Here is a 55,321-nt window from a genome sequence, read left to right as displayed (position 1 = left end):
AATCAGGCCTTGTGCCATCGCGGAGCGACAGATGACCCGGCAGTACCATCTTGAGACAGGAGTTCAGCGATCCAACGCCGCAGAGACCAAAAAGCGCGCCATCGAGGAACGCAAGCGCCTCGCCACGATCGACGCGCTTCAGCGGACCCGGCGACAAGCGGAAGCAGTAGTGAGGGATTTGAACAACGTCGCGAGCCTGCTTGATCAGAGCATCGAGGCCGAACTGCAGAGCAGTCCCACGCGCGACCCCGGCCACTTTGCATTTCCAATGACCGCACGTGCCCTGATGGCGCGGCGCGACAATTTGCGAGCAACCATTGCCGCGCTTTGCGACGAGTTCGCCAAGCATGATCGGTCCGAATGGGCCCCGGCATAAGCCTTGGCACGCAGTGAAAGCTGATCGCTGTTCGCGATCGACCCGCCATTGTCGGTTGGCCTTGGATCCGGCCCGCCGTGCGACCATCAAAAGCCCGGCGGTCATTGGCGGCCGCCGGGCGATACGGAAATACAATTTGACGCTGAAAGTCGATATTGCATCGGGAAAAAGCGGCAATGTCTGTTCAAAAGTGAACAGACTGAAAGGATTGTAGGAGGCGTAATCATTTCCTTGCGGCCGGTTGTTTCCTTGTACGCCTCGGTTCCTAAGTACCAAGCTAACAGAGGACCGCTCGGAAGACCGTATGCTGAATCGTTGCGTTCCTTAAACGGGGGCTGACAATGCGACGGAAACTCCGCGTCGTGAAAGAGAAGCCAAAAGCGCTAGGGACACCGCGAAGTCTGTCGGAGCGAATGACAGAGATTAACAGCCTCAGGCAGCAACTGCGCTTGGCCGAGGCTGCTCAACGACCGAAGACGTCGCGATCGGTAAGGTTGACCGGTTAGGTTAAATTGCGAGTTCGATTGCAGCGCTCCAGGCGCAATGCCTACGATCAGCCACCGGACATTCCCCAAGTGTCCGGCCCCACGCCAGCAAAGTCGTCAGGCGATCATACTCCGCCTGACGGCTTTGTCTTTGAGGATGAGCGGCGCGTTGCCGATAGCGAACGTGAATTACGTGGTCGCCATCATGAAAGGGGGCCGGGTTACTGTTCCTCATCGTCTGGATCATGCAGCAGCTCATGCTCTGCCTTTTTTCATCCAGCTCGCTGTACTCGCCGTCGAGTTCCAGACCGATGCGTGAAACAAACGGCTGTGTTCCCAGTTGTCACCAACAGGGATGCTACCATGCAAGCTCTTCCCTGATCTCATTTGGAACCGGTCGCGCGGCAGATTCCTCGCTGCAATCGGTCACCGGGAGGGACAAACAATGATCGAACTCTCAGCAGGGGTCCTCGCCCTGATCAGTGTGGGGATCTTCGCCGCCCACGCGCTGGACGCCTACCGCACCCACAACTAGCTGGCGTCATAACTGACTATATTGGACGAAACGTTGCCTCAAGCGCGGCGGTGATGCTGCATTGAGATTTTCGAACGAAGTCTACCGCTGGTCGATTTCCCTCCAATCGAAGTCCATCGAGGGCGGATCGATAGCTGCGCGCGCAGTCCTGAGGAAACCCTAGCCTGGTAAGCTTGAGGACACTCCAGCCGTGCCATCCCTTTCTGTCCCTTCGCGCGCGAAAGTCGGGAACAAACGGCAAGCTCCGGCCTACGTTCCGAGCTACGACTGGCGCAATAGCGCGAGAGCTTCGGCAACCACCGATACCAGCGACGGCATGGTATAGGGCTTCCGCAACCATCCGAGAGGTGCATAGGGCTCGGCGCGCCCGCGCGTATGCGCATCATCATGCGCGGTTGCAAAGATGCAGCGGATGGCAAAGTCCTGGTACAATTGGCGAGCGGCATCGATGCCATCGCGGGTGCTGGCGAGGCGAATATCCATCACGGCGAGCGTCGGCTGCGCGGCACGGGCCAGGGCGACGGCCTCGTCGGCCGTCGTGGCCGGGCCCACGACCTCATAGCCGGCCGCCCTGAGCGCGATGTCGGTTTGCATGGCGATCAGGAAATCATCCTCGACAACGAGAACGCACGATCGTTCTTGCTTGCTTTCCATCCGTCCGGTCTCTTGCGCAGGCGGCGGCGCCTTCCGGTCCGGCTCGGACGGCAACGCAAAATGCCCTACGCTATCCTCAGACGTCATTCGATCGCGCTCTAGCTTTTCGCAGCGGGGAAATCGAGACATGCCCGCGACGGGTTTTTCGTGACGCAAAACGTTCCACGTAGCTGGCGTGCAAGGCCAAGCACGAGCTGGAGTCCGGACGAGGTCTGGCGCACCTCTTCCAGGTCGAAGCCCTCCCCGTCATCCTCGACACAGAGCGTCAAGTGCCCGTCCCGCTCGGCCAGGCTGACCCGGACGCCATGCCGTGCGTGGTCCTTGATGCCGTGCTTCACCGCATTCGTCAGCAGCTCGTTCAATATCAGCGCGAGCGGCATCGCCACGTCGTTGGAAAGCACGCCGCGGGCGGCGCCACATTCAATGCGTGCCTCCGGCGGCAGCGATTGCCGGATGGTCTCGCAGACCGCCGGCAGAAACTCTTCCGCCGCGAAGCGGCTGGCATCGCTTCGGCCGTACAGCACGCGCTGCGCCGCCGCCATGGCCGCGATGCGGGCGCTGGCTTCATTGAGGACTTTCCGCGCCTCCTCGCTGTGCGCGGTCCTTGCCGCGGAGAACAGCAGCGATTGCAGCATCTGCATGTTGTTCTTGGTGCGATGATTGAGTTCGTCGAGCAGAAGCCGCTGCTGGGTTTCGGCCTGCCGCCGCTCGCTGATATCCACCAGCATATTGATGGCGCCGATGACCTTGCCGGAAGAGTCTCGCAGCGGCGTCGGAAACGGAATGAAGGGCACCCGCGTCCCATCCGGCCTCTCGGCGACCGCCTCGGCGCCACGGACCGCCCGCCCCTCCTTCAACGCCACCGCCATCGGGCACTGGTCGTGCGGCAGCGGCGTGCCGTCCGGATTGAACAGCTTCCACGTGACGCACCATTCATCGCTGCCGAGAACGGGCGTCCGGCCTGAGAATTCGACGGCGGCCTGGTTAAAATAGGTGATCTTGCCTTGCGCGTCGGTCGTGTAGATCGCCGCCGGAATCGCGGCGAGCAATTCCGAAAGACGCTGCTCGCTCTCCTGCAGCTTGCGTTCGGCTTCCTTGCGATCGGTGATGTCGCGCGCGATCTTCGACGCGCCGGTGATTTTCCCGGTGCTGTCGCGCACCGGCGAAACGGTCAGCGAAATATCCAACAGGGTTCCGTCCTTGCGTCGGCGCACGGTTTCATAGTGATGGATGCGCTCGCCGCGCCTGATCCGCGCCAGGATTGCGGGCTCCTCATCTTCGCGTCCAGGCGGAAAAAGAATGGTCACCGGCTTGCCGATGGCCTCGCGCGCGCTATAGCCGAACAGCCGTTCGGCGCCTGAATTCCAGGTTCGGATGATCCCGTCCAGGTCTTTGCTGATGATCGCATCGTCGGAGGATTCCACGATGGAGGCGAGTAGCTGCGCGCGTTCTTCGGCGGCGCATCGCGCCTGTTCGGCTTCCTTGCGGGCACTGATGTCGTGCTGAACGCGGACCGCATAGAGGAAATTCCCCGACGCATCGCGAACGCTTGAGGACGTTACCTCCGCCCAGAAATGCGAACCGTCCTTGCGGGTGAAACGCTTTTCGATGGTGTAGCGATCGATTTCGCCGGCGACCTGTCGCCTGAACTGATCAAGATCCTGCGCGACGTCGAGCGGCGAGGTCTCCTCAAAGATGGAGCGGCCAAGCAGATCGGCCGCGTCGCGTCCCATCAGGTCGCAGGCCTCCTGATTGACGCGCAATATCCGCCCAGTCTGATCGATGTCGACGATGCCCACGCCGACATGATCGTAGGTGACAGCCAGCCTGTCTTCGTGCGCACGCAACAATTCTTCGGCGGGTACTCGCGTGGCGTCCGGGGACGCGGACCGGCCCGGCTGGGAAAGAGTCTTGGCCGTCCGTTGCTGGATATTCATTCCTGTCATCCCGGCCTCAAGGGCCATCGTGCCACGCGCGAAACTCGGCGCCGGCACATGCAGGGATCAGCACGCAACACACCGCTGAGTTTAACCGTGACCAAGTCCGGCGAGAGAAAAATGTTCCTGACGATGGCCGGACCGCTGACGCCCGCCGTCTTGCATGCCTCCATATTTTCCCGGCCTTCGCGGCGTGGATCGCAACTTGACCGCTAACATCCCCGGCAGATGCCGGTGAACGTGCTGACCTCCGCGCGTCCCCGGCGCCGAACCGGCGGCTTGCGTGGATGAGCTTGGCGCGCGCTGATGATCCGCTGCGAAGCGCCGGTATAGGGCGGTGTCGCCACGCGTGCGCGCGGCGCCGGCGTATCGACCGAGCCGTAGGAGGCGACCGGCGGCGGAGGATTGGGCCTCAGCGGCGGGGTTTGCGCGGCATTGCCGATGCCGCTGGGATCGGAGAGTGCGCGGGGGTTGGCTGGCCCGAACGGCACGCCTGATATGGGCGAATTTCCGGCGCCCGCCGAGCCGGCCGGCGGCGTCAATTGTGCGAAAGCTTTCGCGGGAACGAGCAGGCCGAGTGCGACGAAGAAAGCAAGCACCGGATTGCGGGACATCGAAAGTCTCTCCACGAGGCAGTCACCCAACGATCATGTAGGGCCGCGTGTTCCGCGCTTCCAGGAGTGTCTTTTTGTCCTCCGTCACGGAGTAGGCATCGGCGAAAGAATCAGGCCTAATCGTGGCGCGATCCCATTTGAGATTCCAGCGGTATGAACCAGCCTGAGGTCCTCGAATCCGATATCCGCGCCCTGCAGCAATGGCTGCGCGACGCCTGGCGCCAGCTTGGCGATCCCTCGCTCACCACCTTCGGCCGGCGCGAGTTGCGCAACCAGATGAAGCAATGCAGCGCCGACCTGCGGGCGTGCCTGCAAAGAGCCACCGAACAGCCGCCCGAACCGGCCACGCAGCCGCCTTCGTCGCGCACGAGGCCAGAGCTTCGAATCCTGTCCTGGTAATCGTTGATCAGCGTCGTACAATCGATGCAGCAACGTGGCTGGAGCGGCGGCGCCGGTTGCAGCCAATCCGCTTCTGCCCGATCATTCGTGAAAAGGCCCGCCCCTACCCTAGCTCTGTCAAGGCTCGCCATCCTCGCCCACCCTGTTGATAACCCAAAAGCCCGGGATCCAGCGTCGAAACAGCCCGCCATGCTGTGCTATCGGCATACCGGCCTGGCTAACGACGGACGGAACACATGCGGATTACCCTGGTCGGTTCCCGCCATTTCGGCGTGACGACATTGAACACACTGCGCCAACACGGGGTCGATGTCGTCCGCGTCGTTGTCCACGATGGTGAGGATCGCCTCGCCGCAGCCGCGCGAGCCATCGGGATCGAGGTCGTGGTGCAGGCCGATCCAAAGCGCGTGATCGTATCGGAGATCGCCCCCAATACCGACCTGATCGTCACCGCCCACAGCCATGCCCGCGTCACCAGGGAGGCGCTGGCCGCAGCCAAGCTTGGCGGCATCGGCTATCATCCTTCGCTCCTGCCCCGGCACCGCGGCATCGCCGCGGTCGAATGGACCGTCAAGGAAGGCGATCCGATCGCGGGCGGCACCGTCTACCATCTTGCCGACCGGATGGATGCCGGCGCGATCGCCGCGCAGGAATGGGTGTTCGTCAAGAAAGGCGAGACAGCGCGAGAGCTCTGGGAACGTGCGCTGGCTCCGCTCGGTCAGAAATTATTGGCCGATGTCATCTACCACGCCAAGGCCCACGGCAGCCTGCCGGCGACGCCCCAGGACGAGGAATTTGCCACCAAGGCGCCGAGTCTGCCCGACGCCAAGCATTAGCTTACCTAAATACCTCCATGGCGCAGAATTCGTCCAGAATTGCGGTGAAAATGCCAATTTTCGGTTCCGCTGCCGGAACCCCGATTCACCTTGATGTGTTTGAGATCGCGGGAACTTTCCTCAGTGCTGCGGCGCACCCAAGTTTGGACACATTGTGACCAGATAAGGCCAGCCATCACACACATCGCAAGGATTTGATTCATGCGCGCCAATCGCATTCGCAACCTGCTTTTCGTTTCGTTTCTTGCCTCCGCAGCAACGCTGACAGCCGGCTCCGCCTCCGCCCAGAACCCCTACGACGGTCTTTGGCAGGTCACTGTTGTCACAAAAACGGGCAATTGCGATGCGCAGACTACCTCCACCGTGAATGTCACCGACGGCAAGATTTCGGGCGGTCCGGTTTCCGGCAGTGTCGGCAGCGGAGGACTTGTGCGAGTCTCGATCAATGGTGCATATGCGAACGGTCAACTCAGTGGCAACTCCGGATCGGGGAAATGGAATGGGGCTTCAGCGGGTGTCGCATGTAGCGGTCGATGGGAAGCGTCCCGTCAGTAAAGCAAGCCATACTTCAGAATTTTTCGCCAAAGCGCGGCGGCTGACATTCGCAGCCGTCGCTTTTTTTATGACCGCATCCGCAGCCTCCACGAGCCATGCGCAGTCCAGCGCCTTCGCCGGCATGGCCGGCACCTGGTCCGGCGGCGGCACGGTGACGCTCGACGATGGTTCGAGCGAACGGATTCGTTGCCGCGCAACTTACAAAGTAATCGGCCCCAGCATGGAGATGGTCCTCACCTGCGCCAGCGACGCCTATAAGTTCAACCTCTCGGCAGCGGTCGTTGCAGCCGGCAGCGAAGTCAGCGGCACCTGGACCGAGTCCAGCCGCAATATCGGCGGCACCATCCAGGGCCGCGGCGGCGGCGGCAGCTTCCAGGTGGTCGCCCAAGCGGCCGGATTCGCCGCCAACATCTCGCTGAGGACCACCGGCAACAAGCAGCAGATCGCCCTTCGGGCGGACAGCCAGTTCCGCGCCGCGAATATTTCGCTGTCGAAGTAATTCCCGGTCGTCATCCCCGCGAAGGCGGGATCCAGTACGCCGCTTCTCGGCTCAATTACCGGCGTCTCTGGGATACTGGATCGCCCGCTTTCGCTTTCGCGGGCGATGACACTGAGCGCGTTGCTGTCCGCAGCTCAACTCGTCTTCGGCTTCTCGAGCTTTGCCGCGGTTTCCTTGATCGTCTTCGCGATCAGCAAGGCCTGTTCCTTGTTGAACGCAAAATCCTGCACGCCCTTATGCGTGGTCAGCGACAGCACCATGATGTCAGGTTGGTGCTCGGGCCAGCCGGTTGCGAAGGCGGTGACGAAGTCTGCCGTGGTCGATCGAGAAGTGGTCATGGTCGTAAATTTCCCTTGTTGTTGACGGCGCGTTTCTCGCGCGAGCGCCTCAGCCCTTGAAGCGTCAGCCCTTGGGCACGTAGGCGGTGACTTCGATTTCGACTTTCGCCCGCTGATCAACCAGTCCGCTGATGTAGAGCAGCGTCGAGGGCGGGAAATTGCGCCCGAGCGTCTCCTTCCAGGCCGCGCCGATACCTGCGCCTGCGGCTTCGTATTCGCTGCGGCTGGTCAGGTACCAGATCAGACGGACAATGTGCTCAGGCCCGGCGCCGGCTTCGCCGAGCAGCTTGACGATGCGCTTCAGCGCCGTGCCGACCTGGGCGGCCAAGTCGGGGGCATAATCGCCCTTCTCGTCGCCGCCGGTCTGGCCGGCCAGCACGATCCATTTGCCGGGGCCGTCGAATTCGACGCCGTGTGAGAAGCCGCGGGGTTTCGACCATTCGGCCGGTTGCAAGATGCGCATGGGTAATTTCCTCCTCGTTGGTCATTCCGGGCGGTCCGCAGGACCGAACCCGGAATCTCGAGATTCTCCGATGTGCGATAGCACATCGTAGTTCGATGCTTCGCATCGCCCGGAATGACGAGGCTGCTTAGCACCGAACGGCCGAGCAGTCTCAACCGAGAGCGTGCATCGCTGCCCCCGCGCATTTGCGCGTTGCAAATTGTGGCGTGCTCGCCGATACCGGCCTGCCCTCAAACGCTTGCCTCACACATGGACCGTACGCCCTCCAAAACCCTGGCCGCGCTCTGGATGGCCGGCTGGCTCGCCCTGATGCTCATCATCGCGATCGCCGGGCGCGAGGCGACGCGCGAGATGAACGTGTTCCAACTGATGGAAGCGCGCTCGGTTCTCGGCTTCCTGATGCTGTACCCGCTGATCCGCGCCGGCGGTGGATTTCGCACGATGAAGACGAAGCGACTGCCGCAGCACGTGGCGCGCAATCTCATCCACTATGGTGCACAACTCGGCTGGTTCTTTGCGCTCACGCTGATTCCGATCGGACAGGTGGTCGCGATCGAATTCACCATGCCGATCTGGACCGCAATCCTTGCCGCAGCTTTCCTCGGGGAGCGCATCACCCGTTGGAAAATCGCCGCGATCGTGCTCGGAATCGTCGGGGTCTTCGTGATCGTTCGTCCCGCAGCCGGCGAAGCCAATCCGGGCCAGTTGATCGCGCTGGCGGCAGCCGTCGGCTTCGGCATTTCGATTGCGATGGTGAAGTCACTGACCCGGACCGAACAGACGCTCGCGATCCTGTTCTGGATGCTGGTGGTGCAATCGGCGGCCGGCTTCTTGCCCGCGCTGTATACATGGACATGGCCACCCGTCCATATCTGGGGCTGGGTCGTCGTGATCGCGTTTTGCGGCACCTTCTCGCATTACTGCATGGCCCGCGCCATGCTGTATGCCGACGCCACCGTGGTGATCCCGATGGACTTTCTTCGGGTTCCGCTCACCGCCGCTGCCGGCTGGCTGATCTATTCGGAGCGGCTTGACGTGTTCACGGTCCTCGGCGCCGCGCTGATCCTCACCGGCAATCTTTTGAACCTGAAATCGGCTCCGTCACCGCCCAAGCGCGCCCAAGGCTGAATTTTATTTCTCGGGCTGTGATCTAGATCACGCCGCGGCGCGTGTCGTGACGGTAACGGATGGCTCCGGATTTGGCCGTTCGCCCGCTTTTTTGTGGTGCGAAGCGGGCGATTCTTTGTAATGTCCAGCCAGCGTTACAGCCAAATCTTTTGTTGATTCTGCAGGGGGATTTCCTATGCGTTACCAAACCCTCATTTTGTCCGTCATATGCACGGTCTTTGCCGCCGGGACCGCCCAGGCCGACAAGCGTGTCGCTTTCGTCGTCGGCAACGGCACTTACAAGAACGTCGCGCCGCTTCCGAATCCCTCCGTCGACGCCAAGGCAATGGCCGCCGCGCTGCGCAATGTCGGATTCGAGGTGGTCGAGGGTTCCAATCTCACGCGCGACAAGATGACCGAACGGCTGCTCGATTTCGGCAAGAAGGCGCAGGGCGCCGATGTTGCGCTGTTCTTCTATGCCGGCCATGGCATTGCCATCTCGGGCACGAACTATCTGCTGCCGATCGACGCCGACATCAAATCCGAAATGGACGTCAAGCTCGGCGCCGCCATCAATATCGATCTCACCCTTGAGCAGACCATGGGCGACGCCAAGGTCAAGCTCGTGTTCCTCGACGCCTGCCGCGACAATCCGTTCGCCGCCAAGATCAAGTCGAACTCCGCGACCCGCAGCGTCAATGTGCAGACGGGCCTGGCTGAAATGAAGTCCGGCGAAGGCACGCTGATCGCGTTCGCGACCGGCCCCGGCCAGACCGCGCTCGACGGCCAGGAAGGTGGCAACAGCCCGTTCACGCGCGCCCTGCTCGCCAACCTCACCCAGCCCGGAGTCGAGATCCAGCAGGCGATGACCAAGGTCCGCGCCCAGGTCAATGAGGAGACCAACAAGGGACAATTGCCCTGGGGTCACACCAACCTGATCGGCGCGGTCTACCTGAACGGCGCGCCTGCGCCCGGCGCCGTGGCGGCCGCAACGCCGGCGGCGACGGCAGGTGCAAAGCCGGGGTCCGACGTCGAACTGGAATTCTGGCGCTCGATCAAGGATTCCAACAAGCCGGAAGAGTTCAATGCCTATCTGACCAGCTATCCGAACGGTCAGTTCCGCTCGCTGGCCTTGGCGCGGATCGCTTCGCTTGAGAGCGGTGCGAAGGACGCAACCGCAACCCGCAATCTGAGCGCCGGCATTGATCCCGCGACCTTCAAGGAGGAAGCGAACCAGACCACCGAGGACCAGATCGGTCTCGACAAGGGCCAGCGCCGCGACGTGCAGCGTCGTCTGACCGGGCTCGGCTTCGATACCAAGATCACCGGCCAGTTCGATGCGCCGACCCGTGCGGTGATCACGCGCTGGCAAGCCGCGCGCGGCTATCCCAAGAGCGGCTATCTCAACAAGCTGCAGCACAAGGCGCTACTGACGGAGATCGTGGCGGCTGCGCCAACGGCGAGTTCCGACGATGAACGTCCCGCTCCCAAGCGCCGCGCTCCCAGCACCGTTCAGGCCCAGCCGCAGCCGCAGCCGCAGCAGGCGCCGCCGCCGCGCCAATATAGCGCGCCGCCCGGTCCCGATCCGGCTGGTGCCGGCCGTTTCATCGGCGGCGTCGTCGGCGGCATGCTGCGCTGATCGCCAGCAGACCGAATTACAAAAACAGATTTACAAAAAGAAGGCCCGGGAACGATCCCCGGCCTTTCATTTTGCGCTTCGCAAAATCGACTTCGACAATGGCGCGCTGCTTGGGCGTGCTACTTGCCCGCGGCCTTTCGCAAGGCCTCGTTGATGCGATCCTGCCAGCCCGGACCGCCCTCCTGAAACCATTCGAGCACGTCCTGGTCGATGCGCAACGTGACCTGCTCGCGGACGCTGGGCACGGCCACCTTCTTTGGCGGCGCTTCCGCCACCTTCGCAGTGGCGCGCTTGAAGGCCGCCTCGGCTTCGGTGCGCGCATCGTTCAGGGTTCTCGGCCGGCGAGGCTGGTCTGCCATAGCTGGATTCCTTGGCTAGATTCCTTCAAATAGCGCGGTGGAAAGATAACGCTCGGAGAATGACGGCACCACCGCGAGGATGGTCTTGCCGGCGCTCTCGGGGCGCTTGCCGATCGAAAGCGCCGCCGCGATCGCGGCGCCCGATGAAATGCCGCCGGGAATGCCCTCCACGCGCGCCAGCGCGCGCGAGGTCTCGATCGCCGTCGGGCCATTGACCTTGACGATCTCGTCGATCACCGATCGATCCAGGATCTCCGGAACGAAGCCGGCACCGATGCCCTGGATCTTGTGCGGCGTATGCTGACCGCCCGACAGCACCGGGCTTTCCTCCGGTTCGACGGCAACGATCCGCAACGACGGCTTGCGGGGCTTCAGCACTTGTCCGACGCCGGTAATGGTGCCGCCGGTGCCGACGCCCGCGACGAAGATGTCGATGTTGCCGCCGGTGTCGTTCCAGATCTCCTCGGCCGTGGTGCGGCGGTGAATTTCGGGATTGGCAAGATTCTTGAACTGCTGCGGCATCACGGCGTTCGGCGTGGTCCGCACCAGTTCCTCCGCGGTCGCGATCGAGCCCTTCATGCCTTGCGCGGCCGGCGTCAGGATGATCTCGGCGCCGAGAAACGCCAGCATCTTGCGCCGCTCGATCGACATCGATTCCGGCATCACCAGCTTCAGCCGATAGCCGCGCGACGCCGCGACGAACGCGAGCGCAATGCCGGTGTTGCCGGAGGTCGGCTCGATCAGCACGGTGTCGGCGTTGATCACGCCAGCCTTCTCCATCGCAATCACCATCGCCGCGCCGATGCGGTCTTTCACGCTCGCGGCGGGATTGAAATATTCGAGCTTGGCCAAGATGGTTGCGCTAACGCCGTGCGCCTCCGGCAATTTGTGCAAGCGCACGATCGGGGTGTCGCCGATCGCATCGACGATGGAATCGAAAACCCGACCACGCCCCGGACGGTGCACTGCACTCGTGGTTGACGACGCATCCATCTCGACACTCCTATCGGCGATCATGTGCGGGGAACTGGAAGCACTACTTAGGAGGCCGTCGCGCCGATGCGCAAGGCGGAATTGCGGGTGCGAGGAATTCGCTGCATTGCAAAACAAGAACGTCGCAAAATATCGCGAAATCAACGCATTTGTGTTGCGACATCGTCAAAGATTTCTGTTTATACTTTGGTCGCGGCCTGAGCCAGAAGGCTCAGATCGCATGGAGGTCACGATGCCAGCTTTTGCTGAAGTCCGGTCGACCGTAGCAATAGGCCCGGATCCGCGTGGATGCGATCTGCCGACGTGCCCAGTGTGTGCCGACACCATGGTGGCGGCGGAAGCTTCGGCCTACCTCAACGACAACGTGATCAGCTATCTCTGGACCTGCGACACCTGCGGTTACGGGTTCGTGACCAAGCACTCGGTCAAGCGGTTCGCCTGTAACTGAGACCTGCTATCTCGGAGCAATGTCACCGCGCGCCCATCCGGCGCGCGTTTGCTGTTGGAACATTTCGAACGTGCCGCTTGAAATCGCCTCGCGCATGCCCCGCATCAGGTGCTGGTAATAGGCCACGTTGATTTCCGACAGCAGCATCGCGCCGAGCGTTTCGCCTGATCTCACCAGATGATGCAGATAGGCGCGCGAGATGTTGTGCGCCGCGGGCCATTCGCTTTCCTCATCCAGTGGCCGCGGATCGTCGGCATGGCGAGCGTTGCGCAGATTGATCTGGCCGAAACGCGTGAACGCCATGCCATGCCGCCCGTTCCGGGTCGGCAGCACACAATCAAACATGTCGATGCCGCGCGACACCGCTTCCAGCAAATCCTCGGGCGTGCCGACGCCCATCAGGTAGCGCGGACGATCGATCGGCAGCAGCGGCGCGGTTTCCTCGATCATCGCAAGCATCACGGCCTGCGGCTCGCCGACGGCAAGCCCACCGATCGCATAGCCGTGGAAACCGATGTCGACCAGTTCGCGTGCACTCGTTCGGCGCATCTCGGGGATGTCGCCACCCTGCACGATGCCGCATAGCATGTAGCCTGCGGGCGCGGTCTCGAACGCGCGCTTGCTGCGCTCGGCCCAGCGCAGTGACAGCCGCATCGCGCGTTCGATGTCGGAGCGCTCAGCCGGCAGCCGCACGCACTCGTCCATCTGCATGGCGATGTCAGAACCCAAGAGACGCTGTACCTCGATCGAACGCTCCGGCGACAATTCGACCTTGGCGCCGTCGATATGGGAGCGAAAGGTCACGGCTTTTTCGTTGACCTTGCGCAAGTCGGAGAGCGACATCACCTGGAAGCCGCCGGAATCCGTCAGCATCGGTCCGTTCCAGCCCGTGAAGGCCTGCAAGCCTCCGAGCGTGGCGATCCGCTCGGCGCCCGGCCGCAGCATCAGGTGATAAGTATTGCCAAGCACGATGTCAGCGCCGGCATCGCGCACCTCGCGCCAGTGCATGCCCTTCATCGCCCCCGCGGTGCCGACCGGCATGAACGCAGGAGTACGCACCACGCCGTGGGGCGTAGTGAGGCGCCCGGTGCGCGCAGTACCATCGGTAGCGAGCAATTCGAAATGATTGGGAAGACTCATGGTGCTGCTTATTGCGTGCTGAGGACGGGCGATCAACCCGTCCCATACGCATGCCGAGCAGCCCGCCCGCACACGGAACACATTTGAGGCCGCCTCGAGCGACGTTTTCGTCTTGTTAAATAAAACGATACCGTATAGTTTTATACGCGAGGGATGGGGCGGTGGGGCGATGAGGCTACGGCGACCTGCGCGGAGCGTTGGACGATATGGCCAATTTGGCCAGATTCGCGATGACGCCCCTCTAACTGCGCGTTATAGAGCAAATGATGACTATCATGATCGCGCAGGAATCAATGGGCATGGGATTGACTGCGACCAAGGCCAGACCGGCAAGACGAGACGTCCAGAAGTCGCGCGGCGGCCGGCCGACAAAAAGCGCCGCCATCGAGCGCGATCAGCGGCTGATCGAAGTTGCTACCCGTCTGTTTTTAGATCGCGGTTACGATGCGACCTCGCTCGATGCGGTTGCGGAAGCAGCGCGGGTCAGCAAGCCCACCGTCTATGCGCGCTACGGCGACAAGCGCGGGCTGTTTGCCGAGGTGCTGAGGCGCGAGATTGCGCGCTGGCTTGCGCCGCTGGCTGAAGCGGCGGAAATGGAGCTTGCGCGCTCCTCGGACATTTCGGTCGAGCAGCGCCTGATAGAGGTCGGGCGCGAGATGCTGAGTTTCACCTGCGGACCCGATGCCGTCGCCTTCAGCCGCATGATGACGTCACAGGCCATCAACTTTCCCGACATTGCCAAACTCGGCAAGGAAGAGGGCTGGTTGAAGGCCGTTTCCACGACCGCGCGCTTCTTCGACCATCTGGTCGCGCAGGGCGCGATGGACGTCGAGGACACCGGCATCGCGGCCGAGGTCTTTCTCGACGTGGTCGTCGGTCACACCCACCGGATGGCGACGTTCGGAACGCCGCTCGAGATGAAGTCCGCCGAGAAACGCATGCGCGCGGCGATCAGGCTGTTCCTGGCCGGCGCGCTCGGGCCAGCGGACCGCGTTCAGCCCAAGGGCACCAATCGGCGGCGCCCTTCCCGCTGACAATTCCGTGAGAACGGCATTTTCCGTCGGGGACGTCGTTGACCAAAACAAAACGATACGGTATGGTTTTGTTATAAGCGAAGTGCGCGAGTTTCCCGCTTTCACTGGTCCCGGTGGGGCTTGCCGCTTCGATCGCCGCAAATGGGGGTACCCGTTTGCGGCGCTCCGCGGCCGGCCCCGTTTGCCTCCAAAGGGTCGGCCGCGCGTTGTACGAGACGATCCGGCCCGTCCGCCGGCAGAGACGGCCTCAAGGATGGAGACTGCAAACATGCGTACGCCGAGATGTTTCACGCAGTTGCTTGCGGTCGTCCTGCTGGCGATCATCCTCCCTGCCCCGGTCTACGCCACCGCGTCGTCGACCGGCGAGCCGGCCTCGCTCCGCAATGAGGTCGACGACGATGCCGCGTCCGACCAGCAGGCAATCAATCGTGAGCTCGAGCTCTTCCGTGGGTCAGCGGTCTCACTGAGCCAGGCGATGGCGATTGCTGAAGCCCTGCATGCCGGCGCGACAACCGCTGATGTCAGTTTCGACGGCGCGCCGGATTCACCGGTCTACCGGGTAAAGACCCTTCACAACGACCGCGTCTGGCAACACGTCATCGACGCCACGACCGGCAAGATCGTCGGCGGCGAGGCCGCCCTGCCCTTGAAAGAGCTCGATGCCGAGGACCGCAGCAACCTCGCAGCCCTCAAAACGATCCGGCACCGCTTGGCCGACGCCGTTCGTGTGGCCGAGCAGGCGGCGTCCGGCAAGGCCATCAGTGGTGGCCTGGTCCGCCAACGCAGCCGGCTAAATTTCGCGATCGTTGTCATGAGCGGCAGCGACCTGAAGGAGGTGATCCTTGAGCCTCCTGGCGCCGCAAGGCGGCGATGACGGTGTATCTGTTGCAGCCCGGATCGGGCTAAAAGCCGTTGACGACAGCACCAAGCTGCCGCATAAGTCCGCGCCATGACGACTTCGACCAAAGCGACCGCGAAAACCAAAGCACCCTCCGGGGGCTGGGGAGCCGTGCGCGCGTAGTCGAACGACCGCATCATCCAAACCGCAGCCCCGCCTGAAAAGGACCGGGGCTTTTTTATTGCCCGCAAAATGCTCGAACCAGGAGGATAGACCCGTGAGCCACGAACCCGTTGTAGCCATTGCCGGCGTGACCGGCGCGGTCGGCGCCGAATTCATCGCCACCATGGACAGGCGCAACTTTCCCGTCCGCAGGCTCAAGGCGCTGGCCAGCGCCCGCTCCGCCGGCAAGACCATCGAATTCCGCGGCGAGCGGATCGTGATCGAGGAGCTCACGGAAAAGTCGTTCGAAGGCGTCGACATCGCGCTGTTCTCGGCCGGTGGCAGCATCTCACGCAAGTTCACGCCCGCAGCCGTGAAGGCCGGCGCCGTCGTGGTCGACAATTCCTCTGCCTTCCGGATGGACCCGAACGTCCCGTTGGTGATCCCCGAGATCAACGCGGGCCGCATCCGCGACCACAAGGGCATCATCGCCAACCCGAACTGCTCGGCCATCACCGCGCTGGTGCCGCTGTGGCCGATCCACCGCCAGAACCGCATCAAGCGCATGATCGTCTCGACCTATCAGGCGGCGAGCGGCGCGGGTGCGGCCGCCATGGAAGAGCTCGTGGAGTCGACTCGCGCCTATCTCGACGGCCGGCCGTTCACGCCCAAGGTGATCCCGCTCCCCTACGCCTTCAACGTCTTCAGCCACAACACGGCGATCGATCCCGAGACGGGCTACAATGACGAAGAGAACAAGGTCATCAAGGAGACCCGCAAGATCTTCGAGGACGATCAAATCGCGATCGGCGTCACCTGCGTGCGCGTGCCGGTGTTGCGCGCCCATTGCGAGGCGATCACCTTTGAATGCGAAAAGCCGATCACCGAGCATGATGTCCGCGCCATCCTGTCGGAAGCGCCGGGCGTCAGGATCGTCGACGATCGCGCCAACAACTACTTCCCGATGCCGATCGATGCGTCAGGCCAGGACGACGTTCTGGTCGGCCGCATCCGCCAGGATCTCAGCGACGCTAGTGGTCATTCGATCTCGATGTTCGTCTCTGCCGACCAACTGCTGAAGGGCGCTGCGCTGAATGCGATCCAGATCGCGGAGCTATTGCCACAGCGCGCGATGGCGTGAAGGTGACGACTAAGACCCTCATGGTGAGGAGGCGCGTAGCGCCGTCTCGAACCACGAGGCCCGGTCAATGCCATTCATCCTTCGAGACGCCGCTACGCGGCTCCTCAGGTATGAGGTCTGACGGAAGTGAATGGTGGGCACGGCGCTTGCGCGCCTTTGCCCACCCTCTGGCACCTACGCTCCCGTCACGCGCCAGATGACGTTGCCGACATCGTCGGCCACCAGCAGCGAACGATCAGGCCCGAGTGTGACGGCGACCGGCCTTCCGTACGAGACCTTCTCGTCGGGCGCGAGAAAGCCCGTCAGGATATCGCGCGGCGGGCCGGAGGGACGGCCGTTCTCGAACGGCACGAAGACGACGGCGTAGCCGCTCAGCGTGCTGCGATTCCAGGAGCCGTGCTGGCCGATCACCATGCCGTCAGGAAAACCGGGCAGCGTGCCGGCTGGCATCCAGCACAGGCCGAGCGAAGCCGTATGGCCGCCGAGCGCATAGTCCGGCGTAATCGCCTTCGCGACCATGGCCGCATCCTGCGGCACGCGGTCGTCCACCGTCTGCCCCCAGTAGCAGTATGGCCAGCCGTAGAAGCCGCCGTCGCGCACTGAGGTCAGATAGTCCGGCGGCGTCTCGTCGCCGAGGCCGTCGCGTTCGTTGACAACGGTCCAGAGCACGGTTGTGCTCGGCTCCCACGCAAGGCCCACGGGGTTGCGCAAGCCGCTGGCGAAGATGCGGCTGGTGCCGCTGGCGAGATCGAGTTCGTAGATCGCGGCGCGGCCTTCTTCAACGTCCATGCCCATCTCCGCGATGTTGCTGAGCGAGCCGACGCCGGCATAGAGTTTTTTGCCGTCCACGCTCGGCAGCAGGCTCCGCGTCCAATGCCCGCCGGGCTTGAACGTCACGAGTTTCCGCCCCTCGGCAGTGATGCGATCCGCTCCCGCGGCGTAGGGAAAAGCGACCACGCCGTCGGTGTTGCCGACATAGAAGGTGTCGCCGACCAGCGCCATGCCGAACGGCTGGCTCAACCCTTCCATGAAAATCTCGCGCCCCTCCGCGATGCCGTCGCCATCGCGATCGCGCAGCAGCGTGATGCGGTCGGCGCTGACGCCGAGCGCCGCGGCACGCCGCATGGTCGCCTGCATCGCATAGTGGAATACGCTCCGGGGCGGTCCGGCGATCTGCGTCGCCTCCGCGACGAGGACGTCGCCATTGGGCCGCACGTTGATCCAGCGCGGGTGGTCGAGATCTTTCGCAAATGCGTTGACCTTGAGCCCGGGCGCCGCGGTTGGCATCTGCCCGTCGCTCCAACCCTGGGCCGTCGGCATCTTGAGCGTCGGGATGGCGCCCTGCGGTTTCGCCGCCGGAATAGCCGGCGCATGGCCCCAGGCCGGTTTGGGCGCGGCCCCCTGCAGGCGGCGCCACAGCAGCGCAACGGCGCCGACCAGCGCGACCATTCGCGCAAAAATCCCGGAAAAGCTCATGCAAGACCCCTGTTATTCCCACGCACCGATGCGCCGAGACGGTATTTATACGATCTTGGCGGCATCAGCCGAATCAAAGAAACAGATGGTGCGCTTCATTGTCAGAGCGCTTCCTCCCTGAACCTTTGCCCGCCCAATTGGCGGGCCTCTTTTTCAAGCGAAGACGGTCGGCTTGGTCTCAATCCGGCGCACGAAACAGCAGGCAGGCATCCCCGTAGGAATAGAACCGGTAGCCGGCGGCGATCGCATGCGCATAGGCGCGCTTCATGGTCTCCAGCCCCGAGAAAGCCGACACCAGCATGAACAGTGTCGAGCGCGGCAAATGGAAATTGGTCATGAGGATGTCGACCGCGCGAAAGCGGTAGCCCGGCGTGATGAAAATCGAAGTCTCGCCATCGAACGTCTGGATCGTGCCATCTTCCGTCGTGGCGCTCTCGAGTAGCCGTAGCGACGTGGTGCCGACCGCAACGATACGGCCACCGCTGGTGCGCGCGGCATTCAGCGCCGCCGCGGTATCGGGCGAGATCGAACCCCATTCGGCGTGCATCTTGTGCTCGGAAGTTTCCTCCACCTTGACCGGCAGGAAGGTCCCGGCCCCGACATGCAGGGTCAGCCGATGCAGTCCGACGCCGTGGCGGCGCAGCGCCGCTTCGAGCTCAGGCGTGAAATGCAGTCCCGCCGTCGGCGCCGCGACGGCGCCCTCATTCGCGGCAAACATGGTCTGGTAGTCGGCGGCATCGCGATCGTCGGGCGTGCGCTTGGAGGCGATGTAAGGCGGCAGCGGCGGCGTGCCGAGATTGGCGATCGCTTGATCCAGCGCCGGGCCATGAAACGAGAACGACAGCGTGATCTCGCCCTCCTCGCCCTTGGCCTCGACCTCGGCGTCGAGATGGCCAAGCAGGCAAACCTTGCCTTCGTTGCCGAAGCGGACGATGTCGCCGGGTGCGAGCTTCTTCGCGGGCTTCACCAGCGCGCGCCAGCGCGAGCCGTCCAGCCGCTTGATCAGCGTCGCCTCGATCTTCGGCTCGGTCTCCCGGCCGATACGGCGTCCCTTGAGTTGAGCGGAGATTACCTTGGTGTCGTTGACGACGAGCTGATCGCCTGGCTCCAGCCACTGCGGCAGTTCGCCGACGGTACGGTCGCGCAGCACGCCGTCAGGCTGCACCACCAGCATGCGCGCGGCATCGCGCGGGCTGGCGGGCCGGAGCGCAATGCTCGTGGCGGGAAGTTCGAAGTCGAAGAGATCGGTGCGCATGGCGCCGGTGCGCCTCACTTGGCGTCATTCCGGGGCGCATCGAAGATGCGAACCCGGAATCTCGATATTCCGGGTTCACGCTTCGCGTGCCCCGGAATAACAGGGTGAAGTCAAGCTGCGTCGAGCGCCATCCGCGCCTTGACGATCTTGTCCGGGTTCTGCACCGGCTCGCCGCGCTTGATCTTGTCGACATTCTCCATGCCCGAGGTGACCTTGCCCCAGACCGTGTACTGGCCATTGAGGAAGGAGGCATCATCGAAGCAGATGAAGAACTGGCTGTCGCCGGAATCCGGATTGGCGGCGCGGGCCATCGAGACGGTACCGCGCACATGCGGTTCCTTGTTGAACTCCGCCTTCAGCTTGTTGCCGGAACCGCCGGTGCCGGTGCCGTGCGGGCAGCCGGTCTGCGCCATGAAACCCTCGATCACGCGATGGAACACGATGCCGTCGTAAAATCCGTCACGTACCAGCTTCTTGATCTGCGCGACGTGGCCCGGCGCCAGATCGGGGCGCATTTCGATGGTGACGGGACCCTGCGTGGTTTCAAGGATCAAAGTATTTTCTGTATCAGCCATGCTCTTTTCTCTTCTGGTTTGGGTGAACGTTTGCGGGTTCTGAAAGTGACCGCGAAGGGCCGGCCGGCAACCGCACCGCCCAGTCCCTCGGTAAATGGCAACGGCGTACAGCGTTGCAATGTTTCCATGACGGCAATCCGGTACTGGACCCGGTCATTATCGCTGGGGTTTCCGGATTCATAGGTAATCCTGGGTTGCCCGAGAATGGCACCTTCGCGGTTGAAGCTCACGACAACGGTGATGTCCATCGGGTTGGCGCGCGAGTAAGGCGGCGGCTGCCAGCACGAATACAGTTTGGCAAAGACATCCTTGAGGGTATCCAGTTGCTGCGGCTGGGCCGAGGCGTGCGGCGCCGAGGCCAGCCACATCAGAACGGCGGCAAACCAAAGCGATGGCTTGCTGCGCGCGGCCGTCATGACCTCACTTGATGTCGGATGCGACCTGCACCTTCACCATCTTGTCGGGGTCGACGACCGGTTCGCCGCGCTTGATCTTGTCGACGACATGCATGCCCGACACCACTTCGCCGATCACGGTGTACTTGCCGTTCAGCGACGCGCCTTCGGCGAACATGATGAAAAACTGCGAATTCGCCGAGTTGGGATCGCTCGTTCGCGCCATGCCGACGATACCGCGCTTGTACGGCACGTTGGAGAACTCGGCCGGCAGGTTCGGATATTTCGATCCGCCGGTGCCGTTGAAATTCTTGCCGTCGCCGGTCTGCGCCATGAATCCTTCGATCACGCGATGGAACGGCACGTTGTTGTAGTAGCCCTCGCGCGCCAAAAGCTTGATGCGCTCGGCATGCTGGGGCGCGATGTCGGTCCGCAGCTTGATCACGATGCGGCCCTTGGTGGTGTCGATCACGATCGCATTCGCCTTGTCGAGACCAGCGGGCAGTGGCTGCGCGATCGCTGGAGCCACAACAAACAGCGCGGCGAGAACGGCGAGAATTCGGATCATGAAAGCTCCGGTCATGTCATGTGAAAACAGGATGGCGCGCATGAAGCGCGTTAAGCCGCGAACTTGGCCTTCAGCCTCGCGGCAATCTGGGGCGGCACGAAGGCGGAGAAGTCGCCGCCCATGCCGGCGATCTGGCGCACCAGCGTGGCGGTGATCGGGCGGACCGCGGGGGAGGCCGGGACGAATACGGTGTGCACCTCTGGCGCCATCACCTCGTTCATGCCGGCAAGCTGCATTTCGTAGTCCATATCGGTTCCGTCGCGCAGGCCGCGAATCATGATGGTCGCGCCGACCTGCCGCGCCGCGGCTACGGTGAGGTTGTCGTAGGTGGTGCAGTCGAAAGCGCAGCCGGCATCTTTCGCAATCGGCTCACATACCTCCCGAACCATGTCGAGCCGCTCCTCGGTCGAAAACAGCGGCTTTTTGCCCGAATGAACGCCAATGGCGACAATCAGGCGGTCGCACAGCGCCACGGCATGCCGCAGCACGTCCAGGTGGCCGTTGGTGATGGGATCGAATGAACCGGGATAAAGGGCGATACGGGACATAGTCTCCTCCTACCGCGGCCCGGCCGGCCCGGCAAGCCGAACCGGTTCCCGTATCCGCGCCAGCGGCCCCATGGTCGGCCAATGGCCGGTTCCAACTTCGGCGCGTCCCGCAAGATGGATTGTTTCATCCCGCTCGCGCCGACGAAACAAAACCCGGCCGGGAAGAAACCATTTTCCGCGCCCGCGAAGACGGCCGGAAACTTGCGCTCCCTACAAGTTCGCCCAACGAAACGACGGGCCACGAAGGCCCACGACAGGGGACCGTCATGATCAAGGCTTTTTCTGCCATCGCTGCTGCCGCGTTCATTGCCGCCGCGCTGACCGTACTGCCCGGCTTTGCCCCGCAGGTCGAAGCCAGCGTGCCGCAGGCGCTTGCCAAGGGTGACCGCCTGGACATCCGCACCGTCGGCAAGGATTGCTCGCAGCAGGCTTGGCCGAATTTCGAAGCCTCCTGCCTGCGCACCGCCGGCTCCAGGTCCGTGGTGAAGGAAGCTCGCCTGGTTACCGCCGACCGTACCCCGTAACGGCGCAATTTTCGTTCCGACCGCACCTCCAAGGAACGCTCTCGTGGCGAGCAGGGATGCCCCCCTGCTCGCCACCGGCGTTTTCCGGCCCGTGCAGTTCTCGCACTCCCTTGACTGGAGTACGAAGTCTCCACGGCCGCGCTTGACGGATTTGTACATGTCACTCAGATGGCCGGACATACCAACAGGAAGGAAACCAGCGCGTGGCCAGCACGATGTTCGACAACGCCCTTTATCGCGACGTGTTCTCGACGCCGGCGATGCGGGCGGTGTTTTCCGACGACGCGCAGCTCCGGGCCTATGTGCAGGCCGAAGTGGCGCTTGCCACCGCGCAAGGCGAAACCGGCGTGATTCCGTCCGAGGCAGCCGAGACGATCGCGCGCCAGGCGCCTGCGATCGCGCTCGACATCGAACAGTTGAAGTGCGACACCGAGAATGTCGGCTACCCAATCGTAGGCCTGGTCCGCCAGCTATCGGAGCAACTCGGCGAGGCCGGCCGCTATTTGCATTGGGGCGCGACCACCCAGGACATCATGGATACCGCGACCGTGCTGCAACTGCGCGAAGCGGTTGTGCTGATCGATGTCCAGCTCGCCGAGGTCATGACGACGCTCGCCAATCTCGCCCGCCTCCACCGCGATACGGTGATGGCCGGACGAACCCATCTGCAGCAGGCGCTGCCGATCACGTTCGGCCACAAGGCGGCGGTCTGGCTGTCGGCGCTGCAGCGCTCGGCCGAACGGCTCGCGCAGGCCAAACCACGCGCGCTTCAGGCGCAGCTCGGCGGCGCAGCGGGCACGCTGGCCTCACTCGGCGAGCGCGGCCTGGAGGTGCGTGCGGCTTACGCGCGAGCGCTCGATCTGGCTGAACCCGATATCACCTGGCACGTCGCCCGCGATGGGCTGGTGGAGCTGGCCCAGGCGCTGGCGGTGATCTGCGGCGCGCTCGGCAAGATCGGCTACGACGTCATGATCCTGATGGCGACCGAGATCGGCGAGGTGTTCGAGCCGTTCTCCTCGCATCGCGGCGCCTCCTCGACCATGCCACAGAAGCGCAACCCGATCTCCTCGGAAATCCTGCTGGCCAACGCGAAGGCATCCCGCGACGCCGCTTCGCTCATGCTCGACGCGATGGTTCAGGATCTCGAGCGCGCCACCGGCCCCTGGCATTGCGAGTGGCTCGCTTTGCCCCGGGTCTGTCTGCTGACCGCCGGCTCGCTGGCGCAGGCGCAATTCATGCTGTCCGGCCTGATCGTCGATCCCGCAGCGATGCAGCGAAATCTCGATTCCACGCGCGGCCTGATCGTCGCCGAAGCTGTGATGATGGGGCTTGCGCCCGCACTTGGCCGCCAGACCGCGCATGACGAGGTCTATGCTGCCTGCCGCTACGCGTTCGACCATGGCGACGCGCTGCTCGATGCCTTGCTGCGACGCCCGGCCATCGCGTCCGCCCTGCCGCGCGATCGGCTCGCCGCCTTGTGCGAGCCGTCGAACTATCTCGGCACGGCCGGAGCGATGGTGGATCGCGTGCTCGCGCGTCAAAGCAAACGATAGATGGCCGCGACAACCACCCGACGACAAAGCGAGAAGACGCTGCAGTAACGGGCAGCGTTGCGTATGCGACCCGTGTGACGCTATATATATTTCCATGTCCCGCGATTTTCGTCTTGATCGCTCTCCCGTCGACGTTCTCGACTATGAGATCGCCCAGGAGCAGGCCGTTGCCCTCGGACGGATGGGAAGAGCGTTGGAAGCAGCCCTCGCCAGGCTGCGGCAGTTCGATGCCGCCCATCCGCGCTCGGACGCGCCGGCGTCAGCGCGGCAGGCACGGCGCATCCTGGTGAATGAGGCCGGCCACGCGCTTTGGATGTTCGTGGTGCAGCGAGAGGCGTGTGGCTTGCGCGACAGCCGCACTGTCATGCGCGACTATGACGTGCCGGGCGAGGTGCAGCAGTGCATGGGAGCGGTCTCCGCCACATCGATGCTGTCAGCAACATGACTTACCGAGACGGGTAAGAAGCCACTCGGACACCTTTTGCGCGGCTGCAAGGACCGGAACCGGGCTCCACATTCTCGTTTCCGGGCCAGAATGAATCCACCGCCTTGCCGGATTTGAGTCGCATTGTGACCTAGGTCGCGGCCAAAGGTGGCGCCGGGTGGGGCGTAACAACGGGGGTCCCATGTCCGGTCATTTGCGATCTTGCGTCGCCGCCTTTGTCCTTCTCGCAGGTCTCCCGACTTCGCCTGCGTCCTCGACTCCTCTTACTGACTTGTTCAACGTCTCCCCTACCCCGACGATCACCGAGGCGCCGGCTGCCAAGGAAAGCGAAAGGGAATGCTTGCCGCGGCCCGGTACGTCGACGGCGGAGGGGCAGCGCTGGGTCTATCGTTCCGAGGGGCGCCGCAAATGCTGGTTCCAGGCTGCCGAGGGGACCGCGACGGTGAAGCAGGCCCGTCACCGCATCGCGAAGCATCGTGTTGCGGCTGCCGAGGAGAATGAGGCCACCGCGCGGCGCAAGCAGAAGGCGGTCATGGATGCGCGTGCGGAGCTTTTGCGCTCCCAACCCGCGGAAACGTCTCAGCCGACTCGGCCCGTGCCCGAGCCCAAGGTGGTTGATGCGGTTTCCGCCCCAGTTTCGGCGGCGGCGGCCTTCGCGCCGTCGGTCGCCAACCGCGCGACCGATCAGCTCACGCCTGACCAGCCCACCCCGCGGCGGCTCGACGCGGAAACGCTTCTGGCAGCCGCTCCGGTGCAAAGCGACGTGGTTGCCAGCTCCGCGCCTGCGGCCGCGCCGGTCGCCGCTCCTATCGCCGAGGCGGCCGATGACGGGTGGGGCTCGATGGCAACCTGGCTTGGCGTGCTGCTGATGGCGTTGGGCCTCGCCGCTGTCCTGGGCGCGAGCCAGCCCCTTCGGGAGGCCGTGCTGTTGCGCCGCCATTGATGGATACGCTGAGGGTCAAACAGCTCTCAGCGCGACACGTCGGCAAGCCAGTTCAATTCTGCGACTGGGCTATCGGGCCGGCGCTCTCGCGAGGGCTGGAGGCGACCTGTGGCAGGGCAAGGGTGAAGGCATCGACCAGCCGGCGGCGCCAAGGTTGCGTCAGCATCGATAGCTTGCCTTCGAGCAGAGCTGCCCTCTCCCGGGCTCCGACGCTTTCCGTGCTGACCTTCAGCAGTTCGGCCAGGAGCTTGTTGGTGCGTTCGCATTCTCTTTCAAAGTCGCCGCGATGGCCGGCGGCGATCACCTTCATCTCTGCCAGCTCGGCCTGCAAGGTCTCGATTTGCTGCTTCAGGGCGGTGACCACCTGGTGACCGGCCTGCGTTTGCGGCGGACGGGATATCGGAGAGTGGCTGAACTCGCTGAGATCGACCTGGACAAGCGTCTTGCCGTCGTTGGAGCGCGAGCGCGGCCAGCGGTGTCGTTTCACCAGTGCACGCGCGGCCTCCGGGGAAATTTTGAGCCTCTCTCCCAGGTCGGCATACGTCAGCATCTCGACGGGCATGACATTCGCTCCCGTTTGGCCGGACGGTCACCACCCGGACTGAGCAGATGGTATCGAGCTATGGTTAATGTCTGGTTTACCGCGAGCGGAGCCTGACGCAGCGCGCCGGTGTGAATGTCCAGCTCGTAACCCAGGTTTCGCTTCCGCTCCACCTGGGCTACACATGCACGGCGCTAACCGCCGTTCCCGTTTACACCGTTCTCGCCGTCTTCGCCGATATGCTCGACGGACACCACGTGCTCGTCTTCTGCCGTATCGAACACGATGACGCCCTGCGTCGAGCGGCCGGCGATGCGGATGTCCTCGACCGGGCAGCGGATGAGCTGGCCCTTGTCGGTGACCAGCATGATCTGGTCGGCATGCTCCACCGGGAATGACGCCACCAGCTTGCCGTTGCGATTGTTGACGCTCATCGCAACGATGCCTTTGCCGCCGCGGCCGGTCGTACGATATTCGTAGGACGAGGTGCGCTTGCCGTAGCCATTGACGGAAACCGTCAGCACCACCTGCTCCTGCGCCGACATTTCGGCGTAGCGCTCCTGCGAGAGCTGGAGCGAGCCCGACGTCTCCTCGCCCTCCGTATCAACAGGCTCTTCCGCCGCGGTTTCGCCGGCGACCGCGCGGCGCATCTTCAGGTAGGCCGTCCGCTCCTCCGAAGTGGCCTCGACATGGCGCAGGATCGCCAGCGAGATCAGCTTGTCGCCCTCGGCGAGCGCAATGCCGCGCACGCCCATCGAGGTGCGGCCGGTGAAGACGCGCACGTCGGCGACGGGGAAGCGAATGCACTGGCCGCCGGCCGCGGTCAGCAGCACATCGTCGTGTTCGGTGCAGATCTGCACGTCGACGATCTGTTCGCCCTCCCCGAGCTTCATGGCGATGATGCCGGAGCGGCGGACGTCTACGAAGTCGGAAAGCTTATTGCGGCGGACGGTGCCGCCGGTGGTGGCGAACATCACGTCGAAATTGCCCCAGGAGGATTCGTCCTCCGGCAGCGGCATGATGGTGGTGATGCGCTCGCCCTGCTCCAGCGGCAGGATGTTGATCAGCGCCTTGCCGCGCGCGTTGGGCGCCGCCATCGGCAGCCGCCAGACCTTTTCCTTGTAGACCTGGCCGCGCGAGGAGAAGAACAGCACCGGCGTGTGCGTCGAAGCCACGAACAGGCGGCTGACAAAATCCTCATCGCGGGTCTGCATGCCGGAGCGGCCCTTGCCGCCGCGCCGCTGCGCCCGATAGGTCGAGAGCGGCACGCGCTTGACGTAGCCGGCGTGGGAGACCGTGACCACCATGTCCTCGCGCTGGATCAGGTCCTCGTCCTCGACCTCGCCTTCCTGCTCGACGATCACGGTCTTGCGTGGCGTGGCGAATTCGTCCTTCACAGCGCCGAGCTCGCTCTTGACGATGGCCTGCACACGCGCGCGCGAGCGCAGGATATCGAGATAGTCAGCGATCTCGACCGCGAGCCTATCGAGATCTGCGGAAATTTCGTCGCGGCCGAGCGCGGTCAGGCGCTGCAGGCGCAAATCGAGAATCGCCCTGGCCTGCTCGAGCGACAGCCGCGCAGTGCCGTCGGGCGACATCCGATGCCGGGGATCGTCGATCAGCGTGATCATCGCTTCCACATCGCGGGCCGGCCAGTCTCGCGACATCAGCGTGTCGCGCGCGGTGTTGGGATCGGGCGAGGTCCTGATGACGCGAATGATCTCGTCGATATTGGCAACCGCAATCGCGAGGCCGACCAGGATGTGGGCACGATCTCTGGCCTTGCTGAGCAGAAACTTGGTCCGGCGGGTGATGACCTGCTCGCGGAATGCGATGAACAGCGTCAGCAGGTCCTTCAGGTTCATCGTCTGCGGGCGGCCGTTATCCAGCGCCAGCATGTTGGCCGGGAAGTTCGTCTGCAGCGGCGTAAAGCGATAAAGCTGATTCAGCACGACGTCCGCCATCGCCTCGCGCTTCAACTCGATGACGACCCGAAAGCCGTCGCGGTCGGATTCATCGCGCAGGTCGGCGACGCCGTCGATCTTCTTTTCGCGCACCAATTCGGCGATGCGCTCGACCATGGTGGCCTTGTTTATCTGATAGGGAATTTCCGTGATGATGATCGCTTCGCGATCCTTGCGAAGGGTGTCGATCGTGACCTTGCCGCGCATCACGATCGAGCCGCGGCCGAGGTGATAGGCCGAGCGGATGCCCTGGCGGCCGAGGATGATGCCGCCGGTCGGGAAATCCGGCCCCGGAATGATGTTGATGAGATCATCGATGCCGAGGGCGGGATTGTCGATCAGCGCCACGCAGGCGTCGATGACTTCGCCGAGATTATGCGGCGGGATGTTGGTCGCCATGCCGACCGCGATGCCGCCGGCACCGTTCACCAGCAGGTTCGGGAACCTCGCCGGCAGAACCGACGGTTCCTTCTCGGAATTGTCGTAGTTCGGCTGGAAATCGACGGTGTCCTTGTCGATATCGCCAAGAACTTCCAGTGCCGACCGGGTCAGACGGGCTTCGGTATATCGATAGGCCGCGGGCGGATCGCCGTCGACCGAGCCGAAATTGCCCTGGCCGTCGATCAGCGGCACGCGCATGGAGAAATCCTGCGCCATCCGTACCATCGCGTCGTAAATCGACTGGTCGCCGTGCGGATGGTATTTACCGATCACGTCACCGACAACGCGCGCGGATTTGACGTACTTCTTATCTGGCGTGTGCCCCTGCTCGTACATCGAATACAGGATGCGGCGATGCACGGGCTTGAGCCCGTCGCGCGCATCCGGCAGCGCCCGCGCCACGATCACGCTCATGGCGTAATCGAGATAGGAGCGCTTCATCTCGTCGAGGATGGAAACGGGACGGATGTCGGAGGGCTCCGGCGGCTCGCCGGGCTTGTCGTCTTCGTGGTCGGACAAAGGGGAATCCAGTCAGTTCTCAGGTGAGAATCATATAGCGCATCGAGGCCCCGATCACCACCCCGAAGAGCTCAAGGGAAGACGTTTTTCCGCTCGTTTTTTCATAGACTTACAGGATCGGCGAGAGATCCGCGGAGCTGTGGTTTGAGGGCTCGAAACAGCGTCGCCGGAGGCCTCTTTCCGCAACCCGCTACTGGCCAAAAAGCACGGCGTGCATGATCCGCCCCGGGACGAACGTGAACAGCCCGGCGATGACCAATCCGCCGGCAAAAATGCCGATCATCGTCTTGCGATGGCGGTTCACATTGTGCCGGCGTGCCGCGATGACGGCGATCGGCAGCATCACCAGAACCACGACTGATAGGAGATGGATCGGGCTCCAGGGGCCGAGCAGCCGGATCTGGTGGATCCAGAACGAGCTGGCGGCGACGACGAGCATCAGGCCTACCCAGATCCAACCGACCATCCGGTGCGGCAGCGTCCCCTTTGGCGCGCCCAATTGAACGATGCCGAGCACAAACGCGGCCATCGCGGCAAAGGCATGAACCGGTATGGCGGGAGCGGCATCCAGCAGTGGTGCGAGCGACATCTGGAACTCCCGGCGATCGCGGTGTCCGATGCAGCGCTCCTGCACCATGTAACGAGTATTTACATCAATGTTTCCACTGTCAAGTTCTGACGCGTGAAGGCGTTCGGTGCGAAATAAGTCGAAGCATTGACGCTCTACTGGAAATGCGATCCGCCGGCCGACTTCGCGCTCAGAACGGGATATCGTCGTCCATGTCGCTGTTGCGGCTGCCGGCCGCCACCGGCCGCCGCGGCGCGGAGCTGACCGGACCGCTGGAGCCGAAATCGCCTGTTTCGTCGGAACCGAAGCTGCCGCCGCCGCGTCCGTCGAGCATGGTCAGGTTCGAGTTGAAGCCCTGCAGCACGACTTCGGTCGAGTATTTGTCGACGCCGCTCTGGTCGGTCCATTTGCGCGTCTGCAACTGGCCCTCGATGTAAACTTTGGCGCCCTTCTTCAGATACTGCTCAGCGACCTTGCACAGCCCCTCGTTGAAGATCACGACGCGGTGCCACTCGGTCTTTTCCTTGCGCTCGCCGGTGGCCTTGTCGCGCCAGGTTTCCGAGGTGGCGATGCTCAGATTGGCAATCGGCCGCCCATCCTGTGTCCGCCGGATTTCAGGATCCTTGCCGAGATTGCCGACCAGAATCACCTTGTTCACGCTTCCCGCCATCGCCGCTCTCCACTCAATATCGCCGGCAAAAATCCCTGATCCGGCCGCTTCCGCGCCGGTAGGCTTCAATTCTTGACCTGTCGCTTGTCCGCCATTCGTCCGTTTCCGGACATCTGAGCCGACCCTATACGCTCGCAGGCCCCGCTGACTTGGCGATCCCTCGGCAAGTCGGCGGTTATCCACATATAGCAGCGCCCCGGCACATGTTCCAGCTTTGTTCCGGCCGACGCCTCCTGTGTGCCCCAGCCGAAGCTTTGCAACCTCTAAGCGATCCCCGGGAACCCACGGGGAACCCGAAAGTCGAAGGGATGGAACCCGAAAGTTCCCGGCCTGGTTCCAATTATACCAAGCAAATCATCGGCTTGGGCTCATACATTTGGCTCGCCACTGTTGCATTCGGGAGACGCTATTTCCACGCGAGTCGCGATATAGAAATTGAGCAACGGCGCGGCGCTCGCGTCACCCACCAAACGCTTCGGGGACCCACGGGAAGCGGACGAAGTTGGAGATAGTCCATGAGGAAGTTTCTGCTGAGTACAGTTGCTCTCATCGCGTTCGCTGCTCCCGCGGCGGCCGCCGACCTTGCGGCGCGTCCTTACACCAAGGCGCCGCCTGCCCCGGTTGCCGCCGTGTACGACTGGAGCGGCTTCTACATCGGCGCCAACGGCGGCTGGGGTTCGAGCCACAAGTGCTGGGATCTCACCGCCGACGTCATCGGTCCTTTCGTTTCGCCCTTGGCCGAGGGCTGCCATGACGCAACGGGCGCCACCGCCGGCGGTCAACTCGGCTACCGCTGGCAAGCCGGCACCTGGGTGTTTGGTCTGGAAGGGCAAGGCAACTGGGCTGACTTCAAGGGCTCCAATACAAGTCTGGCCTTTTTCACCCCTTTCAGCACCATCCAGAATGAGTCGAAGATCAACGCGTTCGGACTGATCACCGGTCAGGTCGGCTATGCCTGGAACAACGTCCTGCTCTACGTAAAGGGCGGCGCGGCCGTGACCAGCGACAAGTACAGGGGTATCGAAACCGCGACCGGGCTTCTTGTCGACAGCGCCAAGGAAACGCGTTGGGGCGGCGTCGTTGGCGCCGGTCTCGAGTTCGGCTTCGCCCCGAACTGGTCGATTGGATTTGAATACAACCACCTGTTCATGGGTGACCGCGACGTCGACTTTGCTGCATCCGGCAACTTTGCTGGTGCTCCGGCCGGCTCATTCTCGAGGACTAGTCGCATCGACCAGGACGTGGATCTCGCCACTGTCCGCATCAACTACCGCTGGGGCGGCCCGGTCGTCGCGAGGTACTGATCGCTGCGACAGCAAAGCGGAATACGGAAAGGCCGGCCTTGCGCCGGCCTTTTTGTTTGGTTGCAGCACGGCACGACCACCACTCGCAGCGGTTGCATTGTACCTACATTTGCCGCCTATGTGGTTTTTCAGCGACAGCATTTTGCAGGAACTTCGCGCTATATGCCGCGGCAACCTCAAATTGACGGCTGAGGAAGTTTGCGTTGGAGAGCCGCGAAAGGAAAAACAAAGTGAAGAAAATTCTGCTGACCACCACTTGCTTGATCGCGCTTGGGATGGCGCCCGCGATCGCCGCCGATCTTGCTGCAAGGCCCTATACCAAGGCGCCGGCCGCTCCTGTTGCCGTCTATAATTGGACCGGCTTCTACATCGGCGGCTTCGGTGGCTATGCCAGCGAGAATAGCGACGCGACGCCAAAGATGAGCGGCGGCTTCGCCGGGGGCACGATCGGCTACAACTGGCAGACTAACAACTTCGTGTTCGGCCTTGAGGCCGACGGCGGCTGGGCCGACGTCAATGCCTCGGCCACCGGTGTGGTGGCGATTGGCGGCCTCCTTATTCCGGTGACCACCACATCGCGGATCGACGCGCTCGGGACCGTGCGCGGCCGCCTAGGCTTCGCGGTCGACAAGGTCCTGTTCTACGGCACCGGCGGCTATGCCTGGATCGACAACAAGATCAGCGTCGCCACGCTCGGCGTGACGGCGTCTGAGAGCCACTTCCACTCTGGCTGGACCGTCGGCGCGGGTATCGAAGCATTCTTCGCTCCGCAGTGGTCAGTCAAGGGCGAATACCTGTTCCGCAGCCTCGGCAGCGAGAACTATTTCGGTGTTCCCTCTGGAACGCTCGAGCTGCACAGCGTCCAGGTCGGCGTGAACTATCACTTCGGTGGCCCGATCGTCGCCAAGTACTGATCGCCGCTCCGTCATCGAGTCTCGAAGGGCCGGCCTCGCGCCGGCCTTTCTGTTTGGCGAACGTTCTGCTGCGCCCGCTCGCCCTGCTGACGCCTGCTGCCATCGGCAAAACAATCCGTTGATGATTCGCGCGCGGCACTGGAAATTCGCTACCGTTCTTCCTATGTTCCGGCTTTCAATCATCGGCGCCTGATCGGGGTTTCTCGCCTGGCCATGCGCGCCCAACTTGGTGCGCGACCTGCGCGCCTGGAAATGCCGATATGGATGAAGTGCTAAGGGCGAAGCGCCAACAGAACGTCGGCTCCGCATCGCGTGCGATCACCATCCGCGGGGCACGCGAGCACAATCTCAAGAACGTCGATCTTGAGATTCCGCGTGACAAGCTCGTCGTGTTCACCGGCCTCTCCGGCTCCGGCAAATCCTCGCTCGCCTTCGACACAATCTATGCCGAGGGACAGCGCCGCTACGTCGAATCGCTCTCCGCCTATGCGCGCCAATTCCTGGAGATGATGCAGAAGCCGGACGTCGACCAGATCGACGGCCTGTCGCCTGCGATCTCGATCGAGCAGAAGACGACCTCGAAGAATCCGCGCTCCACCGTCGGCACCGTCACCGAGATCTACGACTACATGCGCTTGCTCTGGGCGCGCGTCGGCGTGCCCTATTCGCCCGCCACGGGACTACCGATCGAAAGCCAGGTCGTCTCGCAGATGGTCGACCGCGTGCTGGCGCTGCCCGAGGGCACCCGCCTCTATCTGCTGGCGCCGGTCGTGCGCGGCCGCAAGGGCGAGTACAAGAAAGAGCTCGCCGAATGGCTCAAGAAGGGCTTTCAGCGCGTCAAGATCGACGGCACATTCTACGAATTGTCGGAGGCGCCGACGCTCGACAAGAAATTCCCGCATGACATCGACGTCGTGGTCGACCGCATCGTGGTCCGTCCCGATCTCGGCCAGCGCCTCGCTGAAAGCTTTGAGACCGCGCTGAAGCTCGCCGAGGGGCTCGCCGTCATCGAATACGCCGATCCCCCGGCGGGCGCTGCAGAAGAGAAGAAATCCGACAAGAAGACTGCAAAAATCCACGACAAGAGCGGGCCGGAGCGGATTCTGTTCTCGGAGAAATTTGCCTGTCCGGTGTCCGGCTTCACGATCCCAGAGATCGAGCCGCGGCTGTTCTCGTTCAACAATCCCTACGGCGCCTGCCCCGCCTGCGGCGGCCTCGGCGTCGAGCAGCACATCGACGAGGACCTCGTCATCCCCGACAAGGAACTGACCTTGCGCAAGGGCGCGATCGCGCCCTGGGCCAAGTCGTCCTCGCCCTATTACATCCAGACGCTGACCGCGCTCGGCAAATTCTACAAGTTCACGCTCGACACCAAATGGAAGGACCTGCCGAAGAAGACGCAGGCCGCACTGTTGCATGGCTCAGGCGACGACGAGATCAAGTTCTCCTATGAAGATGGGGTGCGCTCCTACGACACCAAGAAACCGTTCGAGGGCATCATCACCAACCTCGAGCGCCGCTACCGCGAGACCGAAAGCGAATGGGCGCGCGAGGAACTCGCAAAGTATTTCTCCGATATTCCCTGCGAGGCCTGCAAGGGCCATCGGCTCAAGCCGGAGGCGCTCTGCGTCAAGATCGACGGCAAGCATATCGGCGAGATTTCCGAGCTCTCGGTGAAGCGCGCCGGCGAATGGTTCGAAAGCGTGCCGAAGGCGCTCAACGCCCAGCAGAACGAGATCGCCGCGCGCGTCCTGAAGGAGATCCGCGAGCGGCTGTCCTTCCTGCTCGATGTCGGCCTGAACTATCTCACGCTCTCGCGCTCCTCCGGCACGCTGTCCGGCGGCGAGAGCCAGCGCATCCGCCTCGCCTCCCAGATCGGCTCCGGGCTGACCGGCGTGCTCTACGTGCTGGACGAGCCTTCGATCGGCCTGCACCAGCGCGACAATGCGCGGCTACTCGATACGCTGAAGCGGCTGCGCGACCTCGGCAATACCGTGATCGTGGTCGAGCACGACGAGGACGCCATTCGGCTGGCCGACCACGTGCTCGACATCGGCCCCGGCGCCGGCATGCACGGTGGCAATATCGTGGCCCAAGGCACGCCCGCCGACATCATGCGCAATCCGAAATCGCTGACCGGCAAATATCTCACGGGCGAATTGTCGGTGCCGATCCCCGAGCGCCGGCCACCGAACCACAGGCGCACCATCAAGGTCGTCAACGCCCGCGGCAATAATTTGAAAAATGTCTCGGCCGAAATCCCGCTGGGGCTGTTCACCTGCGTGACGGGAGTCTCCGGCGGCGGCAAGTCGACGCTGCTGATCGACACGCTCTACCGCGCGATCGCCCGCAAGCTCAACAATGCCAGCGAGGGCGCCGCGCCCCACGATCGCATCGAGGGGCTGGAGCATATCGACAAGATCATCGACATTGACCAGTCGCCGATCGGCCGCACGCCGCGCTCCAACCCCGCGACCTATACCGGCGCCTTCACCCCGATCCGCGAATGGTTCGCCGGCCTGCCCGAAGCCAAGGCGCGCGGCTACGAGCCCGGCCGGTTCTCCTTCAACGTCAAGGGCGGCCGCTGCGAGGCTTGCCAGGGCGACGGCGTCATCAAGATCGAGATGCACTTTTTGCCCGACGTCTACGTCACCTGCGACACCTGCAAGGGCAAGCGCTACAACCGCGAGACCCTCGAAGTCCTGTTCAAGGGCAAGTCGATCTCGGATGTGCTCGACATGACGGTCGAGGAAGCGGCCGAATTCTTCAAGGCCGTCCCGCGCGTTCGCGAGACTTTTAAAACGCTGCACCGCGTCGGCTTGGATTACATCCATGTCGGCCAGCAGGCGACGACGCTGTCCGGCGGCGAAGCCCAGCGCGTCAAGCTGGCAAAAGAATTGTCAAAGCGCGCCACCGGCCGCACGCTCTATATCCTCGACGAGCCAACGACGGGCCTGCACTTCCACGACGTCGCAAAACTGCTCGAAGTGCTGCACGAGCTGGTCGCCCAAGGCAACACGGTGGTCGTGATCGAGCACAATCTGGAGGTCATCAAGACCGCTGACTGGGTGATCGATCTCGGCCCCGAAGGCGGCGACGGCGGCGGCGAAATCGTCGCCTGGGGCCCGCCGGAGGATATCGTCAAGGCGCCGCGAAGCTATACGGGCAAGTTCCTGGCCCCGGTGCTGAAGAAGGCGGAGGGCAAGCCAAGAAAGAGCGGAGCTGCGAGCGAGGCGGCGGAGTAACGACGTCGACGTGGGATGGGTGCAGCAAAGCGATGCCGGATTAGCGAAGCGTAATCCGCCACTTCTTTCGGCCCGAGCAGCGGGCGACGCCGTCGGCTCACCTGCCATACGCGCCTCCACGAAATCTACCGCCGCAAGAACGCCCCGAACGCCCGCGGTCCGTCGCCGACCTTGATCTCGCCGGTCACCTTCAGCTCAACCGCATCGATCACGCTGATCGAGTTGCTCTCCCAATTGGCCACGATGATCTGCCTGCCGTCCGCTGTCGCCGCAATCCCTTCCGGATAGTCGCCCACGGTGATGCGCTTCACCTGTGCCAGCGTGGCGAGATCGAACACGGTGACGGTGCCGTCATACTGGTCGGAGACGAAGCCGCGGCCCTCGGCGAGTGCCACCGCATAGGGGCGCAGCCCCGTCTTCACGCGCCCGATCTCCCTGTTATCGGCGATATCGATCACGGAGACGTCGTTCGAGCCGACATTGGCGGTGTAAGCGCGCCGCCCCTCCGCATCGATGGTGATGCCGAACGGCCGCGTCCCGACCTTGATGGTGGCCCGCCGCTCGCGCGTTGCGGTATCGATGACGGACACGCTGTCGGCATCGCGGTCCGCCGAGAGCAGGAGCCGTCCGTCCGGCGTTACGGCCAGCCCCGAGGGCGACGCGCCAACCGTGATATCGGCGATCACGCGCTGCTGTTTCGGATCGATCATCCGTACCGCCGCACCATACCAGTCGGCGACATAGACCGCAGCGCCATCCGGCGCCACGGCGACACCGAGCGGGCCACCGCCGACGGTGATCTTGCCGACGACCCGGCGTGCGGCGGCATCGACCACGGTAACCGCCTTGGCGTCTGGGCTCGTCACAAAGGCGAAGCGTCCATCCAGCGTGAGGGCGACACCCGCCGGCTTGCCGCCAATCGCGATGGTCGCGACCGGCCGCGATGTCGCGATATCAACGATGGTGAGATTTTCGCTGAGTTGATTGGTGATGAACGCCTCCTCGGCCCGGGCGGTCCAAGCCGTGCCAATGCTGGCGACCGCGGCCGCCAGCACGATGGCCCGCACGATCAGCTTCCGCTCTCGATCTTCTTCTTCAGCGCCTCGAGGCCACCGCGATAAAGCCCGCTCACCGCCTTTACGGCGGCTTCATCGCTCAGTTCCGGCGGCGGGTCGTTGTTCGGAAAGCCGCGATAGAACGCGCCGGCCCATTCTAGGACGCTGCCCTTGCCGTCGGCGCTCGGCGACACTGTCAGCGTGGAGGAGTAGTTGGTGACCGGCAGCACCTTCACGTCGACGGCGGTGATCCGGTAGGAATAAGTCATCTTCTCGGCATCGTATTTGTAGAGCTCCTCGTCGATGGTCGCGCCATCAGCCAGCGTCAAGCGCCGTGTCGCCTCGATCTCGTTGCCTTTCGTGCCCTCGGTCTTGCTGACCGGCTGCAACCAGCTCATGTCCTGGAAATTACCGATTGCCGCCCACACCTTGGCCGGCGCGGCGTTGATCTCGATCGATTCCCGCACCTTCTGCCGGGTCGGCCCGTGCGCCCAGGCGGCCCCCATTACCGCCAGCGCCATCACCACAGCGCTCACCCTTGCAATCGTCACTCGCATGTCGTTTCCCCACGGTTTCATTGGCCCCGCGCCGGCGCGCGGTGGCGATATCGCTTCCGCATTTTCGTGCCAAAGAAGGCTGGTTCGTGGCATCGCGGGAAAGGGTCGCGACGTTGGCCGGCCTGTTCCTCGGCAGCCACGCGGGTCCTACGCCGAGGAAAACGCTGCCGTGACGTGGCGCGCTGCTACACCGTCCAGTAGTGCGGATGCGGTCGCGAGCGGTCGCCCCAGTCGAAGGCGTCGTCGTCGAGCTCGCACGGGCCCTTGTGCAGATCGTCCAGCGTCACGTCGGTCTGGTAGGCCTGACGGGCGGGATCAAACCGGAGCGCGTCCCACCGGATCGGACAATGATGGTGGCTGCCGAGCAGCCCGCCGGTCTTGATCACGGCGTAGGCAACCGTTCCGCTCACCTTGTCGAGCATCAGCCGCTCGATCGAGCCGAGCTTTGCGCCGTCGCGTCCATAGACACTCACGCGCTCGACGCGATCGCTGGGCACCAGGGTATGAGGCATGGTGACCTCCCTGCTTTCCATTATTCGTTCGGCATAATAGCACAACTGCGTCCGGCTTGGGTGATCCAACCTGCGACAAAAGTCTGCAGCAGTGCGGGATGGGTGGAGCGCTTGCGCTCTACCCACCCAAAGTACCCTCACTCCTCGATCGCCGCTTCCACAAACCCGTCCGGATCGTCGCAAAATTCGCGCAGCACCTTGTAGTGATCGGTCTCGCGCACCGTCACCGGCTCCAGCCCGTGCTTTGTCAGCCGCAGCAGCGTCGCGTTCGGATAGGCCATCAGGACAGGTGAATGCGTGGCCATGATGATCTGGCAATGGCCGATATTCTCCATCCGCCGCATCAGTTTCAAAAACTCCATCTGCCGCGCCGGTGAGAGCGCCGATTCCGGTTCGTCGAAGATGAAGATGCCCTGCTTCTGGCAGCGTTCCTCGAAGAAGCGCAAAAAACCTTCGCCATGGGAATGGGAGAGGAAGTCGGGCGGCGGGCCTCCCAGCGGATATTGCTGGGCCATCTGGTCCAGGTAGCGGGCGACTGAGAAAAAGCTTTCGGCACGGAAGAACCAACCATTGGTGATTTTGGGTAGCCAACTCGCCCGCAACGCGCTCGACAACTGGCCCCCCATCTTTTCCAGCGCCCATGAATGGTCGACCGGCATGTATCCCTTGCCACCGCCGGCCTCGTCATAGCCGGCCAGCGCCGCGATGCCTTCCAGCAGCGTCGATTTGCCGGTGCCGTTCTCGCCGACGATGATGGTAATGGCGCGGTCGAAGCTCAGGTCGAAATCGTCGCGCAGCAACGGCAGGCAGAACGGATACGCCTCGCGATCGGTGATACGCGCTGGCTCCAGCCAGATACGCCTCAGGTACGGCGCCGGCAGGTTGATCGCACGGTTACGTTTGAAGGCCATTGGGTTCAAATCTCTCGGAAACAAAGCCGTTCGTTCTGGTTATACAGGGAATACCATACAATCCTAAATCGTACGCGCCAATGCCGAGCGACACCTACACGCTCTTCCGCAACGCCATCCTCGGCGCGCAGCAGGTGGTCTGCCTTTATGACGGCCGCTTGCGCGAGCTCTGCCCGCACATCCTCGGCACCAACAAGAGCGGCGAAGAGGTCGTGCTGGCCTGGCAGTTCGCCGGCGAAAGTAGTGGCCCGCTGCCGCAATGGCGCTGCCTGAAATTGGCCAATGTCAGAAATGCACACGCGCGCGAGGGCCGCTGCCACGAAGGCGGCTCGCATCGCACGACGCAGAGGTGCGTCAGCGATATCGATCTCGACATCAACGTTCACGTTCGCAAGCTACGGTGAGGCAAGCGTCGATCGCCGGTGAGCACCGAACAGTCGCATGCACAAACACAAACATCCTCGATCAAACGAACACAATCGTCTCACCTCTCGCGCAAATCGAGAACGTATTCCGCACCACTCGTCGCCGCACTGCCGTCGAAATAGCAACCTGCCCGCGCCAATGCGCGGTCGTGCTTCGGTCCAATTTTTGCCGGCATAGATGTCGTATGGTCAACCTGCGAGCGACGTTCTCACATCCGCGCAAACGTCGCTAGCGGACGGCTCTTTGGGGGCGCATTCGCGCCCGCTTTTTCGAAAACGATACGTCACCGTGCCGGTGCAATCGGTCCGCCATCGGGCCTGCAGGGGGTTATACGAGTGTTCAACTTCAGGGGACAAGAAATGAAACGACTACTTTTAGCTGGTGCGGCCTTTTCGGTCGCGACCGCGGCCTCGGCTGCCGACATGGCGGCGCGGCCCTACGCCAAGGCGCCCCCGGCGGCGGTAGTTGCGGCGTATAACTGGTCCGGCTTCTATATCGGCGCGATGGGCGGCTATGGCTGGGACAGCGAGAACAGTAGCGGCGGCTTCGGTGGCGGCACCGTCGGCTACAACTGGCAATTCCCGGGCAGTCAGTTTGTTTTCGGTGTCGAAGTGGATGCTGCCGGCTCCGGCATCAAGGACAGCCTCACCGCAGACATCGGCGGCGGCGTCCTGGCCACGGAGGAAATCAAGATCAACTCGTTCGGCAGTGTGACCGGGCGCGCCGGCTTCGCGATGGATGCGGCCCTGATCTACGCCAAGGGTGGTTTTGCGTGGGCCAACAGAAAGGACTCCGTTTCAGCGCTCGGCATGACGATTTCGGATAGCCAGACTCATACCGGCTACACCATCGGCGGTGGCCTCGAATATTTGTTCACGCCGAACTGGTCGGCCAAAGGCGAATACATGTACACCAGCCTCGGCAGCAAGACCTACAATCTGGGCGGTGACGTGTTTGACTCCGGCACCGTCGACTTCCACACCATCAAGGTTGGCGTGAACTATCACTTCAGGTGAAGAATGTAGAGGTGGGCAGAGCGCAAGCGTGCCCACCCTTCAGCAAACGAACCGGAGAGATGGTGGGCACGGCGCGTTGCGCCTTCACCCACCCTATTGCCGTCACACCACCTCCAGCACCAGCTCCATCGTCATCAGAACCGGATTGTCGCCGCGCATTAGCTGGCCCTCGGCGATGCCGCCGAGATAGTCGACGAGCGCGGCATCGAGCTCGGCGTGCAGCGTGCCGTCCGCGCCGGGCGCAATGTTGCCGGCCTTGATTGCAAGCTCGGTCGCAAACGGCACGACGGTTCGGCCGTCGGTGAAACGCGCGCCGATGGTGGAGCCGACGCCGCCGTGAATGCGCGCGCGCAGAATGCCGTGCTGCCGGCAAAAGGTCTCCAGCGCTGCGGCAAAATCCTGATTCGGCCGCAGCCGCAGCGCGAAGGCGCGGCTCTCCGCCTTCACGTCTGTGCCGGCGCGGGCGACCGGACCGAACAATTTGAAATTGGTTTCGGGATCGGGCTCGGCGACAAACATCGCGCCATCGATGCCGAACGCTTCCACCGTAGACGATTCGGCGACGATGCTCTCCTCGGGCAGGATGTGGCCGCCATGCAGATGGCCGTCCGTCTCGGTCCACAGCCCGTGGCAATGGAAGAACGGCGCGCCGTCGCGCTGGCCGACCGTCATCGCACCACACTTCAGCCGCGTGATGCCGGCAGGCCGAAATGTGTCGCTGTAGAACGCCGCGTTGGCGCCGGTCTTCGACAGCGCCGGCATCACATAGGCAAACGGCCCGAGCGCCCCGTCCCGCATGCTCAGCACGCCGCCTGAAAATCCGGCTTCGACAAAACCACGGCGCGCGGCTTCGAGCAGCGGCAAGCCAGCCTGCAGCGTGAACGAAAACGCCCGGCCGCGCGCCTCGACCCATTGGATGCGCTCGGGCGCGGGCGGCCCGGGCTGCGCGATGCTGCGCATCGGCTCAGCTATCCGTTTTGGCGACAAGCTCAAGCAATCCTCGTGCTTCCAGTTCATCGCGGACCAGCCGCTTCGGAATCTTGCCATAGCCGGACTTCGGCAGCGCCTCCCAGAAGAAGAAGCGCTTCGGCATCTTGTAGCGCGGCACCTTCGGCGCCAGGAACGCGGTGAGCTCCGCCTCGCTCACGGCGGCGGCGCCCTCGCGCGCGACGCAGACGGCAACGCCGACCTCGCCCCAGAACGGGTCGGGCACGCCGAGCACGGCGACCTCGCCGATCGCGGGATGAGTGAGAATCTTCTCCTCGACCTCGCGCGGATAGATGTTGGAGCCGCCGGAGATATACATGTCCGAGGCGCGGCCGGTAATGTAGACAAAGCCCTCCTCGTCCATGTGGCCGAGATCGCCGGTGCGAAACCAGCCGTCGCGGAACGCCTTCGCGTTGGCTTCGGGATTATCGTAGTAGCCGGCGAATACGGCAGGCCCGATCACGCAGATCTCGCCGGTCTCGAACGGCCTGAGTTCGCGCCCGTCGTCGTCCTGGATCGAGACCTGCATGCCTGTGCGCTCGAATCCGCAGGTGCCGATGCGGGCCTGCGGGCCGTCCTCTGCGTCGTGCAGGATCGCCGGCATCACCGTAATGTTGCCGGTGACCTCGCCGAGCCCGAAATACTGCACCAGCACCTTGCCGAGCTTAGCGAGCGCCGCCTTCTGATCCTCACGGTACATCGGCGCGCCGGCATAGATCACGAAGCGCAGCGAGGAATGGTCGTATTTATCGACCGCGGGATGTTCGACCATCATCTTCAGGATGGTCGGCACCGTGAACATGTTGCTGACGCGATGCGTCTCGATCAGCCGGAAGGCCTCCGCGATGTCGAATTTTTCCGTAGGCAGCAAGATGGTCGGCGCGCCGCGCGCGGCCTGCACGAGCTGGTGCACGCCGGCGCCATGCGACAGCGGCGCGACCACCAGCGAGGCATCCGTCTCCGTCGTGCCTGGCATCAGGTCGGCGAGATGGTTGGTGACGACGAAGGCCATCTGGCCGTGGGTGAGGACTGCCGCCTTGGAGCGCCCGGTAGTACCCGAGGTGAAAAAGAACCAGCAGGGATCGTCATAGTCGACCGCGACATTCTCGACCCTGGCGCCCGCGCACGCGGCGATCACCTCACTCACTGCCCGCTCGCCAAGGGCGCCCTCGCCAACCCGCCAGATGAATTCGAGCGCCGGATTGGCTGCCGCCGTCGCATGATCGGGGAAATCGCCATGGCACAGAAACGCCTTGGCGCCGGAGGCACTGGCGAGATAGGCGACCTCGTCCGGCATCAGGCGGAAGTTGGTCGGCACCCAGACCGCGCCGAGCCGGAAGGCTGCGAACATCGACCAGAACATCTCGTCGCAGTTTTTCGAATGAACCAGGATGCGGTCGCCCTTGACGACCCCGCGCGCGGCAAGACCGGCCGCCAGCGCCGAGACGGCAGCATCGATCTCGCGCCAGGCCCAGGATTTGTCGCCCCAGATGAAGCCGAGACGATCGCCATGGCGGCGGGCATTCTGGGTCAGCATATGCGCCAGGTTCATCACCCGGCGCGACATCCGCGCCAGACCGCCGCGCGGGGTGGGGATAGTCACGGTTTCAGCCACAGGGAATCAACCATTACGCTTGCAAAAACACGGATCGAACAACGATAGCAGAAAGCGCTGCGCTTGCTCAAATGCGCAGCCGGGCGTTGCCCGCGATGGTCTCACGGCAGGCATACGATTCGTTGGGATCCGCCCCGTTGAAGTACTAGGCATTGGAGCTCACCGGCTACAGGCGCGGCCGGCGGGCCCTTGCCGAATTACTGCGGATGGTTGGCCAGATCCTGGTCGCTCAGACGCCAGTCCTGCCAGAGCTGGAGCGCCCCCAAAAGTGCGACGATCGCACCGAGGGCGACATGCCAGGCCCGAAGCATGTCGTCGCCGGAGTAGCCGAGGATAAACGGAGAAGCCATCAGCCAGAAGCCGAGCGCGATCTCGCCCACCTCCTCCCAACGCTGCAGTGCGACATACTCAAGCTGGGCCAGACCGAACACCAGCATGCCCACCACGAACGTGTTGAGGATCATGGTGCTGCGTTCGGCGTCCATCACATCGTGGCTGGAAAAAGGAAACCACGGCGACACCACGATCAGCACGCCAAGCAGCATGCCGAACCAGTCTTCCCAGGTGCGATGCTTGCTGAAGAAACCAAAGCCCGACATTGTAGACCTCCCCTTGAAAAAAGAGGCATACGTCGGCGGCCGCGATCACAGCATTCCGGATATCCCAGACCCGGCCGCCTCAGCGGCGTATGTCATTAGAGTGACCTAGGAACCCTGTAACCCATTGCAAGGCGTTGGATGCAAAGATCTTGCGATGCAAGATCCTGCGGGGCGAACGGCGCGCTCTCTTGCCAGCCTCCCATCGCCGGTTTGCATGGGCGGGTTCATGTCCCTAAATGGAACGTTAATCATCGGGGAATCGCCGTATGGCCGCCGTCCGCGACAACAAGGCTCAAAGCCGCTTCGAACTGGACGTCGAGGGCGCCGTGGCGTTTGCGAATTATCGCGTCACGCCTTCGGCGGTCATCATCACTCATACCGAAACGCCACGCACGCTGCGCGGGCGCGGCATCGCCTCCGAACTGGTCAGGGGCGCACTTGAGCTGATCCGGGCCGACGGACGCAAGGTCATCGCCGGCTGCGGCTTTGTCGTGGATTACTTGCGCAGAAATCCGGAATTTGCCGATCTGACGGGGTGACGCGCACACATCGCAAGCCGCCGCCGTCCCTGCGCGCGCAGTACCCATACGCCATGCAGTCAATTGCCGAACTCGATGAAAGACAACGCGGGCGATCTTCTCAGCTATCACTGGCTTCCGTGGTTATGAGCCCCTGCTTTAGCAGGGGCGACGGCTACAGGTGGCACTCTCACGTGATCCGTATCGACATATCCGGCAGGCCCTCGATCTTGCACAGGATCACGTCGCCCTTGACGACCGGGCCGACGTTCTCCGGCGTGCCGGAATAGATAATGTCGCCTGCCTTGAGCTCGAAGGCTTCCGACAGTTTGGAAATCTGCTCGGCCACGCTCCAGATCATGTTCTGCAGATTGGAGTTCTGCTTGATCGTGCCATTCACCGCCAGCGAGATCGCGCCCTTGGTGAAATGTCCCGTCTTGGCAGCGGGATGGATCGGTCCGAGCACCGCGGAGCGATCAAAGCTCTTGCCGATCTCCCATGGCTTTTTCTCGTCGCCCATCGCTCGCTGCAGGTCGCGCCGCGTCATGTCGAGGCCGAGCGCGTAGCCGTAAACGTGGTCAAGTGCCTGCTCCGCCGAAATATTGGTACCGCCCGATTTCAGCGCCGCCACCAGCTCAACCTCATAGTGATAGTTCTTGGTGAGTGAGGGATACGGGTGATCGGCGACCGTGCCGATTGCGACATTTTGGACCGCATCGGTCGGCTTCTGAAAGAAGAACGGCGGCTCGCGGTTCGGGTCCGAGCCCATTTCGCGGGCATGCGCGGCATAGTTGCGTCCGATACAATAGATCCGCCGCACCGGAAACACGTCGGTCTCGCCCACGATGGGAATGGTCGTCGTACCGACCGGGAAAATCGACTTCGGGCCGGCCTGCGCCGCGGCAGAACCGCCTTGAACGGCCGTACCGGCAAGCGCCAGCGCACCGGTGGCCAGAATGGTCCTGCGATCGACGTTGCTCATTGGCATCCTCCTTGTTTTTCTTGGCGAGCTGTCTCTACAGCGTTTTCCATACGAAGTGGATACAGTTTCAGCCTTGCTGCATTGCAATCGCACTAAAAAGAAGGCCCGCATCGCTGCGAGCCTTCGCATGTGAGAGCCGAGCGAAATGTCAGTGCTTGATATCCGGCGGCAACTTGCCGCCATTGGCGGCCAGCTTGGCCATCACCTGCTTGTGCAGCCAGATGTTCATGCTGGCGGAGTCGTTGGTGTCGCCGGTGTAGCCGAACTCCTTTGCGAGATCCTTCCGCGCGGCGAAGCTGGAATCGATGTCGAGCGCTTTCATCAGGTCGACGATCGAGGTGCGCCACTCCAGCTTCTCACCCTTGGCCCTGACCGCCTGATCAAGGATCGGCGCGACGTCGACAGTCGCTGTGGCCGAGGCCGCGGTGCCGCCGGACGATCCGGCGCCCGCGGCCGCCCCGCCGCCAGCCGGCGCAGCGTCTGCCTTGGTGCCGAAGATCGCGCTCATGATTTTTCCGAAAATGCTCATCGTTCGCTCCCAATGAGTTGAGGATGGGGTGAGTCTTTGGCGGCACTGTTTGACCGGCAGCACCTCGCCGGGATCGCGGCAAGTCTAGCTACCACCGCGAGGCTTGCCAATGAAACATTCACCTAAGCGTGAGTGCGTTTGTCGCTGTTTGGGAGTACGCTTTCGCAACAGTTCGCGACATGGCCAGTTCCGTTATCTTGTCTTCGCATCTGGCACGATCGTGATCGTTTTATGAAGGCCGCGTTTGCGTCTTTCGGTTGGCGCAATGCGACCGCGAGGGAGGCGACGACCATGGCCACATCTCACGGCAATGTCACATCGATCGCGCAAAGCGCAGCAGACACCGCTGCCGCGCCGATCATCCGAACCATCGGCTTGGCCGAACTCGGCCGCGCCTTGCGACGCGGCTGGGACGATTTCAAAGCGGTGCCAACCCACGCCATCATCCTGTGCATTATCTATCCCGTGCTTGGACTGATGCTGGCGCGTGCCGTTCTCGGCTATTCAGTCATGCCGCTGCTGTTTCCGCTGGCCGCCGGCTTTGCACTGATCGGGCCGTTCGCGGCACTCGGCCTCTACGAGATGAGCCGCCGTCGCGAGCACGGCGAGGAGCCAACTGCCTGGGATGCGCTCGAAGTCGTACGTTCGCCGTCATTCAGCGCGATGCTCGGCCTTGGCGTGCTGTTGCTGGCGCTGTTCGTGACCTGGGTGGCCACCGCGCAGGCGATCTATATTGCCGCATTCGGCTACGCAGGTGCGACCGGCATTTCTGATTTCGTAACCCGCGTGCTAACGACGACACAAGGATGGTGGCTGATCGTGGTTGGCTGTGGCGTCGGGTTCCTGTTCGCTCTTGTCGCCCTTTGCATCAGCGTGGTCTCCTTCCCATTGATGCTCGATCGTCATGCCGGCGCGGGCGATGCGATGGTGAGCTCGCTGCGCGCGGTCGCACGCAATCCCGTGCCGATGGCAGCCTGGGGATTGATCGTCGCGGCGCTCTTGGTCGCGGGAACGCTGCCGTGCTTCGTCGGCCTTGCCATCGTCATCCCCCTGCTCGGACACGCGACCTGGCATCTCTATCGGGAGACGATCGAGCCGGAACTCAATCCACAGCCACTTCCGCCCCGCGCCCATCGCGAACGCAAGCCCGCCGCCGATTTCCCGGCCAATCTGTTCCCCTGGCGCCAAAAAGGATAGCGCATAGGCTGCAGGGAACCTGACGACTCGAGCCCGCCGGTCGAATCCGACCGGCGTTTGGCTGTTCACTGCTGACTAACGATGAATTGAGCATGTTCAACGGAATAGCATTGACGGCACCCATATAAGCCTTGTTTTGGCCGATCTTGCTTCGAACATTCGGCGTGGCGTTGCCACTAACGTCGATAACGCACCGATCGTGGAGCGAACGGCACGATGATCTCTCGCCTCTCTATGCGCGCCTTGGCTCTGGCCGCTCTATTGCTGACTTCCGCAGCGCCTGTGCTCGCGGCGCCCTGTGGCACGGGCCCGTTCGAAACGTGGCTGGAAGATTTCAAGAAGGAAGCTGCCGCCAAAGGGATATCGGCATCCGCGATCCAGGCTGGCTTGAGCGGTGTCACGCTCGATAAAAGCGTGTTGGCCCGCGACCAATCGCAAAAAGTCTTCAGTCAGAGTTTCGAAGAATTCTCCGGTCGCATGATTCCGCCCCGGCTGACGCGCGGGTCCAACATGCTCAAGCAATACGGCTCGGTGCTCGGGCGCATTGAGCAGGCTTACGGCGTACCCGGCGAAGTGCTGGTGGCGATCTGGGGCCTGGAAACCGATTTCGGCGTCAATATCGGAAAGTTTCCGACGCTGCGCGCGCTCGCGACGTTGGCCTATGATTGCCGCCGCGCCGACATGTTCAAGGCCGAGTTGATGGATGCGCTGCGTATCGTCGAGCGCGGCGATATTGCGCCCCAGGATTTACGCGGCGCATGGGCCGGCGAAATCGGCCAGACCCAGTTCATGCCTTCCTCCTACGTCAAGTTCGCGGTTGATTTCGACGGCAATGGCCGGCGTGATCTCCTGCGCAGCCCGCCGGATGTGCTGGCTTCAACCGCCAACTTTCTCGCAAACCACGGCTGGCAGCGCGGCAAGGACTGGGAGCCCGGCAGCGCGAATTTTGCCGTGATCAAGGAGTGGAACAAGAGCGAGGTCTACGCCAAGACGATCGCCTCTTTCGCGACGCAGCTTTCGCGGGCGCCTTAGCAAGAACGCAAGGGGGCCAGCCGCAGCTACAATGTCCGCGGATCAAACGCGCTCTCGCTTCAACGCAAGGGGCGGGGCGATCAGCGAGTGCGTCACGGTGTTCGCTCATCTGCGAAAGCAGGAAGCGCATTATGCTTCGCGTTCGCGCGAACCGTGCCGACGCGATTGCCCGTCATGCAGGTTTGGTGTTTCCCCGACCGCGAAACCAAAATCCGAACCTTCGTAAAAATGAATATATATTCATTTACGTTCAATTCACGACATGCGATTCTGCATAAGAAAGTTCCAAAATACCTGCCTTTGAAGCACGCTTTGTCCACCGCAGATGACCGCTGGCTTGGGGGAACTATCCCGAACGCCACTTCGAGGTTAACCCGGACATTTCGATAATTCCGCAAATTTGCGGTATTGTTTCTATTGAAGAGGCACTGCTCGGGCGTGCGAGAGACCCGATCCGGCAGACATGCTGAAAGGTTAAATGGGGCTTACCACTGCCATGCGTTTTAGGATTAGCTGCATCGCAACATCGGAACTTCTGCACTGCAAAATCTAAGCTATATTCATTTCAACGATGAGGCCACCCTCCAAGGGCTGAATCGTAACTGCAAGGAGACTACCATGTTGCTCTCGCTCATCCGCATGATCCAGGCTTTCCGGGATTATCAGCGCAATGTCAGCGAACTGTCCCAGCTCAGCGATCGCGAACTGGCCGACATCGGCCTCGATCGTTCGGACATTCCGCGCGTTGCCGCAGGGAACTATAACGGCTAATCGCTGTTCACCCGCCTGATGAACGGATAACGCCCGCCCTGCTGCGGGCGTTCTCGTTTGGACTTTGACCTTGATGCGCTTTCTTCACGCGAACCGGCATCCATTCCGGATCAAGTTCTGATCAAGTCCTGGGCAGGCTTCATCTGAAGCCGCTATAGCAGGTGCGCTAGGCGCGAAAACGCGCTAACCCTGCGCGCATGATTTCCTCCACTTCTCAAACTGACACCGTCCATGTGATTGGCGGAGGCCTCGCCGGCTCGGAAGCCGCCTGGCAGGTCGCCAATGCGGGCATTCGCGTCATCCTGCACGAGATGCGACCGCTACGGATGACCGAGGCGCATCGCACCGAGGGCCTGGCCGAACTGGTCTGCTCCAACTCGTTCCGCTCTGATGATGCCGCCAACAATGCCGTGGGCCTGTTGCATGCCGAGATGCGCCGGCTGGGCTCGCTGATCATGCGCGCCGCGGACGCCAACCAGGTGCCCGCCGGCGGGGCGCTGGCGGTCGACCGCGACGGCTTTTCCGCAGCCGTCACCAAGGCCCTCCACGACCATCCGCTGATCGAGATCGATCGTGGCGAGATCGCCGGCCTGCCGCCGGCCGAATGGGGCAATGTGATCGTCGCGACGGGCCCTCTCACTTCGGCGCCACTGGCCGACGCCATTCGCGAGCTGACGGATGAGAACGCGCTGGCGTTCTTCGATGCCATTGCGCCGATCGTGCACAAGGATTCCATCGACATGTCGGTGGCGTGGTTTCAGTCCCGCTACGACAAGGTCGGGCCCGGCGGCACCGGCGCCGATTACATCAACTGCCCGATGACAAAGGACCAGTATGACGCCTTCGTCGCCGCGCTCCTCGCAGGCGACAAGGTTGATTTCAAGGAGTGGGAAACCAATACGCCCTATTTCGACGGCTGCCTGCCGGTCGAAGTCATGGCCGAGCGCGGCCACGAGACCCTGCGGCACGGACCGATGAAGCCGGTCGGGCTGACCAATCCGCACAACCCGACGGTCAAGCCCTATGCCATCGTGCAGTTGCGGCAGGACAACAAGCTCGGCACGCTCTACAACATGGTCGGCTTCCAGACCAAACTAAACTATGGTGCGCAACAGCGTGTTTTCCGCACCATTCCAGGCCTGGAGAACGCTGAATTCGCCCGGCTCGGCGGGCTGCACCGCAACACCTTCCTGAACTCGCCAAAGCTTTTGGATGGCCAGCTGCGCTTGAAAGCGCAGCCGCGGCTGCGCTTTGCCGGTCAGATGACCGGCTGCGAGGGCTATGTGGAATCCGCCAGCATCGGCCTGATCGCCGGCCTCTACGCGGCGGCGAATGCGCGGGCGCAGTCGCTCGAACCGCCACCGGCGACCACGGCGCTGGGCGCGCTGCTCGGCCACATCACCGGGGGACATATCGAGACGATCGAGGCCGGAACACGATCATTCCAGCCGATGAACATCAATTTCGGCCTGTTCCCGCCGCTTGCCAGCTTGCCAACCAAAAAGGCTGATGGCACCCGGCTGCGCGGCAACGAAAAGAGCGTCGCCAAGAAGCAGGCGCTCAGTGCACGCGCGCTTGCCGATCTCGATCGCTGGATCGCCGATCGCCTGCGCGTAGCAGCGGCGGCGTAATCCGATGGGCTTGCCGAAAGACGACGCCGCCACGCTATCGGCGCGATGGACCGAAGGTGTGCTATTAAAGCGCGACGTCTTTTCGACTGTCGAGCGCGGCCGCTTTCGCGATGACGCGGGCGAGGTCGATGCCGTGCTGCGCCGGCTCGATCAGGTGCCGGTGTGGTCCTATCCGCTCGCCCGCCATCTATTCGTCCGCGAGCGCCGCGCGCTGACGCTGGCGCGCGAGCTTGATGTCGGCCCGAGGCTGCTATGGGCCGGACGGCGGGCGCTGGTGCGCGGCTTCATCGACGGCGTCGCGCTGCATCTGGCAAAGCCTCATGGCGACCTAGCCTATTTCCGTTCCGCCAAAACTGCGCTTCGCAAACTGCATCGCGCCGGCATCTGCCACAACGATCTTGCCAAAGAACAGAATTGGCTGGTGGGCCGCGACGGCCGCGCCTACCTTACCGATTTTCAACTGGCCGCCTGTTTCAAGACTCGCAGCCGGCTATTCCGGATCGCGGCTTACGAAGATCTGCGGCACATGCTGAAGCACAAGCGCAGCTACGCGCCGGCGGCACTGACCCCGATGGAGCGCAAGATCCTGGCACGCAAATCCGTCGTCGCCAGCATCTGGCTCAAGACCGGCAAGAAGGTCTACCAGGCCATCACCCGCGGCCTGTTCAACTTCACCGACCGCGAAGGCGGCGGCCGCCGGCTGGTCAACGACGCACCTGTCCTGAGCGCCCTGATCAGGAAAAACCCTGAAGTACGCGATACCGCCATTGTCGCCTTCGCCGACCGCCGTACCGGCGTGGGTTTGTACGCCTTTGTCGAGGCCGAGAGCACGGCTCTGGAAAAGCAGTTGCGCAGCGAATTAGCCGCGGCCAAGGGGGTCAGGCCGCCCGAGCATATCCAGGTGGTGCATGCCCTGCCCCGCGATGCCGCCGGCAAGCCGCGCACCGAGATCTTGCAGCTGGTTGCCATGAACCAGGTCGACCTGATCGAGCCCCTGATCACGAGCGATGCCGACCGCGCGTTCATGAAAGACATTCTGGAGAGCCGAAAGAATTTGCGGGACCGGTTCAACTTTGAGAGCGCCGATATGGATCGGCGGTGAAATTGATTCCGAACTGGGTCACCCGCCAACGGGTCGCGCGAATGCGCGCCCGATGACAGGCTCCGGCGGGTGACCCCAGTATTCCAGAGACGTTCGTAAAGATGGCAAGGCCGCGGCGTACTGCGTACCCCGCTTTCGCGGGGTATGACGGCCCTATATGTGACGAGCTTCTTACCCGCCAAATTCCCGCGTCCGCGAGGCGCGCCATAGTGTCCATAGCGTGCGCAACCGTGACGTCACTTGCGGCACGAACGGATCGGCGTCGGCCCGTGACATGCGCTGCAGATCGCGGCGGACCATCGCCAGCGGCAAAAATACCGGCCGCACCTGCGGCGGCACATGCGCGAGCAGCTCGAAGGCCGTGCGAAGATGTTTTTGCCCCTCCCCGACCAACTGGTCGATCGCCGCACGGGCCTGCGGCGTCTGCTTCCCCGAAAAGACCTGCTCGATCCCGCTGCCGTGCTGCTGCAGCAATTGCAGCGGCAGGAATAGCTGCCGCCGTGCGGCATCGAGCGGGAGTGCAGCGATCACCTGTGCCATGCCTTGGGCGAGGCCGGCATGGCGGGAGAGATGATCGATCGCGGCCGACGGTTGTGCCGCGATCCGTGCGCCAAGCGAGAACAGCGCCGAGCAAGTGTCGGTGACATAGCCTTCCAACGCCGCCATCGACGGCATCGGATCGTTGTAGAGGTCGAACTGATGCTCCTCGATCAGCCGCGACAGTGGCTCGATCGGCAGGCGGAATTCGCCGATGGTCTGCAGGAGTTCGGCCGCGACCGGATTGCCCTCGACCTCGCCATGGCCGGCGCCTTCCAGCATATCGGTCCACCATTGCAGCCGGATTTCGCCCGGCAATGGCTGACTGACCTGCTCGCGCACGCGTAAAATCTCGACGTTGAAGGCATAGATCGACAGCAGTGCGCGGCGCTCGACCTGAGGCAGGAACAGCGTCGAGGCATAGCGGACGAAGTCGTGCGTGCGCACCAGATCGGCGCAGAACGCGGCGGAATCCTTCGACGCCGCCCCGCTCATGGCACCGCGATCAGCGCCGCCGCGACGCGCCGTCGCTCGCCCAGCATGATGTTGTAGGTGCGGATTGCGGGTCCGGTCTGCATCGCATCGAGCACCACGCGCACCGCGCGCAGCGCCTCGCGGAGACCGCGCGGCGGCACCCAGACTTCCTTGCCGGTGCCGACGATCAGCGTATCGATCGCGTTGGCAGCCTTGAAGACACGCGCCAATGAATACTCGTCGATTTCGGAAGGCCTGGTCACCGGCCAGGCCCAGATCGCATCCGGCAGGCACAACAGCGAGCCGCGATGCGACATGTCGGCGAAGGCGAAGCCGCCCTTGCCGTAGGCTTCGATCGGCGCCGACCTCGGAAGATGCGGAGCGTCCGAGGATGAACTTGCTTGATTGGGCATGATCTTTTCCGAAAACCGGTTCCCACCCTCGGGGTCCAGCCCGAGGGCATGCTTTTCGGATTATGCGCTATTTCTTCGCAGGCGTATCCGGTGCGTCGCGGTGCTCACCAACGCCGAGATAGATCAGGATCGGCGCGGCGATGAAGATCGAGGTGTAGGTGCCGACCAGCACCACGCCGAACATCATGACCGCCGTGAAGCTGTGGATCGCATGACCGCCGAACAGCAACAGTGCCAGCAGCGCCAGCGTCACCGTGACGTGGGTGATGATCGAGCGCGACAGCGTCGAATTGATGGACTCGTTGAGCAGTTGCGGCATCGGCATTTTCTTGTAGCGCCGCAGCATTTCCCGGATGCGGTCGTAGATCACGACCGTGTCGTTCAGCGAGTAGCCGAGAATGGTCAGCAGCGCCGCGATGCTGGTCAGGTCGAAATCGACCTGCGAGATCGACATGAAGCCGATCGTCAGCACGATGTCGTGAACGTTGGCGATCATGGCGCCGAGCGCGAACTGCCATTCAAACCGGAACCAGAGATAGATCAGGATCGCGATAATCGCGAGCATCAGGCCGATCATGCCGTAGGCCAGGAGCTCGCCCGAAACGCGCGGGCCCACGACCTCGACGCGGCGGTAATCGACGCTGTCACCGAGCGCGCCGCGGACCTTCGTCACCGCCTCTTGCTGCGCCTTGTCGCCTCCCGGCTGCTCCGCGACGCGGATCAGGACGTCGGCCGGACCGCCAAACTGCTGGAGCTGGACCTCGCCGAGGCCCAGCGTGCTTAGCTTCGCACGCATCGCGGCGATGTCCGCGGAGCCGGACTTGGACTGCACTTCCAGCAACGTGCCGCCCCGGAAGTCGATGCCGAAATTCAGCCCATGGGTGAAGAACAGCACGATCGCGACGATCGAGAGCGCCGCCGAAATCGGAAAGCTGATGCGGCGAAAGCGCGTGAAATCGAAATGCGTGTCGTCGGGCACGATGCGCAGCGGCGGCAGCAGGTCGAATACCGCGACCACGGTCAGCACGGCAATCAGAATGCCCAGCCCGATGAGAACGAATTGTGTCAAAGCCGGCTCCGCAGTCTCAGATTGGCACGGTCTTCGGCCGCTTCCATCGTACCCACCCTGCGACGATCAGGCTGGTCAGCGTAAACGCGGTGAACACTGTGGTGATGATGCCGATGCCGAGCGTGACGGCGAAGCCGCGAACCGGCCCAGTGCCGATGTAGAACAGCACCGCAGCGGCAATGAAGGTGGTGATGTTGGAGTCCAGAATGGTCGCCAGCGCGCGCCTGAATCCGGCGTCGATCGCCGAAATCGCGTTGCGGCCGTGGCGGAGCTCTTCGCGAATGCGCTCATAGATCAGCACGTTGGAGTCGACGGCGATGCCGACCGTCAGCACGATGCCGGCGATGCCCGGCAGCGTCAGCGTGGCATTGAGCAGCGACAGCAGGCCAAAGATCATCGCGACGTTGATGGCGACCGCGATGTTGGCGAACACGCCGAACAGCCGGTAGGTCACCAGCATGAACACGATGACCATGATCGAGCCGACATAGGCCGCCAGCTCGCCCTTCTCGATCGAGTCCTGGCCGAGGCCCGGGCCGACGGTGCGCTCTTCGACCACGGTCAGAGGCGCCGGCAGGGCGCCGGCCCGCAACAGGATCGCGAGGTCGTTGGCGGCCTGAACGGTAAAGTTGCCGGAGATTTGCCCCGAACCACCGGTGATCGGCTCGCGGATCACGGGCGCGGAAATCACTTCATTGTCGAGCACGATCGCAAACGGCAAACCGACGTTTTCCGACGTCGCCTGCGCAAACTTGCGCGCGCCCGACGTATTGAAGCGGAAACTGACGATCGGCTCGTTGGTGCGCTGGTCGAAGCCCGGCTGGGCGTCGATCAGGTCGCCGCCGGAGACCAACACCTGCCGCTTGATGACATAGGGGACCTTCGGCGAGGTCGAGCTCATCAGCACTTCGGATTCCGGCGGCACCCGGCCCTGCTGCGCCTGGTCCGGCGACACCGAGGTGTCGACCATGCGAAATTCCATCTTCGCGGTCTTGCCGAGCAATTCCTTCAGGTGCGTCGGATCCTGCAGGCCCGGCACCTGCACCAGGATGCGGTCGGTGCCCTGGCGCTGAATGATCGGCTCGACGGTGCCGAGCTCGTTGACGCGCTTCTCGACGATCTGGATCGATTGCTCGATGGTCTTCCGCATGCGGTCGAGCATGGCAGCCTGCGGAATCGTGATGCGAAACAGTCCGCCGCCGGCATCGGTCACCTCGAGGTCGCGCTGCCCGCTCCCGCCCAGAAGCCCGCCGATCGGTTGCGACAGGTCGCGCAGCTTGGACAGCCCGGTCGCCTGATCGGCCTCGCGGCTGATTCGTACCTCGACCGCATCGTTGCGGACAGCAAGGCCGGTATAGGCGACCTTGGCGTCGCGGAGCACGCGACGGGCTTCATCGCGGACCTGATCGAGCTTCTCCTTCTTCACGTAATTGGCGTCGACTTCGAGCAGCAGATACGAGCCGCCTTGCAGATCGAGGCCAAGCACGATGTGGCGCTGCGCCCATACCGGCCAGGTCTTCACCCGCTCCTGGGAGAAGAAGTTCGGCACCGCGAACAGGCAGACGATCAGCGCGGTCAGAATGATCGCCAGCGCCTTCCACCGCGAGAAATAAAGCATCGAGTAGACCCGTCAGATCCAGGAAAATGCGCCGCGGCAAGCGGCGCGGAAAACTCAGCTCGCGGACGTCTCGTCCTTGGCCTCACTCTTTTCCTTGGCCGGCTCGCCCTTGGCGCGAACGCCCGAAATCATCTGCCGCATCTGGCGCACGCGGACGCCTTCGGAAATTTCGAACTCGATCTGGTCGTCGTCGACCACCTTGGTCACCTTGCCGACCAGGCCGCCCGAGGTTACCACGGTATCGCCGCGGCGGATGTTTTTGACCAGTTCCTGGTGATCCTTGATCTTCTTCTGCTGCGGCCGCAGAATCAGGAAGTACATGATCACGAAGATCAGTGCGAACGGCAGCAGCGACATCAACATGCTGTTGGCATCGCCGCCGGCTGCAGCCTGGGCGTACGCAGGGGTTATCAGCATTCGAACAATCCTCGTAAGACGGAAAAGAACCGGCCATGCCTGGGCATCACGGCCTGGGCATGTCGCCGGTCCGGGCAAATTCGCGCGGACTATAGCGGCGGCGGGCCCAATTGCAACGTTGGCCGCCCCCTCATTTAGGCCGCTTGCGAGACCTTCCAAGGCCCGTTAAGGCTGCGCCGTCAGGAACTCCGGAAATGTCGAAAAAAGCCAGGAAAACTGGGGCTCAAACTGCGCCCCGCGCCACCCCCAAGGCCGCCTCGCGGGCATCAGCAAAAACCGCGACAAAAGGTCCGGCAAACGCGCTCAACGGCACCACCGCCGAGCGGATTGCCACCGCGCTGGAAGCCATCGCC

At 63.1% G+C, this 55,321-nt stretch carries 59 protein-coding genes and 1 pseudogene (2 of these 60 cut by a window edge); 27 read left to right on the top strand and 33 right to left on the bottom strand.

Features of this window, described 5'->3' with window-relative positions; translation table 11 throughout:
- Nucleotides 1–652, bottom strand: partial view of a hypothetical protein gene (locus HCN50_RS29615; protein ID WP_171713410.1) — the 5' portion only. It extends 2 nt beyond the left edge of the window; 652 of the gene's 654 nt are visible here — the first part of the coding sequence; it begins with the start codon at nt 650–652; the stop codon is cut by the window's left edge — 1 of its three bases falls inside, at nt 1.
- A 393-nt stretch (nt 653–1,045) separates the two neighbouring features.
- Between HCN50_RS29615 and HCN50_RS34330 the strand changes: the two genes are divergently transcribed.
- Nucleotides 1,046–1,180, top strand: a complete 135-nt coding sequence (locus HCN50_RS34330) for a hypothetical protein (protein ID WP_283812138.1) — start codon at nt 1,046–1,048, stop codon at nt 1,178–1,180.
- A gap of 477 nt (nt 1,181–1,657) precedes the next feature.
- Here HCN50_RS34330 and HCN50_RS29610 read toward each other — a convergent pair whose 3' ends face one another.
- From HCN50_RS29610 to HCN50_RS29600, 3 genes and pseudogenes are all read right to left on the bottom strand, one after another.
- Entirely contained in the window at nt 1,658–2,050 is a 393-nt protein-coding gene (locus tag HCN50_RS29610) for a response regulator (protein ID WP_235977296.1), read from the bottom strand.
- A gap of 98 nt (nt 2,051–2,148) precedes the next feature.
- Nucleotides 2,149–3,909, bottom strand: a pseudogene (locus HCN50_RS29605) (PAS domain S-box protein); the annotation flags it as partial.
- Nucleotides 3,910–4,199: 290 nt separating this feature from the next.
- Nucleotides 4,200–4,601: a hypothetical protein gene (locus HCN50_RS29600; protein ID WP_171713407.1), complete on the bottom strand. Its 402-nt coding sequence runs from the start codon at nt 4,599–4,601 to the stop codon at nt 4,200–4,202.
- 153 nt (nt 4,602–4,754) lie between these two features.
- Here HCN50_RS29600 and HCN50_RS29595 point away from each other — a divergent pair, with 153 nt between their 5' ends.
- From HCN50_RS29595 to HCN50_RS29580, 4 genes are all read left to right on the top strand, one after another.
- Nucleotides 4,755–5,000, top strand: a complete 246-nt coding sequence (locus HCN50_RS29595) for a hypothetical protein (protein ID WP_171713406.1) — start codon at nt 4,755–4,757, stop codon at nt 4,998–5,000.
- A gap of 236 nt (nt 5,001–5,236) precedes the next feature.
- Nucleotides 5,237–5,836 carry a formyltransferase family protein gene (locus tag HCN50_RS29590; protein ID WP_171713405.1) on the top strand — a complete coding sequence of 200 codons (600 nt, stop codon included), beginning with the start codon at nt 5,237–5,239 and terminating at the stop codon, nt 5,834–5,836.
- 201 nt (nt 5,837–6,037) lie between these two features.
- Complete coding sequence (locus HCN50_RS29585; RefSeq protein ID WP_171713404.1) at nt 6,038–6,391, top strand: hypothetical protein; 354 nt, start codon at nt 6,038–6,040, stop codon at nt 6,389–6,391.
- Nucleotides 6,336–6,890 (top strand): hypothetical protein, encoded by a 555-nt coding sequence (locus tag HCN50_RS29580; protein WP_376700339.1) that lies wholly within the window; start codon nt 6,336–6,338, stop codon nt 6,888–6,890. Before HCN50_RS29585 ends, HCN50_RS29580 begins: the two co-directional genes overlap by 56 nt.
- A gap of 134 nt (nt 6,891–7,024) precedes the next feature.
- Here HCN50_RS29580 and HCN50_RS29575 read toward each other — a convergent pair whose 3' ends face one another.
- Complete coding sequence (locus HCN50_RS29575; protein WP_171713402.1) at nt 7,025–7,228, bottom strand: hypothetical protein; 204 nt, start codon at nt 7,226–7,228, stop codon at nt 7,025–7,027.
- A gap of 64 nt (nt 7,229–7,292) precedes the next feature.
- The gene (locus HCN50_RS29570; protein ID WP_171713401.1) at nt 7,293–7,691 is read right to left on the bottom strand and encodes a RidA family protein; all 399 of its coding nucleotides are present in this window, start codon (nt 7,689–7,691) and stop codon (nt 7,293–7,295) included.
- Between the two features lie 249 nt (nt 7,692–7,940).
- On the opposite strand from HCN50_RS29570, the gene HCN50_RS29565 reads away from it, so the two are divergent.
- Both HCN50_RS29565 and HCN50_RS29560 read left to right on the top strand, forming a co-directional pair.
- Complete coding sequence (locus HCN50_RS29565) at nt 7,941–8,819, top strand: DMT family transporter (protein WP_171713400.1); 879 nt, start codon at nt 7,941–7,943, stop codon at nt 8,817–8,819.
- 175 nt (nt 8,820–8,994) lie between these two features.
- Complete coding sequence (locus tag HCN50_RS29560; protein WP_171713399.1) at nt 8,995–10,437, top strand: caspase family protein; 1,443 nt, start codon at nt 8,995–8,997, stop codon at nt 10,435–10,437.
- Between the two features lie 119 nt (nt 10,438–10,556).
- Here the strand turns inward: HCN50_RS29560 and HCN50_RS29555 are convergent, their stop codons facing one another.
- Nucleotides 10,557–10,796 carry a BrnA antitoxin family protein gene (locus HCN50_RS29555; RefSeq protein ID WP_171713398.1) on the bottom strand — a complete coding sequence of 80 codons (240 nt, stop codon included), beginning with the start codon at nt 10,794–10,796 and terminating at the stop codon, nt 10,557–10,559.
- Between the two features lie 15 nt (nt 10,797–10,811).
- Nucleotides 10,812–11,789 carry a cysteine synthase A gene (gene cysK, locus HCN50_RS29550; protein WP_171713397.1) on the bottom strand — a complete coding sequence of 326 codons (978 nt, stop codon included), beginning with the start codon at nt 11,787–11,789 and terminating at the stop codon, nt 10,812–10,814.
- Between the two features lie 232 nt (nt 11,790–12,021).
- Between cysK and HCN50_RS29545 the strand changes: the two genes are divergently transcribed.
- Entirely contained in the window at nt 12,022–12,237 is a 216-nt protein-coding gene (locus HCN50_RS29545) for a hypothetical protein (RefSeq protein ID WP_171713396.1), read from the top strand.
- A 6-nt stretch (nt 12,238–12,243) separates the two neighbouring features.
- On the opposite strand, the gene tgt is transcribed toward HCN50_RS29545, so the two are convergent.
- Nucleotides 12,244–13,377: a tRNA guanosine(34) transglycosylase Tgt gene (tgt, locus tag HCN50_RS29540; RefSeq protein WP_171713395.1), complete on the bottom strand. Its 1,134-nt coding sequence runs from the start codon at nt 13,375–13,377 to the stop codon at nt 12,244–12,246.
- Between the two features lie 299 nt (nt 13,378–13,676).
- On the opposite strand from tgt, the gene HCN50_RS29535 reads away from it, so the two are divergent.
- The 3 genes from HCN50_RS29535 (at nt 13,677) to HCN50_RS29525 (ending at nt 16,552) form a co-directional block, all read left to right on the top strand.
- The gene (locus tag HCN50_RS29535; protein WP_171713505.1) at nt 13,677–14,411 is read left to right on the top strand and encodes a TetR/AcrR family transcriptional regulator; all 735 of its coding nucleotides are present in this window, start codon (nt 13,677–13,679) and stop codon (nt 14,409–14,411) included.
- A gap of 268 nt (nt 14,412–14,679) precedes the next feature.
- Nucleotides 14,680–15,285, top strand: coding sequence for a PepSY domain-containing protein (locus HCN50_RS29530; RefSeq protein ID WP_171713394.1), 606 nt, complete (start codon nt 14,680–14,682; stop codon nt 15,283–15,285).
- Between the two features lie 241 nt (nt 15,286–15,526).
- On the top strand, nt 15,527–16,552 hold the full coding sequence (locus tag HCN50_RS29525; RefSeq protein ID WP_171713393.1) for an aspartate-semialdehyde dehydrogenase: 1,026 nt from the start codon (nt 15,527–15,529) through the stop codon (nt 16,550–16,552).
- Between the two features lie 174 nt (nt 16,553–16,726).
- Here the strand turns inward: HCN50_RS29525 and HCN50_RS29520 are convergent, their stop codons facing one another.
- The 6 genes from HCN50_RS29520 to coaD form a co-directional block, all read right to left on the bottom strand.
- Nucleotides 16,727–18,028 (bottom strand): PQQ-dependent sugar dehydrogenase, encoded by a 1,302-nt coding sequence (locus tag HCN50_RS29520; protein ID WP_171713392.1) that lies wholly within the window; start codon nt 18,026–18,028, stop codon nt 16,727–16,729.
- A 178-nt stretch (nt 18,029–18,206) separates the two neighbouring features.
- Nucleotides 18,207–19,283: a tRNA preQ1(34) S-adenosylmethionine ribosyltransferase-isomerase QueA gene (gene queA / locus HCN50_RS29515; protein WP_171713504.1), complete on the bottom strand. Its 1,077-nt coding sequence runs from the start codon at nt 19,281–19,283 to the stop codon at nt 18,207–18,209.
- Between the two features lie 110 nt (nt 19,284–19,393).
- Nucleotides 19,394–19,858 carry a peptidylprolyl isomerase gene (locus tag HCN50_RS29510; RefSeq protein ID WP_171713391.1) on the bottom strand — a complete coding sequence of 155 codons (465 nt, stop codon included), beginning with the start codon at nt 19,856–19,858 and terminating at the stop codon, nt 19,394–19,396.
- Nucleotides 19,834–20,274, bottom strand: a complete 441-nt coding sequence (locus HCN50_RS29505) for a UCP034077 family protein (protein WP_376700338.1) — start codon at nt 20,272–20,274, stop codon at nt 19,834–19,836. Before HCN50_RS29505 ends, HCN50_RS29510 begins: the two co-directional genes overlap by 25 nt.
- Nucleotides 20,275–20,278: 4 nt before the next feature.
- A complete protein-coding gene (locus HCN50_RS29500; protein WP_171713390.1) occupies nt 20,279–20,821 on the bottom strand; it encodes a peptidylprolyl isomerase in 543 nt (180 codons plus the stop codon).
- A 50-nt stretch (nt 20,822–20,871) separates the two neighbouring features.
- Entirely contained in the window at nt 20,872–21,369 is a 498-nt protein-coding gene (gene coaD / locus HCN50_RS29495; RefSeq protein ID WP_171713389.1) for a pantetheine-phosphate adenylyltransferase, read from the bottom strand.
- 266 nt (nt 21,370–21,635) lie between these two features.
- Between coaD and HCN50_RS29490 the strand changes: the two genes are divergently transcribed.
- The 4 genes from HCN50_RS29490 to HCN50_RS29475 all read left to right on the top strand — a co-directional run bounded on the left by HCN50_RS29490 (nt 21,636) and on the right by HCN50_RS29475 (nt 24,834).
- Nucleotides 21,636–21,893 (top strand): hypothetical protein, encoded by a 258-nt coding sequence (locus HCN50_RS29490; protein WP_171713388.1) that lies wholly within the window; start codon nt 21,636–21,638, stop codon nt 21,891–21,893.
- A 215-nt stretch (nt 21,894–22,108) separates the two neighbouring features.
- Nucleotides 22,109–23,446: a 3-carboxy-cis,cis-muconate cycloisomerase gene (gene pcaB / locus HCN50_RS29485; RefSeq protein WP_210265156.1), complete on the top strand. Its 1,338-nt coding sequence runs from the start codon at nt 22,109–22,111 to the stop codon at nt 23,444–23,446.
- Nucleotides 23,447–23,540: 94 nt separating this feature from the next.
- Nucleotides 23,541–23,891, top strand: coding sequence for a DUF6665 family protein (locus HCN50_RS29480; protein WP_171713386.1), 351 nt, complete (start codon nt 23,541–23,543; stop codon nt 23,889–23,891).
- A gap of 271 nt (nt 23,892–24,162) precedes the next feature.
- Nucleotides 24,163–24,834 (top strand): hypothetical protein, encoded by a 672-nt coding sequence (locus tag HCN50_RS29475; protein WP_235977293.1) that lies wholly within the window; start codon nt 24,163–24,165, stop codon nt 24,832–24,834.
- A gap of 52 nt (nt 24,835–24,886) precedes the next feature.
- Here HCN50_RS29475 and HCN50_RS29470 read toward each other — a convergent pair whose 3' ends face one another.
- The 4 genes from HCN50_RS29470 to HCN50_RS29455 form a co-directional block, all read right to left on the bottom strand.
- Nucleotides 24,887–25,396 carry a hypothetical protein gene (locus tag HCN50_RS29470; RefSeq protein WP_171713384.1) on the bottom strand — a complete coding sequence of 170 codons (510 nt, stop codon included), beginning with the start codon at nt 25,394–25,396 and terminating at the stop codon, nt 24,887–24,889.
- A 173-nt stretch (nt 25,397–25,569) separates the two neighbouring features.
- Nucleotides 25,570–28,299, bottom strand: coding sequence for a DNA gyrase subunit A (gyrA, locus tag HCN50_RS29465; RefSeq protein WP_171713383.1), 2,730 nt, complete (start codon nt 28,297–28,299; stop codon nt 25,570–25,572).
- A 190-nt stretch (nt 28,300–28,489) separates the two neighbouring features.
- Entirely contained in the window at nt 28,490–28,888 is a 399-nt protein-coding gene (locus HCN50_RS29460) for a DUF2306 domain-containing protein (protein ID WP_171713382.1), read from the bottom strand.
- Nucleotides 28,889–29,057: 169 nt separating this feature from the next.
- Complete coding sequence (locus tag HCN50_RS29455) at nt 29,058–29,537, bottom strand: single-stranded DNA-binding protein (RefSeq protein ID WP_171713381.1); 480 nt, start codon at nt 29,535–29,537, stop codon at nt 29,058–29,060.
- Nucleotides 29,538–30,052: 515 nt separating this feature from the next.
- Between HCN50_RS29455 and HCN50_RS29450 the strand changes: the two genes are divergently transcribed.
- The 3 genes from HCN50_RS29450 to uvrA all read left to right on the top strand — a co-directional run bounded on the left by HCN50_RS29450 (nt 30,053) and on the right by uvrA (nt 35,000).
- Nucleotides 30,053–30,841 (top strand): outer membrane protein, encoded by a 789-nt coding sequence (locus HCN50_RS29450; protein WP_171713380.1) that lies wholly within the window; start codon nt 30,053–30,055, stop codon nt 30,839–30,841.
- A gap of 230 nt (nt 30,842–31,071) precedes the next feature.
- Entirely contained in the window at nt 31,072–31,755 is a 684-nt protein-coding gene (locus tag HCN50_RS29445; protein WP_171713502.1) for an outer membrane protein, read from the top strand.
- A 260-nt stretch (nt 31,756–32,015) separates the two neighbouring features.
- A complete protein-coding gene (gene uvrA, locus HCN50_RS29440; protein ID WP_171713379.1) occupies nt 32,016–35,000 on the top strand; it encodes an excinuclease ABC subunit UvrA in 2,985 nt (994 codons plus the stop codon).
- A gap of 125 nt (nt 35,001–35,125) precedes the next feature.
- Here uvrA and HCN50_RS29435 read toward each other — a convergent pair whose 3' ends face one another.
- From HCN50_RS29435 to HCN50_RS29420, 4 genes are all read right to left on the bottom strand, one after another.
- Entirely contained in the window at nt 35,126–36,067 is a 942-nt protein-coding gene (locus HCN50_RS29435; protein ID WP_171713378.1) for a YVTN family beta-propeller repeat protein, read from the bottom strand.
- A 2-nt stretch (nt 36,068–36,069) separates the two neighbouring features.
- Entirely contained in the window at nt 36,070–36,612 is a 543-nt protein-coding gene (locus tag HCN50_RS29430; protein ID WP_171713377.1) for an SRPBCC family protein, read from the bottom strand.
- 185 nt (nt 36,613–36,797) lie between these two features.
- On the bottom strand, nt 36,798–37,124 hold the full coding sequence (locus HCN50_RS29425; RefSeq protein WP_171713376.1) for a PRC-barrel domain-containing protein: 327 nt from the start codon (nt 37,122–37,124) through the stop codon (nt 36,798–36,800).
- Nucleotides 37,125–37,261: 137 nt separating this feature from the next.
- Nucleotides 37,262–38,035: an AAA family ATPase gene (locus HCN50_RS29420; protein WP_171713375.1), complete on the bottom strand. Its 774-nt coding sequence runs from the start codon at nt 38,033–38,035 to the stop codon at nt 37,262–37,264.
- A gap of 80 nt (nt 38,036–38,115) precedes the next feature.
- Here HCN50_RS29420 and HCN50_RS29415 point away from each other — a divergent pair, with 80 nt between their 5' ends.
- Both HCN50_RS29415 and HCN50_RS29410 read left to right on the top strand, forming a co-directional pair.
- Entirely contained in the window at nt 38,116–38,439 is a 324-nt protein-coding gene (locus HCN50_RS29415) for a hypothetical protein (RefSeq protein WP_171713374.1), read from the top strand.
- Nucleotides 38,440–38,820: 381 nt separating this feature from the next.
- Complete coding sequence (locus HCN50_RS29410) at nt 38,821–39,477, top strand: outer membrane protein (protein ID WP_171713373.1); 657 nt, start codon at nt 38,821–38,823, stop codon at nt 39,475–39,477.
- Nucleotides 39,478–39,579: 102 nt separating this feature from the next.
- Here the strand turns inward: HCN50_RS29410 and HCN50_RS29405 are convergent, their stop codons facing one another.
- The 3 genes from HCN50_RS29405 to HCN50_RS29395 form a co-directional block, all read right to left on the bottom strand.
- Nucleotides 39,580–40,437, bottom strand: coding sequence for a PCC domain-containing protein (locus HCN50_RS29405; RefSeq protein WP_171713372.1), 858 nt, complete (start codon nt 40,435–40,437; stop codon nt 39,580–39,582).
- Between the two features lie 4 nt (nt 40,438–40,441).
- Nucleotides 40,442–42,067 (bottom strand): acyl-CoA synthetase, encoded by a 1,626-nt coding sequence (locus tag HCN50_RS29400; RefSeq protein WP_311968245.1) that lies wholly within the window; start codon nt 42,065–42,067, stop codon nt 40,442–40,444.
- A gap of 209 nt (nt 42,068–42,276) precedes the next feature.
- Nucleotides 42,277–42,678 carry an SPW repeat protein gene (locus HCN50_RS29395; RefSeq protein ID WP_171713371.1) on the bottom strand — a complete coding sequence of 134 codons (402 nt, stop codon included), beginning with the start codon at nt 42,676–42,678 and terminating at the stop codon, nt 42,277–42,279.
- Between the two features lie 266 nt (nt 42,679–42,944).
- On the opposite strand from HCN50_RS29395, the gene HCN50_RS29390 reads away from it, so the two are divergent.
- Complete coding sequence (locus HCN50_RS29390) at nt 42,945–43,217, top strand: GNAT family N-acetyltransferase (RefSeq protein ID WP_171713370.1); 273 nt, start codon at nt 42,945–42,947, stop codon at nt 43,215–43,217.
- A gap of 169 nt (nt 43,218–43,386) precedes the next feature.
- On the opposite strand, the gene HCN50_RS29385 is transcribed toward HCN50_RS29390, so the two are convergent.
- Both HCN50_RS29385 and HCN50_RS29380 read right to left on the bottom strand, forming a co-directional pair.
- Nucleotides 43,387–44,178, bottom strand: a complete 792-nt coding sequence (locus HCN50_RS29385; RefSeq protein WP_171713369.1) for a fumarylacetoacetate hydrolase family protein — start codon at nt 44,176–44,178, stop codon at nt 43,387–43,389.
- 148 nt (nt 44,179–44,326) lie between these two features.
- Complete coding sequence (locus HCN50_RS29380; RefSeq protein WP_171713368.1) at nt 44,327–44,707, bottom strand: DUF3597 domain-containing protein; 381 nt, start codon at nt 44,705–44,707, stop codon at nt 44,327–44,329.
- Between the two features lie 291 nt (nt 44,708–44,998).
- Between HCN50_RS29380 and HCN50_RS29375 the strand changes: the two genes are divergently transcribed.
- From HCN50_RS29375 to HCN50_RS29355, 5 genes are all read left to right on the top strand, one after another.
- Nucleotides 44,999–45,904 carry a DUF2189 domain-containing protein gene (locus HCN50_RS29375; RefSeq protein ID WP_171713367.1) on the top strand — a complete coding sequence of 302 codons (906 nt, stop codon included), beginning with the start codon at nt 44,999–45,001 and terminating at the stop codon, nt 45,902–45,904.
- Between the two features lie 216 nt (nt 45,905–46,120).
- Nucleotides 46,121–46,936, top strand: a complete 816-nt coding sequence (locus HCN50_RS29370) for a lytic murein transglycosylase (RefSeq protein WP_171713366.1) — start codon at nt 46,121–46,123, stop codon at nt 46,934–46,936.
- Nucleotides 46,937–47,554: 618 nt separating this feature from the next.
- Nucleotides 47,555–47,707, top strand: coding sequence for a DUF1127 domain-containing protein (locus tag HCN50_RS29365; protein ID WP_074278622.1), 153 nt, complete (start codon nt 47,555–47,557; stop codon nt 47,705–47,707).
- Between the two features lie 197 nt (nt 47,708–47,904).
- A complete protein-coding gene (gene trmFO / locus HCN50_RS29360; protein WP_171713365.1) occupies nt 47,905–49,338 on the top strand; it encodes a methylenetetrahydrofolate--tRNA-(uracil(54)-C(5))-methyltransferase (FADH(2)-oxidizing) TrmFO in 1,434 nt (477 codons plus the stop codon).
- 4 nt (nt 49,339–49,342) lie between these two features.
- The gene (locus tag HCN50_RS29355; RefSeq protein WP_171713364.1) at nt 49,343–50,440 is read left to right on the top strand and encodes a serine/threonine protein kinase; all 1,098 of its coding nucleotides are present in this window, start codon (nt 49,343–49,345) and stop codon (nt 50,438–50,440) included.
- 171 nt (nt 50,441–50,611) lie between these two features.
- On the opposite strand, the gene HCN50_RS29350 is transcribed toward HCN50_RS29355, so the two are convergent.
- From HCN50_RS29350 to yajC, 5 genes are all read right to left on the bottom strand, one after another.
- Complete coding sequence (locus HCN50_RS29350) at nt 50,612–51,472, bottom strand: phytoene/squalene synthase family protein (protein ID WP_171713363.1); 861 nt, start codon at nt 51,470–51,472, stop codon at nt 50,612–50,614.
- Nucleotides 51,469–51,864, bottom strand: coding sequence for an Mth938-like domain-containing protein (locus HCN50_RS29345; RefSeq protein ID WP_171713362.1), 396 nt, complete (start codon nt 51,862–51,864; stop codon nt 51,469–51,471). The genes HCN50_RS29350 and HCN50_RS29345 overlap by 4 nt, the downstream gene beginning before the upstream one ends.
- 67 nt (nt 51,865–51,931) lie before the next feature.
- Nucleotides 51,932–52,933 (bottom strand): protein translocase subunit SecF, encoded by a 1,002-nt coding sequence (secF, locus tag HCN50_RS29340; RefSeq protein ID WP_171713361.1) that lies wholly within the window; start codon nt 52,931–52,933, stop codon nt 51,932–51,934.
- Between the two features lie 16 nt (nt 52,934–52,949).
- Nucleotides 52,950–54,551, bottom strand: a complete 1,602-nt coding sequence (secD, locus tag HCN50_RS29335) for a protein translocase subunit SecD (RefSeq protein ID WP_171713360.1) — start codon at nt 54,549–54,551, stop codon at nt 52,950–52,952.
- A gap of 54 nt (nt 54,552–54,605) precedes the next feature.
- Nucleotides 54,606–54,968 (bottom strand): preprotein translocase subunit YajC, encoded by a 363-nt coding sequence (yajC, locus tag HCN50_RS29330; RefSeq protein ID WP_171713359.1) that lies wholly within the window; start codon nt 54,966–54,968, stop codon nt 54,606–54,608.
- A gap of 194 nt (nt 54,969–55,162) precedes the next feature.
- Between yajC and HCN50_RS29325 the strand changes: the two genes are divergently transcribed.
- On the top strand, nt 55,163–55,321 hold the start of the coding sequence (locus HCN50_RS29325) for an ATP-binding protein (RefSeq protein ID WP_171713358.1). Its footprint extends 825 nt past the window's final position; 159 of the gene's 984 nt are visible here — the first part of the coding sequence; its start codon is at nt 55,163–55,165; the stop codon falls past the right edge of the window.

Source organism: Bradyrhizobium archetypum (genome assembly GCF_013114835.1).
In the GTDB taxonomy this organism is placed as follows: domain Bacteria; phylum Pseudomonadota; class Alphaproteobacteria; order Rhizobiales; family Xanthobacteraceae; genus Bradyrhizobium; species Bradyrhizobium archetypum.
The sequence above is the reverse complement of the archived record's forward strand: the minus strand, read 5'-3'. Positions and strand labels throughout refer to the sequence as shown.

Bases quoted from the DNA above. Each gene is read 5' to 3' on its own strand.
- HCN50_RS29610 (WP_235977296.1), bottom strand. From the start codon at position 2,050: ATGGAAAGCAAGCAAGAACGATCGTGCGTTCTCGTTGTCGAGGATGAT.
- HCN50_RS29600 (WP_171713407.1), bottom strand. From the start codon at position 4,601: ATGTCCCGCAATCCGGTGCTTGCTTTCTTCGTCGCACTCGGCCTGCTC.
- HCN50_RS29595 (WP_171713406.1), top strand. From the start codon at position 4,755: ATGAACCAGCCTGAGGTCCTCGAATCCGATATCCGCGCCCTGCAGCAA.
- HCN50_RS29590 (WP_171713405.1), top strand. From the start codon at position 5,237: ATGCGGATTACCCTGGTCGGTTCCCGCCATTTCGGCGTGACGACATTG.
- HCN50_RS29585 (WP_171713404.1), top strand. From the start codon at position 6,038: ATGCGCGCCAATCGCATTCGCAACCTGCTTTTCGTTTCGTTTCTTGCC.
- HCN50_RS29580 (WP_376700339.1), top strand. From the start codon at position 6,336: ATGGGGCTTCAGCGGGTGTCGCATGTAGCGGTCGATGGGAAGCGTCCC.
- HCN50_RS29575 (WP_171713402.1), bottom strand. From the start codon at position 7,228: ATGACCACTTCTCGATCGACCACGGCAGACTTCGTCACCGCCTTCGCA.
- HCN50_RS29570 (WP_171713401.1), bottom strand. From the start codon at position 7,691: ATGCGCATCTTGCAACCGGCCGAATGGTCGAAACCCCGCGGCTTCTCA.
- HCN50_RS29565 (WP_171713400.1), top strand. From the start codon at position 7,941: ATGGACCGTACGCCCTCCAAAACCCTGGCCGCGCTCTGGATGGCCGGC.
- HCN50_RS29560 (WP_171713399.1), top strand. From the start codon at position 8,995: ATGCGTTACCAAACCCTCATTTTGTCCGTCATATGCACGGTCTTTGCC.
- HCN50_RS29555 (WP_171713398.1), bottom strand. From the start codon at position 10,796: ATGGCAGACCAGCCTCGCCGGCCGAGAACCCTGAACGATGCGCGCACC.
- cysK (WP_171713397.1), bottom strand. From the start codon at position 11,789: ATGGATGCGTCGTCAACCACGAGTGCAGTGCACCGTCCGGGGCGTGGT.
- HCN50_RS29545 (WP_171713396.1), top strand. From the start codon at position 12,022: ATGCCAGCTTTTGCTGAAGTCCGGTCGACCGTAGCAATAGGCCCGGAT.
- tgt (WP_171713395.1), bottom strand. From the start codon at position 13,377: ATGAGTCTTCCCAATCATTTCGAATTGCTCGCTACCGATGGTACTGCG.
- HCN50_RS29535 (WP_171713505.1), top strand. From the start codon at position 13,677: ATGGGATTGACTGCGACCAAGGCCAGACCGGCAAGACGAGACGTCCAG.
- HCN50_RS29530 (WP_171713394.1), top strand. From the start codon at position 14,680: ATGCGTACGCCGAGATGTTTCACGCAGTTGCTTGCGGTCGTCCTGCTG.
- HCN50_RS29520 (WP_171713392.1), bottom strand. From the start codon at position 18,028: ATGAGCTTTTCCGGGATTTTTGCGCGAATGGTCGCGCTGGTCGGCGCC.
- queA (WP_171713504.1), bottom strand. From the start codon at position 19,283: ATGCGCACCGATCTCTTCGACTTCGAACTTCCCGCCACGAGCATTGCG.
- HCN50_RS29510 (WP_171713391.1), bottom strand. From the start codon at position 19,858: ATGGCTGATACAGAAAATACTTTGATCCTTGAAACCACGCAGGGTCCC.
- HCN50_RS29505 (WP_376700338.1), bottom strand. From the start codon at position 20,274: ATGACGGCCGCGCGCAGCAAGCCATCGCTTTGGTTTGCCGCCGTTCTG.
- HCN50_RS29500 (WP_171713390.1), bottom strand. From the start codon at position 20,821: ATGATCCGAATTCTCGCCGTTCTCGCCGCGCTGTTTGTTGTGGCTCCA.
- coaD (WP_171713389.1), bottom strand. From the start codon at position 21,369: ATGTCCCGTATCGCCCTTTATCCCGGTTCATTCGATCCCATCACCAAC.
- HCN50_RS29490 (WP_171713388.1), top strand. From the start codon at position 21,636: ATGATCAAGGCTTTTTCTGCCATCGCTGCTGCCGCGTTCATTGCCGCC.
- pcaB (WP_210265156.1), top strand. From the start codon at position 22,109: ATGTTCGACAACGCCCTTTATCGCGACGTGTTCTCGACGCCGGCGATG.
- HCN50_RS29480 (WP_171713386.1), top strand. From the start codon at position 23,541: ATGTCCCGCGATTTTCGTCTTGATCGCTCTCCCGTCGACGTTCTCGAC.
- HCN50_RS29470 (WP_171713384.1), bottom strand. From the start codon at position 25,396: ATGCCCGTCGAGATGCTGACGTATGCCGACCTGGGAGAGAGGCTCAAA.
- HCN50_RS29460 (WP_171713382.1), bottom strand. From the start codon at position 28,888: ATGTCGCTCGCACCACTGCTGGATGCCGCTCCCGCCATACCGGTTCAT.
- HCN50_RS29455 (WP_171713381.1), bottom strand. From the start codon at position 29,537: ATGGCGGGAAGCGTGAACAAGGTGATTCTGGTCGGCAATCTCGGCAAG.
- HCN50_RS29450 (WP_171713380.1), top strand. From the start codon at position 30,053: ATGAGGAAGTTTCTGCTGAGTACAGTTGCTCTCATCGCGTTCGCTGCT.
- uvrA (WP_171713379.1), top strand. From the start codon at position 32,016: ATGGATGAAGTGCTAAGGGCGAAGCGCCAACAGAACGTCGGCTCCGCA.
- HCN50_RS29430 (WP_171713377.1), bottom strand. From the start codon at position 36,612: ATGCGAGTGACGATTGCAAGGGTGAGCGCTGTGGTGATGGCGCTGGCG.
- HCN50_RS29425 (WP_171713376.1), bottom strand. From the start codon at position 37,124: ATGCCTCATACCCTGGTGCCCAGCGATCGCGTCGAGCGCGTGAGTGTC.
- HCN50_RS29420 (WP_171713375.1), bottom strand. From the start codon at position 38,035: ATGGCCTTCAAACGTAACCGTGCGATCAACCTGCCGGCGCCGTACCTG.
- HCN50_RS29415 (WP_171713374.1), top strand. From the start codon at position 38,116: ATGCCGAGCGACACCTACACGCTCTTCCGCAACGCCATCCTCGGCGCG.
- HCN50_RS29410 (WP_171713373.1), top strand. From the start codon at position 38,821: ATGAAACGACTACTTTTAGCTGGTGCGGCCTTTTCGGTCGCGACCGCG.
- HCN50_RS29405 (WP_171713372.1), bottom strand. From the start codon at position 40,437: ATGCGCAGCATCGCGCAGCCCGGGCCGCCCGCGCCCGAGCGCATCCAA.
- HCN50_RS29395 (WP_171713371.1), bottom strand. From the start codon at position 42,678: ATGTCGGGCTTTGGTTTCTTCAGCAAGCATCGCACCTGGGAAGACTGG.
- HCN50_RS29390 (WP_171713370.1), top strand. From the start codon at position 42,945: ATGGCCGCCGTCCGCGACAACAAGGCTCAAAGCCGCTTCGAACTGGAC.
- HCN50_RS29385 (WP_171713369.1), bottom strand. From the start codon at position 44,178: ATGAGCAACGTCGATCGCAGGACCATTCTGGCCACCGGTGCGCTGGCG.
- HCN50_RS29380 (WP_171713368.1), bottom strand. From the start codon at position 44,707: ATGAGCATTTTCGGAAAAATCATGAGCGCGATCTTCGGCACCAAGGCA.
- HCN50_RS29375 (WP_171713367.1), top strand. From the start codon at position 44,999: ATGGCCACATCTCACGGCAATGTCACATCGATCGCGCAAAGCGCAGCA.
- HCN50_RS29370 (WP_171713366.1), top strand. From the start codon at position 46,121: ATGATCTCTCGCCTCTCTATGCGCGCCTTGGCTCTGGCCGCTCTATTG.
- HCN50_RS29365 (WP_074278622.1), top strand. From the start codon at position 47,555: ATGTTGCTCTCGCTCATCCGCATGATCCAGGCTTTCCGGGATTATCAG.
- trmFO (WP_171713365.1), top strand. From the start codon at position 47,905: ATGATTTCCTCCACTTCTCAAACTGACACCGTCCATGTGATTGGCGGA.
- HCN50_RS29355 (WP_171713364.1), top strand. From the start codon at position 49,343: ATGGGCTTGCCGAAAGACGACGCCGCCACGCTATCGGCGCGATGGACC.
- HCN50_RS29350 (WP_171713363.1), bottom strand. From the start codon at position 51,472: ATGAGCGGGGCGGCGTCGAAGGATTCCGCCGCGTTCTGCGCCGATCTG.
- HCN50_RS29345 (WP_171713362.1), bottom strand. From the start codon at position 51,864: ATGCCCAATCAAGCAAGTTCATCCTCGGACGCTCCGCATCTTCCGAGG.
- secD (WP_171713360.1), bottom strand. From the start codon at position 54,551: ATGCTTTATTTCTCGCGGTGGAAGGCGCTGGCGATCATTCTGACCGCG.
- yajC (WP_171713359.1), bottom strand. From the start codon at position 54,968: ATGCTGATAACCCCTGCGTACGCCCAGGCTGCAGCCGGCGGCGATGCC.